Source organism: Streptomyces sp. NPDC054783 (assembly GCF_053611725.1).
Map to the genome: position 1 here is coordinate 284637 of NZ_JBSHAY010000004.1, position 54387 is coordinate 339023.

Annotated in this window: 55 protein-coding genes, 1 other RNA gene, 2 pseudogenes and 1 riboswitch (2 of these 59 running past the window's edge); of the genes and pseudogenes, 30 read left to right on the forward strand and 28 right to left on the reverse strand. The window is 72.2% G+C overall.

Features of this window, described 5'->3' with window-relative positions:
* The 4 genes in view from ACWGJ5_RS10875 to ACWGJ5_RS10890 are tightly spaced (each overlapping or abutting the next) and all read right to left on the reverse strand, a layout consistent with a single transcriptional unit that may run on beyond the window.
* On the reverse strand, positions 1-602 hold the 5' end (the start) of the coding sequence (locus ACWGJ5_RS10875; RefSeq protein WP_453309402.1) for an ABC transporter ATP-binding protein. The gene continues 1135 nt to the left of window position 1, outside the view; 602 of the gene's 1737 nt are visible here — the first part of the coding sequence; its start codon is at positions 600-602; the stop codon falls past the left edge of the window.
* Positions 599-1783, reverse strand: coding sequence for a CbiQ family ECF transporter T component (locus ACWGJ5_RS10880; RefSeq protein ID WP_453309403.1), 1185 nt, complete (start codon positions 1781-1783; stop codon positions 599-601). Before ACWGJ5_RS10880 ends, ACWGJ5_RS10875 begins: the two co-directional genes overlap by 4 nt.
* Positions 1770-2420 carry an SCO2322 family protein gene (locus ACWGJ5_RS10885; RefSeq protein ID WP_453309404.1) on the reverse strand — a complete coding sequence of 217 codons (651 nt, stop codon included), beginning with the start codon at positions 2418-2420 and terminating at the stop codon, positions 1770-1772. Before ACWGJ5_RS10885 ends, ACWGJ5_RS10880 begins: the two co-directional genes overlap by 14 nt.
* A complete protein-coding gene (locus ACWGJ5_RS10890; protein ID WP_453309405.1) occupies positions 2417-3640 on the reverse strand; it encodes a prenyltransferase/squalene oxidase repeat-containing protein in 1224 nt (407 codons plus the stop codon). The genes ACWGJ5_RS10885 and ACWGJ5_RS10890 overlap by 4 nt, the downstream gene beginning before the upstream one ends.
* A gap of 133 nt (positions 3641-3773) precedes the next feature.
* Positions 3774-3844: riboswitch (cobalamin riboswitch) on the reverse strand.
* Positions 3845-3943: 99 nt separating this feature from the next.
* Between ACWGJ5_RS10890 and ACWGJ5_RS10895 the strand changes: the two genes are divergently transcribed.
* Positions 3944-4624 (forward strand): phosphotransferase, encoded by a 681-nt coding sequence (locus ACWGJ5_RS10895; protein ID WP_453309406.1) that lies wholly within the window; start codon positions 3944-3946, stop codon positions 4622-4624.
* Here ACWGJ5_RS10895 and ACWGJ5_RS10900 read toward each other — a convergent pair.
* Both ACWGJ5_RS10900 and ACWGJ5_RS10905 read right to left on the reverse strand, forming a co-directional pair.
* Positions 4621-5073, reverse strand: a complete 453-nt coding sequence (locus ACWGJ5_RS10900; RefSeq protein WP_453309407.1) for a nuclear transport factor 2 family protein — start codon at positions 5071-5073, stop codon at positions 4621-4623. The genes ACWGJ5_RS10895 and ACWGJ5_RS10900 overlap by 4 nt on opposite strands.
* A gap of 99 nt (positions 5074-5172) precedes the next feature.
* The gene (locus ACWGJ5_RS10905; RefSeq protein ID WP_453309408.1) at positions 5173-6204 is read right to left on the reverse strand and encodes an MBL fold metallo-hydrolase; all 1032 of its coding nucleotides are present in this window, start codon (positions 6202-6204) and stop codon (positions 5173-5175) included.
* 137 nt (positions 6205-6341) lie between these two features.
* On the opposite strand from ACWGJ5_RS10905, the gene ACWGJ5_RS10910 reads away from it, so the two are divergent.
* The 4 genes from ACWGJ5_RS10910 to ACWGJ5_RS10925 all read left to right on the forward strand — a co-directional run bounded on the left by ACWGJ5_RS10910 (position 6342) and on the right by ACWGJ5_RS10925 (position 9846).
* Entirely contained in the window at positions 6342-7136 is a 795-nt protein-coding gene (locus ACWGJ5_RS10910; RefSeq protein WP_453309409.1) for a glycosyltransferase family 2 protein, read from the forward strand.
* 95 nt (positions 7137-7231) lie between these two features.
* Positions 7232-8683 (forward strand): aldehyde dehydrogenase, encoded by a 1452-nt coding sequence (locus ACWGJ5_RS10915; RefSeq protein ID WP_453309410.1) that lies wholly within the window; start codon positions 7232-7234, stop codon positions 8681-8683.
* 3 nt (positions 8684-8686) lie between these two features.
* The gene (locus ACWGJ5_RS10920; protein ID WP_228620044.1) at positions 8687-8920 is read left to right on the forward strand and encodes a ferredoxin; all 234 of its coding nucleotides are present in this window, start codon (positions 8687-8689) and stop codon (positions 8918-8920) included.
* Between the two features lie 62 nt (positions 8921-8982).
* A complete protein-coding gene (locus tag ACWGJ5_RS10925; RefSeq protein ID WP_453309411.1) occupies positions 8983-9846 on the forward strand; it encodes a tetratricopeptide repeat protein in 864 nt (287 codons plus the stop codon).
* 42 nt (positions 9847-9888) lie between these two features.
* Here ACWGJ5_RS10925 and ACWGJ5_RS10930 read toward each other — a convergent pair whose 3' ends face one another.
* A complete protein-coding gene (locus ACWGJ5_RS10930; RefSeq protein WP_453309412.1) occupies positions 9889-10545 on the reverse strand; it encodes a TetR family transcriptional regulator in 657 nt (218 codons plus the stop codon).
* Between the two features lie 219 nt (positions 10546-10764).
* On the opposite strand from ACWGJ5_RS10930, the gene ACWGJ5_RS10935 reads away from it, so the two are divergent.
* Genes ACWGJ5_RS10935 through ACWGJ5_RS10945 form a run of 3 tightly spaced genes read left to right on the forward strand, consistent with a single transcriptional unit; the run spans position 10765 to position 13993 of the window.
* Complete coding sequence (locus ACWGJ5_RS10935) at positions 10765-12186, forward strand: glycosyltransferase family 4 protein (RefSeq protein WP_453309413.1); 1422 nt, start codon at positions 10765-10767, stop codon at positions 12184-12186.
* Entirely contained in the window at positions 12180-12926 is a 747-nt protein-coding gene (locus ACWGJ5_RS10940; RefSeq protein WP_228620035.1) for a class I SAM-dependent methyltransferase, read from the forward strand. The genes ACWGJ5_RS10935 and ACWGJ5_RS10940 overlap by 7 nt, the downstream gene beginning before the upstream one ends.
* A complete protein-coding gene (locus ACWGJ5_RS10945; RefSeq protein WP_453309414.1) occupies positions 12923-13993 on the forward strand; it encodes a prenyltransferase/squalene oxidase repeat-containing protein in 1071 nt (356 codons plus the stop codon). Before ACWGJ5_RS10940 ends, ACWGJ5_RS10945 begins: the two co-directional genes overlap by 4 nt.
* 10 nt (positions 13994-14003) lie before the next feature.
* On the opposite strand, the gene ACWGJ5_RS10950 is transcribed toward ACWGJ5_RS10945, so the two are convergent.
* Positions 14004-14297 carry a hypothetical protein gene (locus ACWGJ5_RS10950; RefSeq protein ID WP_228620031.1) on the reverse strand — a complete coding sequence of 98 codons (294 nt, stop codon included), beginning with the start codon at positions 14295-14297 and terminating at the stop codon, positions 14004-14006.
* Between the two features lie 128 nt (positions 14298-14425).
* On the opposite strand from ACWGJ5_RS10950, the gene ACWGJ5_RS10955 reads away from it, so the two are divergent.
* A complete protein-coding gene (locus ACWGJ5_RS10955; RefSeq protein WP_453309415.1) occupies positions 14426-15010 on the forward strand; it encodes a hypothetical protein in 585 nt (194 codons plus the stop codon).
* Here ACWGJ5_RS10955 and ACWGJ5_RS10960 read toward each other — a convergent pair.
* The 5 genes from ACWGJ5_RS10960 to ACWGJ5_RS10980 form a co-directional block, all read right to left on the reverse strand.
* Positions 15007-16017, reverse strand: a complete 1011-nt coding sequence (locus ACWGJ5_RS10960) for an LLM class F420-dependent oxidoreductase (protein WP_453309416.1) — start codon at positions 16015-16017, stop codon at positions 15007-15009. The two genes, ACWGJ5_RS10955 and ACWGJ5_RS10960, sit on opposite strands and share 4 nt — an antisense overlap.
* A gap of 105 nt (positions 16018-16122) precedes the next feature.
* Positions 16123-16920 (reverse strand): hypothetical protein, encoded by a 798-nt coding sequence (locus ACWGJ5_RS10965; protein ID WP_453309417.1) that lies wholly within the window; start codon positions 16918-16920, stop codon positions 16123-16125.
* A gap of 83 nt (positions 16921-17003) precedes the next feature.
* A complete protein-coding gene (locus ACWGJ5_RS10970) occupies positions 17004-17963 on the reverse strand; it encodes an N-acetylmuramoyl-L-alanine amidase (protein ID WP_453309418.1) in 960 nt (319 codons plus the stop codon).
* Between the two features lie 22 nt (positions 17964-17985).
* Positions 17986-18636: a class I SAM-dependent methyltransferase gene (locus tag ACWGJ5_RS10975; RefSeq protein WP_453309419.1), complete on the reverse strand. Its 651-nt coding sequence runs from the start codon at positions 18634-18636 to the stop codon at positions 17986-17988.
* 176 nt (positions 18637-18812) lie between these two features.
* Complete coding sequence (locus tag ACWGJ5_RS10980) at positions 18813-20558, reverse strand: MFS transporter (RefSeq protein WP_453309420.1); 1746 nt, start codon at positions 20556-20558, stop codon at positions 18813-18815.
* A 163-nt stretch (positions 20559-20721) separates the two neighbouring features.
* Between ACWGJ5_RS10980 and ACWGJ5_RS10985 the strand changes: the two genes are divergently transcribed.
* The 4 genes from ACWGJ5_RS10985 (at position 20722) to ACWGJ5_RS11000 (ending at position 24946) form a co-directional block, all read left to right on the forward strand.
* Entirely contained in the window at positions 20722-21933 is a 1212-nt protein-coding gene (locus ACWGJ5_RS10985; protein WP_453309421.1) for a lipid-transfer protein, read from the forward strand.
* A 191-nt stretch (positions 21934-22124) separates the two neighbouring features.
* Complete coding sequence (locus tag ACWGJ5_RS10990) at positions 22125-23555, forward strand: MFS transporter (RefSeq protein WP_453309422.1); 1431 nt, start codon at positions 22125-22127, stop codon at positions 23553-23555.
* Between the two features lie 51 nt (positions 23556-23606).
* On the forward strand, positions 23607-24146 hold the full coding sequence (locus ACWGJ5_RS10995) for a SigE family RNA polymerase sigma factor (protein WP_453309423.1): 540 nt from the start codon (positions 23607-23609) through the stop codon (positions 24144-24146).
* On the forward strand, positions 24146-24946 hold the full coding sequence (locus tag ACWGJ5_RS11000; protein WP_453309424.1) for a hypothetical protein: 801 nt from the start codon (positions 24146-24148) through the stop codon (positions 24944-24946). The genes ACWGJ5_RS10995 and ACWGJ5_RS11000 overlap by 1 nt, the downstream gene beginning before the upstream one ends.
* A 72-nt stretch (positions 24947-25018) precedes the next feature.
* On the opposite strand, the gene ACWGJ5_RS11005 is transcribed toward ACWGJ5_RS11000, so the two are convergent.
* From ACWGJ5_RS11005 to ACWGJ5_RS11015, 3 genes are all read right to left on the reverse strand, one after another.
* Positions 25019-25720: a hypothetical protein gene (locus tag ACWGJ5_RS11005; RefSeq protein WP_453309425.1), complete on the reverse strand. Its 702-nt coding sequence runs from the start codon at positions 25718-25720 to the stop codon at positions 25019-25021.
* 9 nt (positions 25721-25729) lie between these two features.
* On the reverse strand, positions 25730-27142 hold the full coding sequence (locus ACWGJ5_RS11010) for a hypothetical protein (RefSeq protein ID WP_453309426.1): 1413 nt from the start codon (positions 27140-27142) through the stop codon (positions 25730-25732).
* Positions 27143-27288: 146 nt separating this feature from the next.
* Positions 27289-27930, reverse strand: a complete 642-nt coding sequence (locus tag ACWGJ5_RS11015; protein WP_453309427.1) for a response regulator — start codon at positions 27928-27930, stop codon at positions 27289-27291.
* Positions 27931-27991: 61 nt separating this feature from the next.
* Here ACWGJ5_RS11015 and ACWGJ5_RS11020 point away from each other — a divergent pair.
* Positions 27992-28767, forward strand: a pseudogene (locus ACWGJ5_RS11020) (class I SAM-dependent methyltransferase).
* 172 nt (positions 28768-28939) lie between these two features.
* Entirely contained in the window at positions 28940-30508 is a 1569-nt protein-coding gene (locus tag ACWGJ5_RS11025) for an alpha-L-arabinofuranosidase B (protein ID WP_453309428.1), read from the forward strand.
* On the opposite strand, the gene ACWGJ5_RS11030 is transcribed toward ACWGJ5_RS11025, so the two are convergent.
* From ACWGJ5_RS11030 to ACWGJ5_RS11040, 3 genes are read right to left on the reverse strand one after another with little or no spacing between them, the layout of a single operon-like run.
* Positions 30486-31760: a sensor histidine kinase gene (locus ACWGJ5_RS11030; RefSeq protein ID WP_453309429.1), complete on the reverse strand. Its 1275-nt coding sequence runs from the start codon at positions 31758-31760 to the stop codon at positions 30486-30488. The two genes, ACWGJ5_RS11025 and ACWGJ5_RS11030, sit on opposite strands and share 23 nt — an antisense overlap.
* A 17-nt stretch (positions 31761-31777) precedes the next feature.
* Positions 31778-32494, reverse strand: coding sequence for an ABC transporter permease (locus ACWGJ5_RS11035; RefSeq protein ID WP_453309430.1), 717 nt, complete (start codon positions 32492-32494; stop codon positions 31778-31780).
* Complete coding sequence (locus ACWGJ5_RS11040) at positions 32494-33483, reverse strand: ABC transporter ATP-binding protein (RefSeq protein WP_453309431.1); 990 nt, start codon at positions 33481-33483, stop codon at positions 32494-32496. Before ACWGJ5_RS11040 ends, ACWGJ5_RS11035 begins: the two co-directional genes overlap by 1 nt.
* 242 nt (positions 33484-33725) lie before the next feature.
* Between ACWGJ5_RS11040 and ACWGJ5_RS11045 the strand changes: the two genes are divergently transcribed.
* From ACWGJ5_RS11045 to ACWGJ5_RS11055, 3 genes are read left to right on the forward strand one after another with little or no spacing between them, the layout of a single operon-like run.
* Positions 33726-34601 (forward strand): MaoC/PaaZ C-terminal domain-containing protein, encoded by an 876-nt coding sequence (locus ACWGJ5_RS11045; RefSeq protein WP_453309432.1) that lies wholly within the window; start codon positions 33726-33728, stop codon positions 34599-34601.
* A 25-nt stretch (positions 34602-34626) separates the two neighbouring features.
* Entirely contained in the window at positions 34627-35703 is a 1077-nt protein-coding gene (locus ACWGJ5_RS11050; protein ID WP_453309433.1) for a Zn-dependent alcohol dehydrogenase, read from the forward strand.
* Positions 35704-35717: 14 nt separating this feature from the next.
* Entirely contained in the window at positions 35718-36671 is a 954-nt protein-coding gene (locus ACWGJ5_RS11055) for a 3-oxoacyl-ACP reductase (RefSeq protein WP_453309434.1), read from the forward strand.
* 84 nt (positions 36672-36755) lie between these two features.
* On the opposite strand, the gene ACWGJ5_RS11060 is transcribed toward ACWGJ5_RS11055, so the two are convergent.
* On the reverse strand, positions 36756-36914 hold the full coding sequence (locus ACWGJ5_RS11060) for a hypothetical protein (protein WP_453309435.1): 159 nt from the start codon (positions 36912-36914) through the stop codon (positions 36756-36758).
* 96 nt (positions 36915-37010) lie between these two features.
* A complete protein-coding gene (locus ACWGJ5_RS11065) occupies positions 37011-38441 on the reverse strand; it encodes a hypothetical protein (RefSeq protein WP_453309436.1) in 1431 nt (476 codons plus the stop codon).
* A gap of 189 nt (positions 38442-38630) precedes the next feature.
* Here ACWGJ5_RS11065 and ACWGJ5_RS11070 point away from each other — a divergent pair, with 189 nt between their 5' ends.
* Genes ACWGJ5_RS11070 through ACWGJ5_RS11080 form a run of 3 tightly spaced genes read left to right on the forward strand, consistent with a single transcriptional unit; the run spans position 38631 to position 41502 of the window.
* Complete coding sequence (locus ACWGJ5_RS11070) at positions 38631-39467, forward strand: Nif3-like dinuclear metal center hexameric protein (protein WP_453309437.1); 837 nt, start codon at positions 38631-38633, stop codon at positions 39465-39467.
* A gap of 15 nt (positions 39468-39482) precedes the next feature.
* Positions 39483-40226, forward strand: coding sequence for a zinc ribbon domain-containing protein (locus ACWGJ5_RS11075; RefSeq protein ID WP_453309554.1), 744 nt, complete (start codon positions 39483-39485; stop codon positions 40224-40226).
* Positions 40227-40248: 22 nt separating this feature from the next.
* Entirely contained in the window at positions 40249-41502 is a 1254-nt protein-coding gene (locus ACWGJ5_RS11080; RefSeq protein ID WP_453309438.1) for a bifunctional RNase H/acid phosphatase, read from the forward strand.
* On the opposite strand, the gene eda is transcribed toward ACWGJ5_RS11080, so the two are convergent.
* Positions 41474-42145: a bifunctional 4-hydroxy-2-oxoglutarate aldolase/2-dehydro-3-deoxy-phosphogluconate aldolase gene (eda, locus tag ACWGJ5_RS11085; RefSeq protein WP_453309439.1), complete on the reverse strand. Its 672-nt coding sequence runs from the start codon at positions 42143-42145 to the stop codon at positions 41474-41476. The genes ACWGJ5_RS11080 and eda overlap by 29 nt on opposite strands.
* Before the next feature lie 72 nt (positions 42146-42217).
* Positions 42218-43009 (reverse strand): peroxide stress protein YaaA, encoded by a 792-nt coding sequence (yaaA, locus tag ACWGJ5_RS11090; RefSeq protein WP_453309555.1) that lies wholly within the window; start codon positions 43007-43009, stop codon positions 42218-42220.
* 74 nt (positions 43010-43083) lie between these two features.
* Between yaaA and ACWGJ5_RS11095 the strand changes: the two genes are divergently transcribed.
* The gene (locus ACWGJ5_RS11095; protein ID WP_453309440.1) at positions 43084-44517 is read left to right on the forward strand and encodes an RNB domain-containing ribonuclease; all 1434 of its coding nucleotides are present in this window, start codon (positions 43084-43086) and stop codon (positions 44515-44517) included.
* A 48-nt stretch (positions 44518-44565) separates the two neighbouring features.
* Here the strand turns inward: ACWGJ5_RS11095 and ACWGJ5_RS11100 are convergent, their stop codons facing one another.
* Positions 44566-45051 (reverse strand): hypothetical protein, encoded by a 486-nt coding sequence (locus ACWGJ5_RS11100; protein ID WP_453309441.1) that lies wholly within the window; start codon positions 45049-45051, stop codon positions 44566-44568.
* Between the two features lie 43 nt (positions 45052-45094).
* The gene (locus tag ACWGJ5_RS11105) at positions 45095-46675 is read right to left on the reverse strand and encodes an FAD-dependent monooxygenase (protein WP_453309442.1); all 1581 of its coding nucleotides are present in this window, start codon (positions 46673-46675) and stop codon (positions 45095-45097) included.
* A 49-nt stretch (positions 46676-46724) separates the two neighbouring features.
* Between ACWGJ5_RS11105 and ACWGJ5_RS11110 the strand changes: the two genes are divergently transcribed.
* From ACWGJ5_RS11110 to ACWGJ5_RS11135, 6 genes and pseudogenes are all read left to right on the forward strand, one after another.
* On the forward strand, positions 46725-47345 hold the full coding sequence (locus ACWGJ5_RS11110) for a TetR/AcrR family transcriptional regulator (RefSeq protein WP_453309443.1): 621 nt from the start codon (positions 46725-46727) through the stop codon (positions 47343-47345).
* Positions 47346-47664: 319 nt separating this feature from the next.
* Positions 47665-48486, forward strand: coding sequence for an AraC family transcriptional regulator (locus ACWGJ5_RS11115; RefSeq protein WP_453309444.1), 822 nt, complete (start codon positions 47665-47667; stop codon positions 48484-48486).
* An 85-nt stretch (positions 48487-48571) separates the two neighbouring features.
* Positions 48572-49288 (forward strand): annotated as a pseudogene (locus ACWGJ5_RS11120) (DMT family transporter); the annotation flags it as partial.
* A 118-nt stretch (positions 49289-49406) separates the two neighbouring features.
* An RNA gene (gene rnpB, locus ACWGJ5_RS11125) (RNase P RNA component class A) lies at positions 49407-49809 on the forward strand.
* A gap of 333 nt (positions 49810-50142) precedes the next feature.
* The gene (locus ACWGJ5_RS11130; RefSeq protein WP_453309445.1) at positions 50143-50442 is read left to right on the forward strand and encodes a hypothetical protein; all 300 of its coding nucleotides are present in this window, start codon (positions 50143-50145) and stop codon (positions 50440-50442) included.
* A gap of 44 nt (positions 50443-50486) precedes the next feature.
* A complete protein-coding gene (locus ACWGJ5_RS11135; RefSeq protein ID WP_453309446.1) occupies positions 50487-50966 on the forward strand; it encodes a hypothetical protein in 480 nt (159 codons plus the stop codon).
* Between the two features lie 719 nt (positions 50967-51685).
* Here the strand turns inward: ACWGJ5_RS11135 and ACWGJ5_RS11140 are convergent.
* Positions 51686-52084 (reverse strand): MazG-like family protein, encoded by a 399-nt coding sequence (locus tag ACWGJ5_RS11140; protein WP_453309447.1) that lies wholly within the window; start codon positions 52082-52084, stop codon positions 51686-51688.
* Between the two features lie 62 nt (positions 52085-52146).
* Positions 52147-52692, reverse strand: a complete 546-nt coding sequence (locus ACWGJ5_RS11145; protein ID WP_453309448.1) for a DoxX family protein — start codon at positions 52690-52692, stop codon at positions 52147-52149.
* 131 nt (positions 52693-52823) lie between these two features.
* Between ACWGJ5_RS11145 and ACWGJ5_RS11150 the strand changes: the two genes are divergently transcribed.
* On the forward strand, positions 52824-53150 hold the full coding sequence (locus tag ACWGJ5_RS11150) for a nuclear transport factor 2 family protein (protein WP_453309449.1): 327 nt from the start codon (positions 52824-52826) through the stop codon (positions 53148-53150).
* Between the two features lie 53 nt (positions 53151-53203).
* Entirely contained in the window at positions 53204-54181 is a 978-nt protein-coding gene (locus ACWGJ5_RS11155; protein ID WP_453309450.1) for an aldo/keto reductase, read from the forward strand.
* 21 nt (positions 54182-54202) lie between these two features.
* Here ACWGJ5_RS11155 and ACWGJ5_RS11160 read toward each other — a convergent pair whose 3' ends face one another.
* A protein-coding gene (locus ACWGJ5_RS11160; RefSeq protein ID WP_453309451.1) for an ABC transporter ATP-binding protein crosses the window boundary here: on the reverse strand, positions 54203-54387 show its 3' end. 514 nt of this gene lie beyond the right edge of the window; the window shows 185 of its 699 coding nt (coding positions 515-699); its start codon lies beyond the right edge, outside the window; the stop codon is at positions 54203-54205.

The following is a 54387-nucleotide window of genomic DNA, read 5'->3' on the forward strand; positions in this document are numbered from 1 at the left end:
CGGTGCTCGGCCATCAGGATCGTCGTGCCGAGGTCGTGCACCAGGCGCTGGAGCACCGCCAGGACCTCCTCCGCCGCGGCCGGGTCCAGGGCCGAGGTCGGCTCGTCCAGGACCAGCACCCGCGGGTGCGGGGTGAGGACCGAGCCGATCGCGACCCGCTGCCGCTGGCCGCCGGAGAGGGCGGCGATCGGGCGGTCGCGCAGTCCGGCCAGCCCCAGCAGGTCGAGGGTCTCCTCGACCCGGCGCCGCATGACCTCCGGGGCGAGGCCCAACGACTCCATGCCGTAGGCGAGTTCCTCCTCCACGGTGTCGGTCACGAAGTGGGCGACCGGATCCTGGCCCACTGTGCCGACCACGTCGGCGAGTTCACGCGGCCTGTGGGTACGGGTGTCCCGGCCCGCCACCGTGACGCGGCCGCGCAGGGTGCCGCCGGTGAAGTGCGGCACGAGACCGCTCACCGCGCCGAGCACGGTCGACTTGCCGACCCCGGACGGGCCGACGAGCAGCACCAGTTCGCCCTCCGGCACCTCGAAGTCGACGCCCTGCACAGCGGGTTCGGCCGCACCGTCGTACATCACGCTGACATCCTCGAAGCGGATCACGACGGCTCCTTGGGGTCCTTGGGTATGACGAAGGCGGGCAGAAGGGCGAGGAGGACCGCCGCGGCGGGCCACAGGGGGAGGGCGGGGGCGACGAGGGGCACGACGCCCGGGTGCAGCGCCTCCGGGTCGCGGGCGGAGGCCAGGCTGAGCAGCGCGGCGACCGCGGCGCCCGAGCCGGTGACCAGCCAGGCCCGTACGTCCCACGGGTCCGGGCGGTACCGGGTGCGCGGCGAACGCCGGCCGCCGAGCCGCAGTCCCGCGAGGGCCGCGCCGACACCGGCGAGCAGCAGCGGGACGCCGTACGTGCCGCCCTCCGCGGTGAGCAGCCCGTACGTTCCCGCGCACACGCCGAGCAGTCCGCCGAGGGTGAGCGCGGCCGTCGTACGGCGGATCCGGGCGGGAACCTCGACGGTACGGCCGTAGCCGCGGGCCTCCATCGCGGCGGCGAGCGCGACCGAGCGCTCCAACGCGCCCTCCAGCACCGGCAGTCCGACCTGGAGCAGGCCGCGCAGCCCCCGGTCCGGGCGGCCCCGCAGACGGCGGGCGGCGCGCAGGCGCTGGACGTCGGCGATCAGGTGCGGGGCGAAGGTGACGGCGACGACCACGGCGACGCCGGTCTCGTACAGCGCGCCGGGGAGGGACTTGAGCAGGCGGGTGGGGCCGGCGAGCGCGTTCGCCGCGCCGACGCAGATCAGGAGGGCCGCCAGCTTCAGCCCGTCGTAGGCGGCGAAGACGAGCGCCTCCGCCGTGACCTTTCCGCCCAGACGGATGCCCTGCGCCCAGTGGGGGAGGGGGACCTCGGGGAGGGTGACGAGGGTGTGGGTGCCGGGGATGGGGGAGCCCAGCGCTACCGCGAAGACGACGCGGACGAGGAGCACGGCGAGGGCGAGTTTGGCGAAGGCCGTGTAGGCGTGCGCGGTGGGGGCGCCCGAGGTGCTGCGGTGCGTCGCGACGACGTAGGCGGAGGCGGATATGAGCAGGGCGAGGAGGAGGGGGTTGGTGGTGCGGGTGGCGGCGGTACCGAGGCAGAGCGCCCAGAGCCACCACGCACCGGGGTGAACGGTGGCGCGGGCCTTGCCGGTGTGCGGCTGCGCCGCGATGGGGGTCCCCCCGGGTTCGAGCGAAGCCGAGAACGTGGGGGAGCGATCGGCCCCCACCGGCCCGCAGTCAGACGGAGTCATCGCGTCGCCGTCGGGACTGCCACACCGCCGCGCCCGCCAGGAGGGCGACGACACCCGCGCCGATCGGCAGACCCAGCGCAGGCCCGTTGCCCGGACTGCCGCTCTTCTCCGGGGACTTCCCGCCCGTGGCCGCCGCCGAAACCTGTTCCCCGCACCCCTTCTTCGGATACCCCGCGATCGCGCACAGCAGGGCGTTGGTGTCGTAGCGCAGGGGCGGGGCGACGGCCGCCAGGGCGTCGGCGGTCGTCGCGTCGGGCGACACACGGGCGCACGCCGTACGGCGGGCAGGCGGTGTCTCGCCGGACGGCGCGTCCGCGGGGGTGCCGAAGTCGAGGACGAGAGCCACCCGCTTCGTACCGGACCCGGCGGGGGTACCCGAACAGATCGTGCCGAAGTCCGCCGCCCCGCGCGGCCGGCTCGCGTCCGCCGAGTCCGCGCTCACCGCGAAGCGGAAGCCCTCCACGGCACCGTCGTCGGGACGGGCGGTCGACGGGCCCTGCGTGGCATACGTCCAGTGCCCGCCCGACCGCTCCCAGAAGGACCAGTAGCGGTAACCGGTGGCGTGCGCCTGCCCCGCCCCGGCCAGCAGGACCAGCGCGGCGCACAGCAGGCTCGCGGCGCGGCGGACGGTCCTCACGGCTGCCGCTTCTTCCGGCCGCTGAGCAGGAAGCCGACGCCGATGCCCGCGACGAGGCAGACGCCGACGAACCACCAGACGCCGAGGCTCGACCCGCTGTCGGACTTCTCGGCCTTCTTCGTCTCGTGCGCGGCGGAGTCCATGACCGGTGCCGGGCCGAGCTCGTTGAGGGACCGCACCAGGCTGGTGCCGCCGAAGTCACCGGGCTGGGCGCCGACCGCGTGCGCGGCGAGGATCAGCTGGGCGTACGCCGCCGGACCGCTCTGCGCCGCCCAGTTCCCGGCGTTCTTCTCCAGCCAGTCGTATGCCGTCTTCGCCTGCTCGGTCCGGCCGTCCGCGGCGAGCGCGACCACCGTGTCCGCGGTGTTGCCGAAGTCCGGCTGGTCCTTGGCGCCGGGCAGCGCCGACTGCAGGTGCCCGCTTTTGCCGACGGCCGCGGCCAGATAGGCGCCGGCGTTGTCGGCGACCCGGGCCGGGGTGGGACGGCCGGCCTTGGCGCACGTGTTCTGCGCGGGCGCCTGGCCGGCCTGGGCCACGAACCCCTTGCCGAGGGCGCCGAGCACCCCGGCCGCCGTGGCGTCCGCGTTGGCGGCCAGTCCGCCCTTCTTGTCCGGCTGGTAGGCGAGGGCGCCGCCGCCGTCCTGGTCGCAGGGGAGGGACATGGCGGCGAGGAGATCGTAGGGGGACTTGCCCGCCTTGCCGACGCTCGCCGGATCCGTACCCACCGCCGCGAGGGCGCCGATGACGACGGAGGTGGAGTTGGTGTCGCTGGCCCCGCCGGGCGAGTAGCCCCAGCCGCCGTCCTTGTTCTGCACGGACTTCAGCCAGGTCACGGCCTTGCCGACGGCGTCGTCGTGCCCGCCGGCCGCCTTCAGGGCCTGGACGGCGGCGGCCGTGCTGTTGGTGTCCGCCATGACCTTGCCGTCGCAGGCCTTGGCGGGGGCGGCGCGGAACGCGGCGAAGGCGCCGCTCGCGCACTGCTGGCCGGCGAGCCAGTCCACGGCCTTCGCCGCCGGCCGGTAGCCGAGGGTCCGCTGGGCGATGAGCGTCAGCGACTGGCGCCACACGCCGTCGTAGGTCGGGTCGGACTTTCCGTACAGCCCGGACGGGATCGCGACCTTGGGAGAGGGGGACGGGGACTGCCCGGCGGCCGTGGCGGGCGCGGCGGCGGCCAGCACGCCTATGGCGGCGAGAGCCGCGGCACTGCGGCGGACGTTCATGGTCGGCGACTGCCTCTCCTGCGGGGAGCCGGGCAGCGCACGGGAGACACCCCGGGCGGCTCGGCTCCGTAAACCTCGACGGTGCCGTGCGCGGCGGACCGCCGGCGCACGCGAGCCGGTCAACATCCCGCCGGGGCGTTCCGGCTCACCGTCTGGCGACGGGTCACGGTTGCGGGTCAGCGCCGGAATTGCACCGGCTTCCCCCCGTACGGGTGTGATGACGACGCCGCCACTTTACCGGCCGTCCTGAGGGGGCTGAGGAGTGGCTGTGCACACGGTGGTGTGGTGACTAGGGTCACGGTCGTGACGGAAACGGGGAGACTGCTGGGCGCGGGCCGCTCGGCCGATGTGTACGAGATCGACGATGCCTGGGTGCTGCGCCGCGACCGGGACGGCTGGGGGGACGCGGCCGCCGAGGGGGCCGTGATGGCGTACGTCCGGCAGCACGGCTATCCGGCACCCCGGGTACGGCCCACCGGCTCACGCACCGACCTGGTGCTGGAACGACTGTCCGGCCCGACCCTGCTGACCGCCCTCACCGAGGGGCGGGCCGACGTGGCGGAGGCGGGCACCCTGCTCGCGTCCCTGCTGCGGCAACTGCACGCCGTACCGGGCCGGGACCCGGCCGACCCGCGAGCCCGCGTGCTCCACCTCGACCTGCACCCCGACAACGTGATGCTCACCCCGGACGGTCCCCGCGTGATCGACTGGTCCAGCACCGAGGACGGTCGCCCCGGCCTGGACTGGGGCATGTCGGCGGTGATCCTCGCCCAGGTCGCCGTGGACGGCACCCCGCTCGCCGGTCCGGCCCACGACATGCTCGCGGCCCTGCTGGCCGACCCGTCGGACCTCACGGAGGAGGGGCTGACGGAGGCGCGCAGGCGCAGGGCGGCCAATCCGACGATGACGGCCCGCGAGGTCGAACTCCTCGCGGACGCCGAGCCGTTGATACGCAGGGTGGCGCGATGGCGCCCCGTCCCCTAGCCGACCCTCGGGGTGTCGCCGCCGAAGGGCAGGTGCAGGGTGCGGGAGGCGATCAGCCACTTGCCGTCGACCCGGCGGAAGGTGTCCTCGTAGTGACCCACCTGGACGGGCGGCCCGGCGGGAATGGGGTCGCCTCCCCCGTATCCGTCGACGCGGTACGTCGTGAAGTACGAGGTGGCGCTCGCCGAGTCCGGGCCGGTGATCGTGACCAGCACATTGGACATCAGACGGCGGGAGAGCCGGTCGGCGGGGCGGGAGCCGAAGTACGCGCGCAGCGCCTCCCGGCCCTCGATCCGGCGCCCGTCCCCCGGCGGAGGCCACTCCCAGACGCCGTCCTCGGTGAACAGGTCGGCCACGTCGGCCGGTTCACCCAGGTCGAGGCGGCGGACGAAGTGCAGGATGACGTGTTCGCAGGCGTGCTGGGCGAGAAGTGCGTCGACGAGATTCATGAGCCTGTGTAACAGGGCCGCCGGGCACAAGGCGACTCATTTGGACCGCCAGACCGCCACACCGTCAGACCGCCACACCGTCAGACCGGCCAGACCGCTTCACACCGCCACGTACGCCACCGGCTCGCTCCCCGCCACCGGCTCCGCCCGGCCCTGTTTGACCAGGCGGCGCAGATGGGACTCGGCCTCCGAGACGGCGATGTTCCGGGAGCCGTAGCGGATCTCGGCCCAGGGGCGGTTCCACTCCATGCGCTCGGCCAGCTGCCAGGGCGTGAGCGGCTCGGCGAGCAGCGCGAGCAGGCCGGCCAGGCGCTCCTCGTGATGGGCGAGCAACTCCCGTACCCGGCCCGGCGCGTCGGTGAAGGCGTGCTGGTGTGCGGGGAGGACCTCGGCGGGGGCGAGGCGGCCGATCCGCTCCAGGGAGTCGAGGTAGTCGCCGAGGGGGTCGGTGACGGTCGCGTCGTCGGGGTCCTCGTACAGGCCGATGTGCGGGGTGATCCGCGGGAGGAGGTGATCGCCGCTGAACAGCCGTCCGTGACCCGGCAGCCGATGGTCCGGGTGATCCTCCTCCAGGTGCAGACAGACGTGGCCCGGTGTGTGGCCGGGGGTCCAGATCGCACGCAGTCTGCGGCCGGGCAGGTCGAGGAGCTCGCCGGGGACGATCTCCCGGTCCGGGAGAGCCGGGGAGAGGCCGGGCAGGGTGCGGGGGGTACGGGGTGCGCGGAGCGGCGCCAGGTGTTCCTCGGGCGCGCCTGCCGCCGCGAGCTTGGCGCTCATGTAGCTGAACCAGCGCTCCGGCCGGGCCTCCCGGGTGCGCCGTACGACCGCGGTGTCGGCGGCGTGCATCGCCACCCAGGCGCCGGAGGCCTCGCGCACCCTGGTCGACAGGCCGTGGTGGTCCGGGTGGTGGTGCGTGATGACGACGCCGTACACCTCCGGCACCGCCGTACCGCAGGCGGCCAGTCCCGCCACGAGCGTGTCCCAGGACGCCGGGTCGTCCCACCCGGTGTCGACCAGCACCGGGCCGCGGTCGGTCGCCACGACGTAGACCAGCGTGTGGCCGAGGGGGTTGTCCGGGATGGGCACGGCCACGGACCGCACGCCCCCGCCGTGCTCGAACGTCGTCGCCATCAGCCCTCCGCCCCAGTGCCCGCACCCACGGCCATTGCCCACTATAGCCAGAACTGATTGTGCGTCAGATAAGCGGGACGGTAACACGTGTGGCGGATGCGCCTGGGGCATAGTCCTGTGACACCGAGAGCAAAACCTTGGCCGCTGGTTCATGTCATGATCACAATTGGCTCATCCCTTTCTGGCAGGACCATTGCATGCGAACCATCAGCGTCATCACCGCAGTTCACGACGGCGGCCACCACTTCATCCGTGACACCTATGAATCCCTGCGCGAACAAAAGCTCCCGGACGACTGGCAATGGGAATGGTGCGTGCAGGAAGACGGTGCCTCAGGTGTCCCTGCGAAAAGCCTGCCGGGCGATCCCAGGATCACATTCGGCACGGGACTGCGCGCGCGCACAGCGGTGACACGCACACACGCCCTCGCGCGCGCGAACGGAGAGCTGATCCGGACGCTGGACGCGGATGACGTACTGCTGCCGGGCGCGCTGGAGCGGGACATCGAGACCCTGGAACGCGTCCCGTGGTGCGTGTCCGCCTGCGTCGACCTCCACGAGGACGGGAGCACCGCGCCGGGTCCTTACGACCCTCCGGGCGGCCCCCTGGAGCCCGCACGCTTCTATCGCGAGGTGCTCGAACAGCGTCTGTCCGTTCAGGCGACCACATTCGCCGCTCACCGCCGCCTGGTGCTCGCCCTCGGCGGCTGGCAGGCACTGTCCGGGGCCGAGACGGTTGCTCTGCTCCTGGCCGCGGAAGCCGTGGCACCCGGCGAGTTCATAGCGGAGCCGAGTGTCCTTTATCGCAAGCATCCCGATCAGACGACCGCATCGAAGCGCTACTGGGAGCCGGCTGAAGCAGCCACCCGGACCGACGCGCTCACGCAACGAGCCCGCGTCCTGCGGGAGTCGGGCTGGCAGTGGCCGCAGTAGGCGGACCGGGCTTTGCTCTGGCCTAGTTCAACCGGAACTGATATCAGTCCTGAAACAGCGTCAGAAACGTGCGGTGCGGTGGGAGGCAGTCGGCCATGACCGAGCTCGTGGAACACGGACAGCTGTTCATCGGCGGGGAGTTGACCGACCCCCTGGGCAAGGACGTCATCGAGGTGATCTCCCCGCACACCGAGGAGGTCATCGGCCGGGTGCCGCACGCCTCCCGGCAGGACGTGGACCGGGCGGTGGCGGTGGCGCGCCGCGCCTTCGACGAGGGGCCGTGGCCGCGGGCGACCCTGGAGGAGCGGATCGAGGTCGTCACCCGCATCAAGGACGGCATCGCGGCCCGGCACGAGGAGATCGCCCGGGTGATCTCCGCCCAGAACGGCTCCCCGTATTCCTGGAGCGTCCTCGCCCAGGCGCTCGGCGCGATGATGGTGTGGGACGCCGCGATCAGGGTCGCGCGGGAGTACACGTACGAGGAGCGCCGGGACGGTGTCCTCGGCCCGATCCTCGTCCGCCGCGAGCCGGTCGGTGTGGTCGCCGCCGTGGTCCCCTGGAACGTCCCGCAGTTCGTCGCCGCCGCCAAGCTCGCGCCCGCGCTGCTGGCCGGCTGCACGGTCGTACTGAAGCCGTCCCCGGAGTCCCCGCTCGACGCGTATCTCCTGGGGGAGATCGCACGGGACGCCGGGCTCCCCGAGGGCGTGCTCTCCATCCTGCCCGCCGACCGCGAGGTCGGCGAGTACCTGGTCGGCCACCCCGGCATCGACAAGATCTCCTTCACCGGCTCGGTCGCGGCGGGCAAGCGGGTGATGGAGGTCGCCGCGCGCAACCTCACCCGGGTCACGCTGGAGCTGGGCGGGAAGTCGGCGGCGGTCGTCCTGCCGGACGCGGACGTGCAGACGGCGGTGGCCGGGATCGTACCGGCGGCCTGGATGAACAACGGGCAGGCGTGCGTGGCCCAGACCCGCATCCTCGTCCCGCGCGCCCGCTACGACGAGTTCGCCGACGCCTTCGCGGCCGCCGCGAGCGCGCTGAAGGTCGGCGACCCGCTGGACCCGGCGACCCAGGTCGGCCCGCTGGTGGCCCGCCGTCAGCAGCAGCGCAGCCTCGACTACATCCGGATCGGCCAGGAGGAGGGCGCCAAGGTCCTCACCGGCGGCGGCCGCCCGGCCGGGCTGGCGAACGGCTGGTACGTCGAACCGACCCTCTTCGGAGACGTGGACAACTCCATGCGGATCGCCCGCGAGGAGATCTTCGGCCCGGTGATCTGCCTGCTCCCGTACGGCGACGAGACCGAGGCCGTGAAGATCGCCAACGACTCGGACTACGGCCTGTCCGGCAGCGTATGGACGGCCGACGTCGAGCACGGCATCGACGTGGCGAGGCAGGTCCGCACCGGCACCTACTCGGTCAACACCTTCAGCCTGGACATGCTGGGCCCGTTCGGCGGCTACAAGAACTCCGGACTGGGCCGGGAGTTCGGCCCGGAGGGCTACGGCGCCTACCTCGAGCACAAGATGATCCACCTGCCGGCGGGGGCGTAGGCCATGGGCGACCGCTGGCACGTCGAGGTCGACCGGTCGGTGTGCATCGGCTCGGCCCAGTGCCTCCACCACGCCCCGCACGCCTTCCGCCTCGACTCCGCCCGCCAGTCCCACCCGGTGGAACCGGACACCGACGCCGCCGAACCGGTCCTGGAGGCGGCCGAGAGCTGCCCGGTGGAGGCGATCGTGATCACACTGGTGGGGAGCGGGGAGGCGGTGTTCCCGCCCGAGGAGTAGGCGTGTCCCTGCCTCGGGTTACCCTCCTGCGGTCTCGACGGAACGAGCAGGGGCGGGGAAGCGTGGACAGGTCCGAGGCGGTCGAGCTGATCACGCGGGCGCGGGAGGAGTGGCAGGCCGAGGAGTGGCTGCGGGCGGCCGACCTCTACGAGCGTGTGCTCGCGCACTACCCGGACGAGAATCCGAGCGCGGTGTGGTGGTACGACGCCGCGCTCGCCCACAAGTTCCTGCGCAACTGGGCCAAGGCGTACGAGCTGGGCCGCGAGGCCGCCGCGCGCGCCCCGCGCGGTGAGGGCGACCCGGCGTACTGGAACCTCGGGATCGCGGCCACCATCCAGCGCGACTGGGCGACGGCCCGGGAGGCGTGGGACGGCTTCGGCATCCAACTCCCGGAGGGGGAGGGCGAGATCGTCGGCCGGTTCGGGCAGGCGTGCGTCCGTCTCGACACGGGCGGGGAGCGGGAGGTGGTCTGGATCGACCGGCTGTGCCCGACCCGGGGCCGGGTCGTGAACGTACCGGTGACCGCCGGCCGCCGCTTCGGCGAGATCGTCGTCCACGACGGCGAGCCGAAGGGCCGCCGGGTCGTGGACGGCCGCGAGTACCCCGTCTTCGACGAACTCCTCCTCTTCGAGGCCTCCGACCTGCCGACGTACACGGTCACGGTGAACGCGGGCGAGGCCGCCGACATCGAAGCGCTGGTCGAGCTGTTCGTGGCGCAGGGCTACGGCGCCGAGCCGGCGAGCAGCTTCGAGCTGCTGTGCGCCTGCTGCAGCGAGGGCACGCCGGAGCGACGGCGCAGCGTCCACGGGGGCGCCCAGCAGGTGTCCCTGGCGGCCTCGGAGGAGGAGGCACGGCGGTTGCTGGACCAGTGGGTCACGCAGACGCCTTCGGGACGCGCGTGGAGCGGTTTGGCACCGGCCGGCTGAGGACCGGCCGCGCCGGGCTCGCTCCACGGTGGGTCGCTCAGGTCAGGCGTGCCCGCCCGGCTCGGTCAGGTCGATCAGCCGGCACACCGTCTCGATGTCGATCTTCACCTGCGCGATGGAGGCGCGGCCGGAGAGCCAGGTGATGAGGGCCGAGTGCCAGGTGTGCTCGATGACGCGGACCGCCGAGAGCTGCTCGGGGGTGGGATTCTCCAGGCCCATCGCGTCCAGGATGATCAGGGTGGTCTGGCGGGAGACCTGGTCGACCTCCGGCGAGACGCTGCGGTCGGCGAAGGTCAGGGCGCGGACCATCGCGTCGGCCAGGTGCGGCTCGCGCTGCAGGGCGCGGAACGCCCGCATGAGCGTCTCGGCGACCCGCTCGGCGGCCGTGTCGCCGGCCGGGGGCTTCTTGCGCAGGGTGCCGTGCATGTGCTCCAGCTGGTCCTGCATCGTCGCCACCAGCAGGTGGATCTTGGAGGGGAAGTAGCGGTAGAGGGTGCCGAGCGCCACCTGCGAGGACTCGGCGACCTCGCGCATCTGCACGGCGTCGAAACCGCCCCGGCTGGCCAGCTGGGCGCTCGCGTGCAGGATCCGGCGGCGGCGGGCCTCCTGGCGCTCGGTCAGGGGCGGCGGTGGGGGTCCCCCCGCTCGAGCGAAGCCGAGAGTGGGGGAAGACCTCGAAACACTGGCTTCCGCAGGCATGGGTCCCGTTCCGTGACAGTCGGTGAAGGCGTCTGTGGGGCACGTGATCACACAGCATGGCAGGCGCCGCGCCGTGGCGTGAATCACCTGATCCACTGCTCACAGCGCCCCTACCTGCCGGTAGATTCAGAGCCTCTTGAACGATCAAGTCTGAAACTTGTTCTAGATTAGCGTCCCGACGTAGTCTCGCGGGACAGTGCAGGCAGAAGGGGGCACGGAGTGACCGCTGAGGCCCGTGTGGCGGGCGTCGACGAGGACCCCGCTGCCGACGGCGAGCGACCGCTCGACATCGCGCTCCTCACCTATAAAGGGAACCCGTTCTGCGGCGGCCAGGGTGTCTACGTACGGCATCTCTCGCGTGAGCTGGCCCGGCTCGGACACCGGGTCGAGGTCATCGGCTCGCAGCCGTACCCCGTGCTCGACGAGGGGTGTCCCGGACTCACGCTGACCGAGCTGCCCAGCCTCGACCTCTACCGCCAGCCCGACCCCTTCCGCACCCCCGGGCGGGGCGAGTACCGGGACTGGATCGACGCCCTGGAAGTCGCCACGATGTGGACCGGCGGCTTTCCCGAGCCGCTGACCTTCTCCCTCCGCGCCCGCCGCCATCTGCGTGCCCGGCGCGGCGAGTTCGACGTCGTCCACGACAACCAGACCCTCGGCTACGGGCTGTTGGGGGACATCGGCGCGCCCCTGGTCACCACCATCCACCACCCCATCACCGTCGACCGGCAGCTGGAGCTGGATGCGGCCGAGGGCCGGCGGCGCCGCTACTCGGTGCGCCGCTGGTACGCCTTCACCCGGATGCAGAAGCGCGTCTCGCGCCGGCTGCCCTCGGTCCTCACCGTCTCCGGCAGCTCCCGGCAGGAGATCGTCGACCACCTCGGTGTCCGCGACGACCGCGTGCACGTGGTCCACATCGGCGCCGACACCGATCTGTTCGCGCCGAATCCGGCCGTGCCCGAGGTGCCGGGCCGGATCGTCACCACCTCCAGCGCCGACGTGCCGCTCAAGGGGCTGGTGTTCCTTGTGGAGGCGCTGGCCAAGGTGCGCACCGAGCACCCGGCCGCCCATCTCGTCGTCGTCGGCAAGCGCCCCGAGGAAGGGCCGGTCGTGGCGGCGATCGAGCGGTACGGCCTCGAAGGCGCCGTCGAGTTCGTCAAGGGCATCTCCGACGCCGAGCTGGTCGACCTGATCCGCTCGGCCGAGGTGGCCTGTGTGCCCTCGCTGTACGAGGGCTTCTCGCTGCCCGCCGCCGAGGCCATGGCCACCGGCACCCCGCTGGTCGCCACGACCGGCGGCGCGATCCCCGAGGTCGCCGGCCGCGACGGCGAGACCTGCCTCGCCGTGCCGCCCGGCGACGCGGGTGCGCTGGCCGCCGGGCTCGGCCGGCTGCTGGGGGACGGAGAGCTGCGGGTACGGCTCGGCCGCGCCGGCCGTGAGCGGGTGCTACGGCACTTCACCTGGGCCCGCGCCGCCGAGGGCACGGTGGCCCACTACCGCGAGGCCATCGCCCGCGCCGGCCTCTCCCACGCTCGAACAGGCTCGCCGGGGGGCGCCCCCACCGTCGCCCCGATTCCCGGCCGCTCCGCGGCCCCAGCAAGCGTTGCAGGCGTCTCTTCCGAAAGCAGGGCCACGTGCTGACCGTCGACTTCTCCCGGTTCCCGCTCGCCCCGGGCGACCGAGTCCTGGACCTCGGCTGCGGGGCCGGCCGGCACGCCTTCGAGTGCTACCGGCGCGGCGCCCAGGTCGTGGCCCTGGACCAGAACGGCGAGGAGATCCGCGAGGTCGCGAAGTGGTTCGCGGCGATGAAGGAGGCCGGGGAGGCACCCGAGGGCGCCACCGCCACGGCCATGGAGGGCGACGCGCTCGCCCTTCCCTTCCCGGACGAGTCCTTCGACGTCGTCATCATCTCCGAGGTGATGGAGCACATCCCCGACGACAAGGGCGTGCTCGCCGAGATGGTCCGCGTGCTCAAGCCGGGCGGCCGTATCGCCGTCACCGTGCCGCGCTACGGCCCGGAGAAGGTCTGCTGGGCGCTGTCCGACGCCTACCACGAGGTCGAGGGCGGCCACATCCGCATCTACAAGGCCGACGAACTCGTGGCGAGGATCCGCGAGGCGGGCCTGAAGCCGTACGGCAGCCACCACGCCCACGCGCTGCACTCGCCGTACTGGTGGCTGAAGTGCGCGTTCGGCGTCGACAACGACAAGGCGCTGCCGGTGCGGGCGTACCACAAGCTGCTGGTCTGGGACATCATGAAGAAGCCGCTCGCCACCCGGGTCGCCGAGCAGGCGCTGAACCCGCTGATCGGCAAGAGCTTCGTGGTCTACGCGACCAAGCCGCACCTGCCGCGTCTCACCGAAGAGGCGGCCGCCGAGTGACCACTCCCCGGACAGAACACCTCGTCCTGCCCGGGGTCCTCACCGCCGGGCAGGCCGCCGCGACCGTCCGCGGCATCCTCGCCGTACAGCGGGAGGACGGCGCGATCCCGTGGTTCCGCGGCCATCACCTGGACCCGTGGGACCACACCGAGGCCGCGATGGCCCTGGACGCGGCCGGCGAGCACGAGGCCGCCGAGCGGGCCTACGAGTGGCTGGCCCGGCACCAGAACGAGGACGGCTCCTGGTACGCCGCCTACGCCGACGGCGCCCACGACGAGGTCACCGACCGCGCCCGCGAGTCGAACTTCGTCGCCTACATAGCCGTAGGCGTCTGGCACCACTATCTCTCCACCGGCGACGACACGTTCCTGGACCGCATGTGGCCGTGCGTCTACGCGGCCGTGGAGTGGGTGCTCGCCCTGCAGCAGCCCGGCGGCCAGATCGGCTGGCGCCGCGAGGACGACGGCACGCCCACCGGGGACGCCCTGCTGACCGGCAGCTCCTCGATCCACCACGCGCTGCGCTGCGCGCTCGCCATCGCCGAGCAGCGTGAAGAGCCGCAGCCCGACTGGGAGTTGGCGCTCGGGGGACTCAGGCACGCGATCCGCCGGCACCCGGAGCGCTTCCTCGACAAGAACCGCTACTCGATGGACTGGTACTACCCGGTCCTCGGCGGCGCGCTCACCGGCGAGGAGGCCAGGGCCCGGATAGCGGAGTCCTGGGACCGGTTCGTCGTACCCGACGCCGGCGTGCGCTGCGTGGTCCCCAACCCGTGGGTCACCGGCGGCGAGTCCAGCGAGCTTGCCCTGGCCCTGTGGGCGGTGGGGGAGTCGGACCGCGCCCTGGAGATCCTCCAGTCCATCCAGCACCTGCGCGACCCGGACAGCGGCCTGTACTGGACGGGCTACGTCTTCGAGGACGACGCGATCTGGCCCTGCGAACTGACCACGTGGACGGCCGGCTCCCTGCTCCTCGCCGTCGCGGCGCTGGGCGGCCACGAGGCGACGTGCGCGGTCTTCGGCGGAGAGCATCTGCCGACCGGCCTGGACACCGACTGCTGCGGCTAGCCCGCACGGCTCAGTGCCGGTGTATCCGGTTGGCGATGGCGTGGCCCACGAACAGGTACACCACCGCGGCCAGGCCGTAGCCCGCGACCACCCTCGCCCAGGCCTCGTTGAACGTGAACAGGTCGTGGGACCAGCCCGCCAGCCAGGCGGCGGCGTGGTGGACGAACTGGACCAGGCTGTTGGCACGGTTGGCGTCCAGCAGGTACATCAGGATCCACAGGCCGAGGATCACCGCCATGACGTCGGCGACGACCGCGATGACCGTCCCGGCCTGATTGGCACCGTTACGATATCGAGGGGACATACCTTCCGGATTGCCGGGCGGCGAGCGGTGAAACCCGAACGGCTGCGCCCGAGTGGCGTACCCGGCCGTCCCGGGTGAGGCTGCCGGAGGAAGCAGTCCGCTCGGGGAGGACACGTCCGGAGGACCCCGTGCCCGTACCGATACGGCGCCTCGTGGTGGCGCTCACGCTGACCTGCGCCCTGCTGGCCGGTTCCACCGCCTGCGGCAGCAGCGAGAAGACCAGTACGAAGGACACCGCGGCGGTCCAGGCCGCACCCGCCGCCGACACCCCCAGCCCGACCCCCAGCCCGACCACCTCCGCCGAACGGCAGAAGTTCGCCAAGGCCCGGTTCGTGGCGAACGCGGGCCTCGCGGCGGGCGCGACCTACCAGTGGATCGTGAAGCCCTGGAAGGCGGGCAAGTTCAAGAAGGGCGCCCACGGCCGCAAGATGACCCTGGTCAAGGCCGGTCTGGCCGGCGCGTTCACCTACAACCGGCTCAAGGCGGCCGTCCGCAACGCCCAGGGCGACCCCTTGCTGTCCAAGGCGCTCGCCCCGCTCAGCGCCGCCGTCGAAGGCCTGAAGAACCTGCCGTCCAAGCTCCGCAGCGGCGACGGTAACGCAGCCAACGCCTTCAACGACGTCATCAACAAGGTCAAGGACGCGGGCAGCAGCGCCGACGCCCCGGTGAAGAACCAGGTGCCCTCGCCGTCCCAGCTGTCCCAGGGCGGCTAGGAGTTCAGCTCCGCCAGCACCCTGAGGCTGTGCGGGTCCGGTGACAGGGCCAGCAGGTCCGTCACCGGGCCGGTGCGCCACAACTCCAGCCGCTCGGCGATGCGTTCACGCGGTCCGACCAGCGAGATCTCGTCGGCGAAGGCGTCCGGCACGGCCAGCACGGCCTCCTCCCGCCGCCCGGCCAGGAACAGCTCCTGGATCCGCCGGGCCTCCTTCTCGTACCCCATGCGCGCCATGAGGTCGGCGTGGAAGTTGCGGGAGGAGTGGCCCATGCCGCCGATGTAGAAGCCGAGCATGGCCTTCACGGGCAGCAGCCCCTCGGCCACGTCGTCGCACACCTTCACCCGGGCCATCGGCGCCACCAGGAACCCCTCCGGCAGCTCGTGCACCACGTCCCCGTACACCTCCGGCCGGCTCGGCGCCCAGTACAGCGGCAGCCAGCCGTCGGCGACCCGGACGGTCTGGGCCACGTTCTTCGGGCCCTCGGCGCCGAGCAGCACGGGCAGGTCCGGACGCAGCGGATGGGTGATGGACTTCAGCGGCCTGCCGAGCCCGGTGCCGTCCGGTCCCCGGTACGGCAGCGGATGGAACCGCCCGCCGGACGCCACCGGCGCCTCCCGCCGCAGCACCTGCCGTACGACGTCCACGTACTCCCGGGTCGCGGTCAGCGGCGACTTCGGGAACGGGCGGCCGTACCAGCCCTCCACCACCTGCGGCCCGGACAGCCCGAGCCCGAGCATCACCCGCCCGCCGGAGAGGTGGTCCAGGGTGAGCGCGTGCATCGCGGTGGTGGCCGGCGAGCGGGCGGCCATCTGGGCAACGGCCGTCCCCAGCCGGATCCTTGAGGTCTGTGCGGCGATCCAGGTCAGCGGGGTGAAGGCGTCCGAGCCCCAGGACTCCGCCGTCCACACCGAGTGGTACCCGAGCCGCTCCGCCTCCCGGGCGAGCGGCACATGACCGGCGTCCGGGCCGCGTCCCCAGTAGCCGAGTGCGAGACCGAGCCGCATGCGCCTGCCTCCTGACGGACCGTCAGTTCACTGCCGGGAGGCGACTGTACGACAACGGCCCCCCGCCCGGAAGGGCGAGGGGCCGTGCGCGACGCCGTGCGGCGCTCAGCCGCGCTGGATGCCGGAGGTGTCCTGGAGCACACCGCGGCGACCGTCCTGGGTCTGCGCGACCAGCGCGGCACCGCGCTGCTCGACGGCCAGGTACCAGGTGCCCGGCGCCAGTTCGGCGATCGGGGTCGGCGAACCGTCCTCGGCGAACAGCGGACGGGTCACCGGCACGGCGAACCAGAACGGCGAGAAGTCCCCGGCGGGCGGCTGCGCGGCCGCCGGAGCACCCTGCGGGGCAGGCTGCTGCCCGAACGGCTGACCCGGCTGCGGCTGGGCCCCGTACGGCTGGCCCGGCTGCGGCTGGGCACCCGGGTAGCCGTAACCACCGGGCGGCTGGGCGCCGTAGGGCTGCGGGGCGACCGGCTTGGGGGCCGGGAGGAGGGCGGCCTGCAGCGGCGGGGAGAGCGGGGTGGCGATGGCGGCACCCGCGAGAACCAGAGCGGCGATGAGACCGAGGATGAGACCGGCGCCGGCGTCCACGCCGTCGGGCACGTCGATCAGTGTCCACAGCAGCGCCCAGGCCGCCAGGACCGGGAACGCGGCGCCGACCTGTCCGAGGTCGAGCCCGAGCACCTTGCGGGGCTGCGGCTGGCAGCGGTTGACGACGATGAGGACGGCACCGATCACCGCGCCCATGTAGATGCCCAGGCCCGTACCCAGGCTGTCCCACGCGTTCCGGCTCTCGCTGGTGCCGAAGCCGGAGAAGCTCTCGAAAGTGAGGAACGACGCGATGAACAGCACCACCGCTGCTCCGATCACCACGCCGTCGCCTCTAGTGAGGGAGCGGATATTCACTTCAGGTCCTTCGTAGGTCGTCTCGTCGTCGCTAGACACTACCGTCCGCAAGATCCGGCTGTCCGGTCGGTTCCGCCCGTCGGTCACGAACCGCGCAGGAAACTCACGATTCCCTCAGAGATCCCTTGCGCGGCCTTCTGCCGCCAGGCGCCGCTGGTCAGCAGTGCCGCGTCCTTGCTATCGCGCATGTTGCCGCACTCGATGAACACCTTCGGAACCGTTGACAGATTGAGACCGCCCAGGTCCGTACGTGCGACGAGACCGGTACCGTTCCCGAGGTAGTTGGACGGCGGCTCCCCGGTGTCGCGCACGAAGTTCCCGGCGATGCGCACCCCGAGGTCGTGCGAGGGCCCGACGATCGGCCGGGTGTCGGCGGCACCGGCGTGCACGGAGCCCGGCAGGATGACATGGAAGCCGCGGTTGCCCTCCGCCGAACCGTCGGCGTGGATGGAGATCGCCGCGTCGGCGTGGGCGTCGTTGCCGATCCGGGCCCGCTCGTCCACGCACGGCCCCCAGGCCGGGCTGTCGCCGTCGCGGGTCAGCTTCACCGTGGCGCCCTGCTTCTCCAGCAGCGTGCGCAGCCGGTGGGCGACGTCCAGGGTGAAACGGGCCTCGGTGTACCCGTCGTTGGTGGACGTCCCGGTGGTGTCGCACTCCTTGACGTTCGTGCCGATGTCCACCTTGCGGTTGATCTCGGCCGTGTGCTGGAAGTTGCCCTGGTTGTGCCCGGCGTCGATGACGACGACCTTGCCCTTGAGCGGGCCGGACGCGGAACCCGCCGATGGCTGCTTGCCGTCGTCCGTCGCGGAGGCGGAAGGGGAAGCAGGGCGACCGGACGGGGAGGGCGCGGCGGAGGTACCGGACGCCGGAGCGGTGGAGGCCGTACGGTCCGTGCCGCCGCTGCCGGCACCGCCGCCCACCTCCTCGTACACCACCCAGCCGAGCAGCGCACCGGGCACCAGCGCGGCGAGCGCCACGGTCAGCGGGCCGCGCCGGGGCCGGCGCGGCTGCGGGGGATCGAACTCCGGGCCTAGGTACGACACGTCTGCGACTTTAACCGGGGCCTCAGATCCCCGCGTCCGTTCGTCGCAGGACGCGCAGGGAGCCGGTCACCGAGACCTCCGTGAACGCCCCGGACCCAAGTGCCCGCAGGTACACGTGGTACGGCGCCTGCCCGGTGAACTCGTCCTCGAGCTCCGGGAAGACGTCGTGGATGACCAGCAGTCCGCCATCGGCCACATGGGGCGCCCAGCCCTCGTAGTCGGCGCCCGCGTGCTCGTCGGTGTGCCCGCCGTCGACGAAGACGAGACCGAGCGGGGAGTTCCAGATGGCCGCGATCTGAGGCGAGCGACCCACGAGGGCGACCACGTGCTCCTCCAGACCCGCCTTGAACAGCGTCCGCCGGAAGGTCGGCAGGGTGTCCATCAGCCCGACCTCGGGGTCGACGGTCTCGGGGTCGTGGTAGTCCCACCCGGGCTGCTGCTCCTCACTGCCCCGGTGATGATCGACGGTCAGCGCGGTGACCCCCGCCCCCCGGGCGGCGTCGGCGAGCAGCACGGTGGACCGCCCGCAGTACGTCCCGACCTCCAGCAACGGCAGCCCCAGCCGCCCCGCCTCCACCGCGGCCTCGTACAACGCCAGCCCCTCGTCCACGGGCATGAACCCCTTGGCCGCCTCGAACGCGGCCAGGATCTCGGGCTTGGGGGCGGCGGTCATAGGGGGCCTCTCGGTCGTACGACTGTTCCAGGGGCCCATGCTGCCGCACCCCCGGCCACTCATGTGACAGGGGGTGCGTTTCACAGGGGCGCGGGGCTGTATCGACATGCGGCTCCGCCGCGTGGGCGCGACCAGCCACAACTGCGCCACAGCCGCAATCCGGCAGCCCCCGAGCTCTAGGCGCTCACAGTCTCCCCAGGCAACGAGAGATCCAGCTCGACAGCCCGCGACTCACCCGAATGCGTGGCGGAAGACGCGAGCGGCCCATGGCCGGAGGCCTTCGCGGCGAGCACGTACGCCCCCTGCGCCGGCACCGCGAGCACATAGCTCCCGTCCTCGTCGGAGACGGCCGCCCCGGCCTGCCGCCCCCGCCGGTCGATCAGCGTGACCTTGGCCCGGGCGACCGGGACACCGTCGGCACCGAGCACCCGTCCCCGGAATCCCCGCAGCACCTCTTCGGCCCGCTCCAGCGAAGCGTCCTCCTCGCTGCTGGCCCGCAGCTGCGTGTGCTGCTGACCCGGCCGGGAGGCCTTCGGCAGGAACAGGGCGAGCAGCAGGCCCACCGCCACCGCGGCCGTGGCGATCAGGAAGGACACCCGGAACCCGTGCATGGTCGGGATCGCGATGCCGCCGACGTTGTTCGCCGTGTTGGCGAGCACCATGCCGATGACGGCACTGGACACCGACGTGCCGATGGACCGCATCAGCGTGTTGAGGCCGTTGGCCGCGCCGGTCTCCGAGGCCGGGACCGCGCCGACGATCAGGGCGGGCAGCGAGGAGTAGGCGAGGCCGATGCCCGCGCCGAGGACCACGGAGGTGACGATCGTCTGCCAGGCCGCGTCCATCAGGCCGAGCCCGCCGCCGTAGCCGATCGCGATGATCAGCAGGCCGACGATGAGGGTGACCTTCGGGCCGTACTTGGCGGACAGCCGGGCGTACACCGGAGCCGTGAACATCATCGTCAGGCCCAGCGGGGCCACGCACAGACCGGCGACGACCATGGACTGGCCGAGGCCGTAGCCGGTGGCCTTCGGCAGCTGGAGCAGCTGGGGCAGGACCAGGGAGACGACGTAGAAGGCCACGCCGACCATGATCGACGCGAGGTTGGTGAAGAGGACGGCCGGGCGCGCGGTGGTGCGCAGGTCGACCAGCGGCGCACGGTGGCGCAGCTCGAACAGGCCCCACAGGACGAGGACCACGACCGACGCGGCGAACAGACCGAGCGTCGTAACCGAGGACCAGCCCCAGTCGCTGCCCTTGGTGATGGGCAGCAGGAGCAGCACCAGGCCGGTCGACAGGCCTATCGCACCCAGCAGGTCGAAGGAGCCCTCCGCCCGCATCGGGGACTCGGGTACGACCAGGAGGGTCAGGACGATGGACAGTGCGCCGAGGCCGGCGGCGCCGTAGAAGAGGGCGTGCCAGTTCGTGTGCTGTGCGACCAGGGCCGCGGCGGGCAGCGCGAGGCCACCGCCGACGCCGATCGAGGAGCTCATCAGGGCCATCGCCGAGCCGAGCCTCTCGCGCGGCAGCATGTCGCGCATCAGGCCGATGCCGAGCGGGATCGCGCCCATGGCGAAGCCCTGGAGGGCACGGCCGACGATCATGGTGAGCAGTTGGCTGGTGAGCGCGCTGACCAGGGCGCCGACCACCATCACGGCGAGGCTGAGGATCAGCATCCGGCGCTTGCCGTAGAGGTCGCCGAGCCGGCCCATGATCGGGGTGGCGACGGCGCCGGACAGGAGGGTCGAGGTGAGGACCCAGGTGGCGTTGGAGGGCGCGGTGTCCAGCAGCTGCGGCAGGTCCTTGATGACCGGCACGAGCAGCGTCTGCATCACCGCGACGACGATGCCCGCGAAGGCGAGCACCGGGACCACGGCGCCGCCCGCTCTCCGGGCCGGCTGGTCGGTCGTCGTGTGGGTCATGGAGTCGAGGCCTCCCCGTAGGAATAAGTGCCCGGTAAACCTCGTATGCGCAGGCAACTATTCCGTTGCTTCGGGCCTCTAATGAATCCTTGACCGGCCCATGGGTTTCTGATCTGGCGTCAGGGTCTGGTGGGTTGGTGGAACACGTTCTAGTCTGCGTGCCATGAAGGCCTATGTCGCCGGGGTCGGGATGACCAGGTTTGAGAAGCCCGAGACCCGTTCATGGCAGTACTGGGACATGGTGCGGGAAGCCGGGACGGCGGCGCTGGAGGATGCGGGCGTTGCCTATACGGATGTGGAACAGGTTCCCGTCGGCTACTGCTTCCAGCCCTCCACCGCCGGGCAGCGCGCCGCCTACGAACTCGGCCTGACCGGCATCCCCGTCTACAACGTCAACAACAACTGCGCGACCGGCTCGACCGCGCTGATGCTGGCCCGGCAGCTCGTCGAGGGCGGCGCCGCGGACTGCGTACTGGCGCTGGGCTTCGAGAAGATGAAGAAGGGCGCGCTGGGCGGGGGAGCCGACGGCGGAGCCCGCGGCGGAGCCGCTGATGACTGGAGCGCCGTGTCGCCCGTCGCCCGGCACTACGGCATCATGGCCGCCCGGCACGGCTTCGAGCCCGCCCCGCCGACCGCGCAGATCTTCGGTGACGCGGCCCGCGAGCACATGGAGAGGTACGGCACGACCGAGGCCCAGCTCGCCGCGGTCGCGGCCAAGAACCACCGGCACTCCGCGCACAACCCCTACGCCCAGTTCCGGGACGTGTACGACGTCGCCGGCGTCCTCGCCTCCCGTACGGTCCACCGGCCGCTCACCAAGCTCCAGTGCTCGCCGACCTCGGACGGCGCGGCGGCCGTGGTCGTGGTGTCGGAACGGTTCGCTTCGCGGCGCGGGCTCACCGGTCTCGTGGAGATCGCCGGGCAGGCCATGACCACGGACACCGAGGAGTCCTTCGCGTCCGGCTCCTGCATCGACGTCGTCGGGCAGCCCATGTCCAGGGCGGCCGCCCGCCAGGCCTACGAGCGCGCCGGGCTCGGCATCGAGGACGTGGACGTCGTCGAGCTGCACGACTGCTTCTCGGTCAACGAACTGCTGACGTACGAGGCGCTCGGCATGTGCGCCCCCGGGGAGTCCGGGAAGCTCGTCGAGTCCGGCGCGACGACGTACGGCGGCCGCTGGGTGGTGAACCCGTCGGGCGGGCTGATCTCCAAGGGACATCCGCTGGGCGCGACCGGCCTGGCCCAGGCCGCCGAGCTGGTGTGGCAGCTGCGCGGCACGGCGGGGGAGCGGCAGGTGCCGGGCGCGCGCGTGGGGCTCGCGCACAACATCGGGCTGGGCGGCGCGGCGGTGGTGACGGTGCTGCGCGCGCTCTGATCCCCAGGCGGTCCGCTGATCCGCAGGCGGTCCGGCTGATCCGCGGGCGGTCCGGCTGATCCGCGGGCGGTCCGGCTGATCCGCGGGCGGTCCGGCTGATCCGCAGGCGGTCAGGCCTGCGGTCCAGGCCGTACGACCTAGGCACCCGTGGTCCGAAATGCTGATGCAAGGACCGTAACCGGGTTGAGAGCATGACACCCATGCTGGAAGCCGCCGACACCACACCCCTCATATCCCGCCGTACGGCCGTGCCGACCTGGCTGGTGGTGGCGCTCGCCTGCGCCGGACAGTTCCTGGTCGTCCTCGACGTGTCGGTGGTGAACGTCGCCCTGCCGTCCATGCGGACCGGCCTCGGGCTGACCGCGTCCGGCCTGCAGTGGGTGGTGAACGCGTACGCCATCGCCTTCGCCGGTTTCATGCTGCTCGGCGGCCGGGCCGGCGACCTGTACGGGCGCAAGCGGATGTTCCTCGTCGGCCTCGGCCTGTTCACGCTGGCCTCGCTGGGCGGCGGCCTCGCCCAGGACGGCTGGCAGCTGCTGCTGGCGCGGGCCGTGCAGGGACTGGGCGCGGCGGTGCTGGCCCCCTCGACGCTGACCCTGCTGACCTCCGCGGTGCCGGAGGGCGCGGCGCGGGCGCGCGCGATCGCCACCTGGACCGCGGTGGGCGCCGGTGGCGGGGCCGCGGGCGGACTGGTCGGCGGGGTGCTCGTGGACGTGCTCTCCTGGCGCTGGGTGCTGCTGATCAACGTGCCGGTGGGCGCGCTGGTGCTGGCCGGCTCGGCGCTCTGGCTCACCGAGAGCCGGGCCGGCGACCGGCGGCGCCTGGACCTGCCGGGCGCCCTGCTGGTCACGGCGGGCCTCGCGACCCTCGCCTACGGCATCTCGCAGACGGAGGCCGAGGGCTGGACGGCCGCCACCACGCTCCTCCCGCTGTTCGCCGGGCTGGCGCTCATCGCCCTGTTCCTGCTGGTCGAGGCGCGTACGGCGGCCCCGCTGATGCCGCTCGGACTGCTCCGGCTGCGCTCGGTCGCCTCGGCCAACGCGGCGATGTTCCTCTCCGGCTCGGCCATGTTCTGCATGTGGTACTTCATGACCCTGTACGCCCAGAACGTCCTCCGCTACACGCCGCTGGAGGCCGGGGTCGCCCTCGTACCCAGCTCGCTGTCCGTGGTCGTCGGCTCCAAGCTGGCGCCGCGCCTGATGCGGCTCGCGGGCCCGCGGACCGTGGCGGTGCTGGGCACGCTGGTCGCCGCGGCCGGCTTCGGCTGGCAGTCGACGATGAGCGCGCACGCGGCGTACGTCACCTCGATCATGATCCCCGGGATGCTGATGATGCTCGGTGCGGGCCTCGCGGCCACCCCGCTCGCCTCCCTGGCCACGTCCGGGGCGGCACCGGGCGAGGCCGGTGTGGTGTCGGGGCTGGTCAACACCTCGCGCACGATGGGCGGTTCGCTCGGGCTCGCCGTGATGTCGACCGTGGCCGCGGCCGGCACGGGCAGCGGCCACGGCCCCGAGGCGCTGACCGACGGCTACGCGCTGGCCTTCCGGAGCAGTACGGCGGTGCTGCTGGGCGGGGCGGTGCTGATGCTGCTGTGGCTGCCGCGGAAAATTTCTTCGACGTGAGGCAACGGTCCGGGCCGCCCATGGACTCCTTCTGACATCTAGGAGGTGCCCATGGGGGACGGGAAGCAGGCTCGGAACGAGGAGTTCCAGAGCTTCATGGTCGGCCGCTGGCCGCGGCTGATGCGTACGGCATTTCTCCTCACGGGGGAGCAGCACGCCGCCGAGGACCTGGTCCAGTCGACGCTCGAGCGGGTCTATGTGTCCTGGCGCAGGGTCGGCGCCGCCGACGATCCCGAGGCGTACGTACGGCGCGTGATGATCAACCTGCACGCGCGCAAACACAGAAGAAGGCTCAAGGAGTTCCTGGCTCCGAAGGACGACTCGGGCCTGGTGCACGAGATCGCCGACGCGGGGGACCGGATCGCGCAGGCCGACGACCGCGGCGCGCTGCTCAAGGCGCTCGCCCAACTGCCCGTGCGGCAGCGGGAGGCGGTCGTCCTGCGCTACTGGGAGGACCTGACGGAGACCCAGGCGGCGGAGGCGATGGGCTGCTCGGTCGGCACGGTGAAGAGCAACGCGGCCAAGGGCATCGCGAAACTGCGCGCCATACCGGGTCTGGCCGAGACGGTGACGCATGGAGGGCGGAAGTGATGAGCGCGGACAGGGAGAGCCACGACATGAACGGGATGACCGACATGACGCACACGGACATCGCCCTCCTCCTCGCGGACGCCGCGGACGAGGCCGAGATCGGCATAGCCCCCGTCCAGGCGGTCATCCGCGGCGGCCGCCGGCGCAGAGCCCGCCGCTGGGCGGTGGCAGCAGCCACGACACTGGTGCTGGCGGGGTCGACGGGGGTGACGCTGGCGGTGACGGGGCTGCCAGGCCACACCGACCGCAATGCGGCCGTGGCGGCCGAGCCGTCCACCCTCGAGGACCGGCACGTGGACATTCCGCAGGAAACGGAGCTGGCGCGCGGGACGGACCACGGCAAGAGCTGGCGTGTGGTCGTCTCCGTGTGGGGAGCGCCGCGGGACGAGTCGGAGGTGGCCGTGCAGCTGGCCGCGATGCGCAAGTACGGCATCGAGTCGGCCGCGCTTCCCGACCACGGGCACCGGCACCTGGTCGGCATGACCTCGTACTACTCGAGTCTGTACTACGGCGACAACCCGCTCAGAACGATCATTTTCGGCACGGTCAAGAGGTGGGAGCCCCTGACGGGCACGAGCCTGATGTCGGGGGCCCTCCCCCTGGGCAAGGCGAACTCCGACGGCCCCGAGCGGCTCGTGGTGGGCGCGGTCGCCATCACCGCCCGGCACGTCAAGTGCGGCTGGAAGGACGGCACCAGCACCGTGGTCGAGCCCCAGGCGGTGGCCGGCTCGCCGGTGGAGTGGTTCGCCTGCACGGCCCCGGAAGGGACGGCCTACCAGAGCGCGGAGGTGATCCAGTAGCCCACGGCCACACACCGCGAGCCGCATTCTCGCCGGATGCGGCCCCGCGGCCCACCGACCGGGCTTGGCATCTCAGCGGGGCCGGCGCCGGTCGGGCGCCCCTGCGGGCGGTGGCGGTGGCGGTGGCGGGCGCGGAGATGGTGGCGGGTGAGCCGGAGGCGGGGGCGGCGGTGGGGCCGGCCGGCTCCGCAGCAGCGGGATCGGCGCGTGCAGGTGCCAGACGCCGGGCAGGTCCAGCTTGCCCTGCCGCTCCGCCAGGGTGATCTGCTGAACGCCGAGTCGTCCCTCCAGCACGCACTCCCCGCTGCGTACGGCGACGAGGTGGGCGTCGCGGACGACCGCGACCAGCCCGGATATCCGGAAGATCAGCGTGAGTTCCACGTCCAGCGTGCCGACCTTCACGCCGTCCAGGAACACGTCGATGTAGGGACGGTGACTGGAGGTGACCTGATGGCTCGCGAGCGCGAGGACCTCCTCGCTGCCCGGGGTCTCGCGGGTGCGACGCGCGGCGGCGGTGAGGGCGGCGTGTTTGCGCCAGCCGCCCGCGGCCACGTCGAAGAGGTCCTGGCCGAGGAAGGAGTCGACGGCGGAGGCCAGTTCGCGCTCGACGGCCTGATCGGCCGCAGCCGTCAGGGGGCGCACCCCGCCCAGGAGCGCTCGGGCCGCCCCGCCGCTGTGAAGCGGGTCGACCAGGACGTCGCCCGAGTCGGGGCCCTCCCGGCCGAGCAGGAAGGCCCTGACCGTGAGAGGTTCTGCCACGGGAGTCGTCGTCATCGCGTCACCTCATTCGAGGCTCTGGTCGCCCGGATCCGCGTGGGGTTCGAGCCGTACCGTTCGGTTCACCGAACCGGTGTCCTGCTGCTCGTACAGGTCGGCCGTCCCGGCCCCGGGGCGCGCTGTCGTGCGGATGTGCTTGCGCACCCAGCGTGGACCGGGGTGCCGATGGTTCAGCAGGAACGACGTGGCGGCCAGCGCGAGCAGCACGGCGGCGAACGCGGACGGTCCGACGATCCATCCGACGGGCGTCGGTGTGCCGTCGGTTCCGTCGGTGCTCGTGCCGTCGGTCGGGCTGGTGCTGCCGTCGGTGGTCGGTCCCGGACCCGTCACCGTGAACCCGGCTGCGACGCTCGTGCCGGAGCCCGCTGTGCAGGCGGCCCGTACGGTGTGCGTCGCTCGGGGAGCGTCCGCCGGGACCTGGAAGTCGGTTGCGAAGGTGCCGTCGCCCGAGACCGTGGTGACGGCGAGTGTGGTGTCGTCGTCCCAGGCCACGTCCACGCTCGGGCAGTTGAATCCGGAACCTGTTGCCGTGACCGCCGTTCTCGGCTCGCCTGCGGTGGGATCGAGGACGAGCACGGGGCGTCCCTTGTCGCCGGGCAGCACCGTGAACGTCGCCTCGGCGTGCACGTCTCTGTGGCGGGCGCAGGTTGCCGTCATGAGGTAGTCGCCCGGAGCGGCGTCGTCGGTGATCCGGAGTTCCGTCTCGAACGTGCCCGTGCCGCGGGCGACGCGCACCCTGGCGTGGATCTGGCCGTTGGTCGAGAGTTCAACCGTGTCGGGCTTCCCGCTCGGGACGCAGTCCTCGAAGCCGGCGCCGTGAACACGCAGGGACGTGCCGGGCCGGCCCTGGGAAGGGTCCAGTGCGATCAACGGACGGTGGTGCGCGGGCGTCGTCACACTCCCGCTGTCGGTCGTCGTCACCGTGAACGTTCCGCCGCCGACGACCACGAGTCTGCCGTTGGCGCAGCCCGCGGTCACGGAGTGGGGGCCGACGCCGGCTGTGTCCGGCACCTGGAATTCGGCACTGCCGGTCCCGTCCGTCACGGATGGCGTGAAGGGCAGGTCGTGGCCGTCCCATGTCAGGTAGGTGATGGTGCCGGGTGCGTAGGTGTCACGGTGACGCACCCCGCGGACATCCGTGGGTCCGGGCGGGGGCGTGGTCGGGCCGGTGGGGTTGGGTGTCGTGGCGCCGGGACCGGTGGTGTCGGGGGGACTGGTCGATTCGGGGGTGACCACGACACAGCTCTCGAACCCGACGTGAACGCCGGTCCCCGGCGGCCCCTCGGATGGGCTGAGGGTGATCGATACGCCTCCCCCGGTCGCGGCCGGTGCCGAGAACGCCGTCGGCGTCCGCGCGATCGCGATGCTCGCAAGGACCGCGATCAGCCAGCGCAGGAGGAATCGCACGGAGGACGACATGAGCCGGGGCGAAGCAGGGGAGGTGACGAGGATTGCGATACGGCACGAGGCCTGGCCCGTCAGCTGCCGCCTCTGCCATTCTCCTCCGCCACAGCGCTCTTCGCTCGTCGTCGGGCGACGAGCACCGGCGCCGGATCAAGACCCGCTCACAGCCACCCCTGCTGCCGGGCCTCCCGTACCGCCTCCGCGCGGTTGCGGGTGCCCGTCTTGCCGATCGCGGAGGACAGGTAGTTGCGGACGGTGGACTCGGACAGATGCAGCCTGCCGGCGATGTCGGCGACGGTCGCCCCGTCCACGGAGGCCTTCAGCACATCGCACTCACGGGCCGTCAGCGGACTGGGCCCGGCGCTGAGCGCGGCGGCGGCCAGCGCGGGGTCGACGACGGTCTCTCCGGTGAGCACACGCCGGATCGCCGCGGCCAGTTCCTCCACGGGCCCGTCCTTGACGAGGAATCCGGCCGCCCCGGCCTCCATGGCCCGGCGCAGATAGCCGGGCCGGCCGAAGGTGGTGAGGATCAGCACCCGGCAGTCGGGCGCCTGCTCCCGCAGCTCGGCCGCCGCGTCCAGCCCGCTGATGCCCGGCAGCTCGATGTCCAGCAGCGCCACGTCCGGCCGGTGGGTGAGCACGGCGTCCACGATGCCGTCGCCCGAGCCCAGTTGGGACACCACCTCGATGTCCTGCTCCATACCGAGCAGCAGAGCGAGCGCACCCCGCATCATGCCCTGGTCCTCGGCGAGCAGAACCCGAATCGACTTGCCGGTCCGGTGCTCCCGGGGCATCTCGTTCATGCGCTCAGATTACGGCCGGAAACCCCGGCCCACGCAGCGCCCGTCACGCTAACCTCGCTGTATGCCCGAGTCCTCGACCGCGCGCTTCTACGACGAGCTGGCCGACGACCATCACCTGATCCACGCAGACTGGGAGACGAGCGTCCGCCGGCAGGGTGTCGCTCTGGAGGCCCTGACCGGCCGGGAGGGCGCGGCCGTGCTGGACTGCTCCTGCGGCATCGGGACGCAGGCCATCGGGCCGGCCCTGCGGGGGCACCGAGTCGTCGGGACCGACCTCAGCGCGCGGGCGGCCGCCCGCGCACGCCGGGAGGCCGCCCGGCGCGGAGTGGCCCTGCCCACCGCCGCCGCCGCCGACATGCGGCGACTGCCCTTCCCCGGTGGCCGGTTCGACGCCGTCGTCCGTGCCGACAACTCGCTGCCCCACCTCCTCACGGAACCGGACGTGCGCGCCGCTCTGGGCGAGATGCGCAGGGTGCTGCGGCCCGGCGGGCGGCTGCTCGTCAGTACCCGGCCCGATGACGAGCTGCTGCGCGAGCGTCCGGTCTCGCGCCCCCGCAGGTGCACGAGCCCGCCGACGGCACCGGGCGGACCGTCAGCTTCCAGCTCTGGCAGTGGCACGCGGACGGCGAGCACTACGACCTGGAGCACTTCCAGCTGCGTCCGGGCAAGGGGTAGTGGGAGGTCCGGGTGCGCCGGGCCCGCTACTGGGCGCTCGGGCGGGAGCGGCTCGGTGGGTTCGTCGCCGGTGCGGGATTCGCGTCCATCGCCTGGCTGATGCCCGAAGAGACGGGTTTCTTCCAGCCGTTGCTCGTGGCACGGGCAGCCGCTGTCGATTAAAGACTTGGCATTGTCCGATGCGGCGGGGGTTGACGGTCTCCGGCGGTACTCAAACAATCGCCCCTGCATTTCCAGGAATCCATGCAATTTCCAACGGCGAATAGGTTCGGTATTTCGATCGAACAGCGTCCGAAATATCGAACCGAGAGTCCCAGAGAATCCGAGGTGCCCCGTGCCCGTGAGCTCCCCCCACACCCGCCCCCGGCGGCTGAGAAGCGCCGCCCTGTCCGTGCTCGCCGTCTGCGCGACCCTCGCCGCGCTGCTGCTCGGCGTCGGCGCGCCCCGGGCCGCCGCCGCGAGTTCGCTGCCCTGTGACGTCTACGGCGCCGCGGGCACCCCCTGCGTCGCCGCGCACAGCCTGGTCCGGGCGCTGTACTCCGCGTACAACGGCCCGCTCTACCAGGTGCAGCGGGCCTCGGACGGCGCCACGAAGGACATCGGGCTGCCGGCCGCCGGCGGATACGCCAACGCCGCCGCCCAGGACTCCTTCTGCTCCGGCACGACCTGCATCATCACCAGGATCTACGACCAGTCCTCCCGCCACAACGACCTCACCGTCGAGGGCGCGGGCGGGGCCGGCAAGGCCGATGTCGGGGCGCCCGCCGACGCGCTGCCGGTGACCGTCGGCGGCCACCAGGTGTACGGCCTGGAGATCTCCGCCGGCATGGGCTACCGGGACAACTCCACCTCCGGTGTCGCCACCAACGGCGCCGCCGAGGGGATGTACATGGTGACCTCCGGCACCCATGTCAACGGCGCCTGCTGCTTCGACTACGGCAACGCCGAGACCAACAACAAGGACACCGGCAACGGCCACATGGACGCCATCAACTTCGGCACCGAGTGCTGGTTCTCCCCCTGCTACGGGCAGGGCCCCTGGGTGCAGGCCGACCTGGAGAACGGGCTGTTCCAGTCCGACGCCGGATACAGCAAGAACTCCTCCGACACCGGCACCGGCCCCCTGCCGTTCGTGACCGCGCTGCTCAAGAACAACGGCCAGAACCATTTCGCGCTCAAATGGGGGAATGCGCAATCCGGTGGGCTGACGACCACCTATTCCGGAGGTGAGCCGACCGCGAGCGGATACTCGCCCATGCACCAGGAGGGCGCGATCGTCCTCGGCACCGGCGGCGACAACAGCAACGGCTCCATCGGCTCCTTCTTCGAGGGCGTCATGACCTCCGGCATCCCGACCGACGCCGCCGACAACGCGGTCCAGGCCGACATCGTCTCCGTCGGCTACGGCGGCGCGACCGGCAGCACCGGCACGCTCGGCGCCGGCTCCGAGATCTCGCTGCGCGCCACCACCTCCTGCTGCACCGGTGACTACGTCCGCCACCAGAACAACGCCGGCGTCGTCTCCGCCATCACCTCCAGCAGCTCCAGCCTGGACAAGAACGACGCCACCTGGATCGTGCGCAAGGGGCTCGCCGACAGCTCCTGCGTCTCCTTCGAGTCGCGCAACTACCCCGGCGACTACCTGCGCCACTCCGACTTCAAGCTCTACCGCCAGCCCATGGACGGCACCGCCCTGTTCCGGGCCGACGCCACCTTCTGCCCGCAGACCGGAAAGAGCGGCACCGGCACCTCGTTCGCCTCGTACAACTACCCGACGAGATACCTGCGCCACTACGACTACAACCTGTACATAGCGAGCGACGGCGGCTCCAACGGCTTCGACAGCAGCACGTCCTGGACCGACGACGTCACCTGGGCGGTCAGCTCGCCCTGGGCGCCGTAGCCGCCGCCTTCGCGAACTCCGCCGACTGCACCGGGAGTTCGGCGGTCACCGTGAAACCGCCGCGCGGCGACGGGCCGGCCGTGAGCGAGCCGCCCGCCGCCGCGAGGCGCTCGGTGAGCCCCTTCAGCCCGGTGCCGCCGATGCCCTGCTGGGGCCGGCTGACCGCCCTGCCGCTGCCGTTGTCGGTGACGGTGAGCCGGACCTGCTCGGCCCCGCTCTCGACGGTGATGTCACAGCGGCGCGCGTCGCTGTGCCGCACCACGTTCGTCACCGCCTCACGCACCACCCAGCTCAGCAGCGCCTCCGTCTGCGGTTCGAGCGGCGCCCCCGACTGCCGTACCACCGGCTCCACACTCGCCGCCGACAGTGCCGAACGGGCCCGGGTCAGCTCGGTGGCCAGGCTGCCCTCCCGGTAGCCGGTCACCGCCTCGCGGATCTCGGTGAGCGCCTGCCGGCCCACCGACTCGATGTCCGTGATCTGGCCCAGCGCCGCGTCCATGTCGCGCGGGGCCAGCCGCCGGGCCGCCTCCGACTTCACCACGATCACCGACAGCGTGTGCCCGAGCAGGTCGTGCAGATCCCGGGAGAAGCGCAGCCGCTCCTTCTCCACCGCGCGCCGGGCCAGTTCCTCGCGGGCGGCGCGCAGTTCCCGTACGGCCTCGGACAGGCCGAGGATCGCGGCGGTCACCATGCTGGACAGGAAGGTGGCGTAGCCGATGTTCGTCGCGTCCTGCCAGTCGCCCCGCACGGCGGAGACACTGGCCGCGTACACCGTCAGCAGCAGACCCGTGCGGCCCAGCCACGGTCCGCGCAGGGCGGCGCCCACGGCGAGGCCGAGCAGCGGGAAGAACATCAGCCAGTTGCCGCCGTAGCCGAGGGCGAGGCCCGTGGTCACCAGGACCATGAGGAGCAGCGCCACCCGGGTGGAGGCAGCCGCCCGCCTCTCGCGGTCGAAGGAGCGGAAGGTGACGTAGATGTACAGGGAGTTGAAGGCGATCAGGCCGAGGCCGCCGACCCACGGGTTGGGGGTCTTGCCCTGGAGCAGGTTGGAGAAGGACCCCATCCCCATCAGCAGCCAGGGCAGCAGGGCGAAGCCGGTGGGCGGCGGGCCCGGATGGTCGACGTCCGGCGCCCCGCCCTCCTTCCGGGCCGCCCGTTGCGCGGCCTTGAAGCGCTCGTGCTCGGCCCGCCACTGGCGCCGCTCGGCCCGAAAGGCCTGTAGCTGGCACCGAACTCCCCATACCCACGTCATGTCTGTGTTTCCCCCGGTCAGATGGTCCCCGCGCGACGGCGGTACGACAGCACAGCGTACGAACCGAACAGAACGAGCCAGGCCGTCAGGACGATGATGGCACCGGCCCCCGGTGCGTGCCCCTCGGATACGGCGGTGCCCAGCTCGGCGAAACGATGGGTGGGTGTGTACGCCGACAGGGCCTGCAGCCAGCCGGGAAAGAGGCTGATCGGGAACCACAGGCCGCCGAGCACCGCGAGCCCCAGGTTGCACACCATGTTGACCACGCCGGTGCTCGGCCCGGTCAGCCGGTAGCCGTTGCCGAGGCCGAGCAGCGTGAAGGGGACCGAGCCCAGCCACAGCAGCAGCGCGATCGCCGCCCACTGGCCGGCCGCCAGCCGTACGCCGTTGACCAGTCCGCCCGCCGTCAGCACCGCGACGATCGAGGGCAGTACGGTCACCACGCCGGTCAGGGCCCGACCGGTCACCACCTCGCGCGGGGTCATGGGGGTCACACGGAGCTGCCGCAGCCAGCCGACGGCACGGTCCTCGGCGACGGCTCCTCCGGTGTTCAGCGCGGAGCCCACGGCGCCGTAGGCTGCCATGCCGACCATGGCCGCGGTCTTCCAACTCCCGTTGTTGCCGCCGAGGTTGGTGAACAGGAGGTACATCATCACGGGCATGGCGATGCCGCCGATGACGAAGCCCGTGTCGCGCAGGGTGCGGCGGATTTCGAGTCGTATGTAGGCCGGCATCAGACTGTTTCCGTTCGGGTGCGGACCGTCATCGGTTGCTCGCGCCCACGCGACGGTAGCCGCATGTCGGACACAGCTCCGCGCCCCTTCGGGGGGCGTCCACCGGCCGTCAGTGCCAAGAATGCGTCGTCCAGGGAAGCCGGAGACACCTCCAGCCCCCTGACGGCCCCCAGCTCGGCCAGCGCCACCACCGTCGCGTCCGAGTCGTCGGTGCGCAGGCGGACCCTGTCGTCCCGCACCTCCACCGAGTGCACCCCGGGCAGCAGGCCGAAGGACGCCGGGTCCCGCCCCGCCAGGTCCACGGCGACCAGGTTGCCGTCCGCCGCGCGCCGCAACTCCTCTCCCGTGCCGTCGGCGACGATCCGGCCCCGGTCGATGACCACGATCCGGTCGGCGTACGCGTCCGCCTCCTGAAGGTAGTGCGTGGAGAAGAGCACGGTGTGGCCCCGACGGGCGTACGCGCGCATCGACTCCCAGAACGCGTGCCGTGCCTCCACGTCCAGCGCCGCCGTCGGCTCGTCCAGCACCAGCAGCGCCGGGTTCCCGGCCAGCGCGAGAGCGAACCGCACCCGCTGGACCTGCCCGCCGGACAGCCGGTCCATCCGCCGCCCGGCCAGGTCCGCGATCCCGGCCAGCTCCAGGGCCCGCGAGACCGGCATCGGGGCGGGATAGCGGGAGGCGAGGAAGGTGACCAGCTCGCCCACGGTGACCCGGGGCACCGGCCGGGCGTCCTGGAGCATCGCGCCCACCCGGCCCGCGCGCACCGACCGCTCGGGCGCCGCGCCGAACAGTTCCACGGCGCCGGCGTCGGGCTCGTACAGCCCTAGCAGCAGGCCGATCGTGGTCGACTTGCCGGCGCCGTTGCGGCCCAGCAGCGCCACGGTCTCCCCGCGCCCGATCCGCAGGTCCACCCCGTCCACGGCGCGCACCGCGCCGTACGTCTTGACCGCCCCCGTGAAGGACACGGCGGTGTTCTCCGTCTGTGTCATGCCTACGACGCTAAGGAGCGCGGCCCCGCCCCGGCAGATGCGCATGTACGGACTCGGGCGGTACAAATGTCACTGTTCACCTGAGCTGACACAGTGTCAGGAGCCTTCACAACTGTGGAGCCCTGGGCTATACAGAGGGCGCCGGACTGGAACGCGTTCTAGATCGGCCCGTAGCGACCTCGGTGCGGCCGACGGTGCGGACGTCCGCGCCGGGGTCTTGAACCGCCAGTGTCAGGAGCCGTATGCCCATCGACGCAGCGAAAGCCCTCGCGGCCGAACCCCGGACCGGCGAGATCTCCTGGACCACCAAGGACGTCCAGCTCTACCACCTCGGCATCGGCGCGGGAGCCAACCCCGACAAGGACGACCCCGCCACCGACCCCGACGAGCTGCGCTACACCCTGGAGTCCCGGCTGCACGTCCTGCCGAGCTTCGCCACCGTCGCGGGCTCCGGCGCACCCGGCGTGATCAGCGGGCTGTCCATGCCCGGTGTCGAGGTCGAGCTCGCCAAGGTCCTGCACGGCGGACAGGCGCTGGAGATCCACCGCCCCATCCCGGCCGAGGGCGCGGCGACCGCGACCAACCGGCTCGCCGCCGTCTACGACAAGGGCAAGGCCGCCATCCTGGTCCTGCGCACCGAGGTCGCCGACGCCGACGGCCCGCTGTGGACCAACGACGCCCAGATCTTCGTACGGGGGGAGGGCGGGTGGGGCGGCGACCGGGGCCCCTCCGCCCGGCTCGATCCGCTCACCGGTGAGCCCGACAGGACCGTCGAACGCGCCGTCCGCGAGGACCAGGCCCTCCTCTACCGCCTCTCCGGCGACTGGAACCCGCTGCACGCCGACCCCGAGTTCGCCAAGCTCGCCGGCTTCGACAGGCCCATCCTGCACGGGCTGTGCACCTACGGCATCACGCTCAAGGCCGTCGTGGACACGCTGCTCGGCGGCGATGTGAGCCGGGTGCGGTCGTACGCCACCCGGTTCGCGGGCGTCGTCTACCCGGGGGAGACCCTGCGCATCCGCATGTGGCGGCGGGAGGGGAGCGTCCGGGTGGAGGTGAGCTCCGTCGAGCGGGGCGATGCGCCGGTCCTCGCGGACACCGTCGTAGAGCACTCCTGAAACCAGTATCGAGGGGAGCCGCACCATGCGCGCAGCCGTACTGCACGAGATCGGCCAGGAAAAGCTGGAGGTTCTCGACGACGTCGAGGCGGTGGGCTTCGGCCCCGGCAGGGTCAGGGTCCGGGTGCGGGCGACCGGGCTGTGCCACTCGGACCTGTCCGCGATGAACGGGGTGCTGCCGCAGCCCGCGCCGTTCGTGCCGGGCCACGAGGGCGCGGGCGAGATCCTCGAAGTGGGGGAAGGCGTACGGCACTTGAAGGCGGGCGACCGGGTCGTCATCTGCTGGCTGCCCGCCTGCGGCGCCTGTCCGGCCTGCAGGCGCGGCCAGACCGAGCTGTGCCTGGCCGGGTTCATGAACGCCGGCACCCCCAACTTCAAGCGCTCCGGCGGTGACGTCTTCGGCTTCGCCGGCACCGGAACCTTCGCCGAGGAGGTCGTGGTCGACGCCGGCTGCGCCGTGCCGATACCGGACGACGTGCCCTTCGACATCGCCGCGCTGATCGGCTGCGGGGTCACCACCGGTCTCGGCGCCGCCCTCAACACCGCCGATGTGGAGGCCGGTTCGTCGGTCGCCGTCATCGGATGCGGAGGCGTCGGCATCTCGGCGGTGCAGGGGGCGCGGCTGAAGGGCGCCGCCGAGATCGTCGCCGTCGACCCGGTCGCCTCCCGGCGTGAGTCCGCCCTCAGGTTCGGCGCCACGAAGGCGGTTGCGCCGGAGGAGCTGGCCGACGCCAAACAGCAGGTCACCGGCGGCGAGGGCTTCGACTACGTCTTCGAGGTCGTCGGAAGGTCGGCCACCGCCCGCACCGCCTACGAGAACACCCGGCGCGGCGGCACCCTCGTCGTCGTCGGCGCCGGCGCCATGGACGACTTCCTGCAGCTGAACATGTTCGAGCTGTTCTTCGACGAGAAGCGCATCCTGCCGTCCATGTACGGCGGCGGCGACGTGCTGCACTCCTACGAGCGCACGATCGCCCTGTGGCGGGCCGGCCGCGTCGACCTGGCGGGCCTGATCACCCACCGGGTCCAACTGGCCGGGATCAACGAGGCGTTGGACCAGATGCGTACCGGGACCGCCCTGCGTACGTGCATCGAGATCTGAGGACGGGGACCGGCATGGCACTGCCATCCGAGGGGCCATTGAAGGGGCTGTCCGCCGTCGTCACCGGCGCCGGACGCGGGCTCGGCCGCGCCGAGGCCCTGGAACTCGCGCGGCTCGGCGCGGCCGTCGTCGTCAACGACTACGGGCAGCCCGGCCGGGACGGCTCGGGCGAGGCCTCGGCGGGACCGGCCGAACAGGTCGCCGCCGAGATCCGCGCACAGGGCGGCCGGGCGGTCGCCCACACCGGAGACGTCGCCGACTTCCAACAGGCCGAGGAACTGGTGGAGCTGGCGATCGCCGAGTTCGGCAGGCTCGACGTCCTCGTCAACAACGCGGGCATCCTGCGCGACCGCATGGTCTTCTCCATGACCGAGGACGAGTGGGACTCGGTGATCCGCGTCCACCTCAAGGGCCACTTCAACACCACCCACTTCGCCGCCCGGCACTGGCGGGAGCGGTCCAAGGCGGCCGGGGGAGAGAAGGTCTACGGGCGGATCGTCAACACCTCCTCGGAAGCGTTCCTCGCCGGCTCCGCCGGCCAGCCCAACTACGCGGCCGCGAAAGGCGGAATCGTCGGCCTGACCACCTCCACCGCCCTCGCCCTCGCCAGGTACGGCGTCACGGCCAACGCCATCTGCCCGCGCGCCCGGACCCGGATGACCGAGGACGTCTTCGCCGGGTTCGAGCAGCCCGCCGAGGGCCTGGACCCGCTGGCGCCCGAGCATGTCGCCCCGCTCGTCGGCTACCTGGCCGCACCCGCCGCCGCTCAGGTCAACGGCCAGCTGCTCGTCGTGCACGGCGGCATGGTCGCGATCGTCGAACGGCCGCGGGTGCGGGCGAGGTTCGACAGCAGGCAGGAGACGTTCAGCTACGACGAGCTCGACGCGCTGCTCACCCCGCACTACGCGGACCGGCCGCCGGGGGAGACCTTCGCGGCGGCGGAGGTGCTCGGGCTCAAACGCGGGTGACAACGGGTGGGCACCGGGTGGCACCGGGCCAGGAAAGGCGAAGAGGGGGCGCCCTTCGGACGCCCCCTCTGTTCGTTCCCACCGTCAGGCAGCCGCCTCCGCGGTCTCCTCGGCCGGCTTGCGGTGCCGGCCGTGCGGAGCCGACTCGCTCTCCTGGGCCGCGATCCGGCCCCGGTGCCGGCCGTGGCCGGCAGCCTCCAGAGAGTCGGCAGACAGCTGGTTCGTCGTGCTGGTGTCGCTCATCGGAAGTATTCACCCCGTCAACATGATCTTTCGTACAGCCGGGCGAGTGTAACCGGCGCACCACGGGCCGAATCCAGGCGCACACGCCAACCGGCACTAGTTCGTTACAAGACGTCCCAGAGGCGCCTGCTGCAAGGGCACAGGACGCGCCATCACCGGCCCCGGAACGCCCGGTTCCGCAGGCTCCGGAGTACCTGGTTCCGTGGGTTCCGGAGTGCCGCATGCCGTGGGTTCCGGAGTGCCGCATGCCGCGGGTTCCTGAGTGCCGGGGGCCGTGGGTTCCGGAGTGCCCCATGCCGTGGGCCCAGGAGTGCCCGGTTCCGCAGGCTCCTGAGCGCCCGGTTCCGCAGGTGCCGGAGGATCCGGTTCCGTCGGCTCCGGGGACGCCCCGAGCGCCCCGGAAGCCGTGCCGTCCCGGACCGGACCCTCCGGACCCGTGCCCCCGGATCCCCCCGAACCCCCCATGGCCGCGGCAGTACCGCTCCCCGCGGCCGTCTCCCCCCTGGGTACCGTCAGCTCCGCCACGCCGCACGGAGTCTCCTCCGTGGCGTACGGCAGCCGCAGCACCCCGTCCCGTGTCCACAGCCCGGCCCCGGCCAGCCAGCCCCCGGGCGCCGGGAGATGGGTCACCTCCCGCCCCGCCGGCCGCCAGATGCCGACCCAGCTGTTGCCGAACGGCCCGTCGACGCGCAGCGCCACCGCGCAGTTCTCCGGCATCAGCACCTGCCCCGGCTGGATCGCGAACGGCCGCACCGCGCAGTCCGGCACCCTGAGGCACTCCGGGAAGCGCACCGGCAGCGTGCTGCCGAGCACGCCCCAGCCCAGCCGTTCCCGCCCCGGCGAGGGTGCGTCGGAGGAGATGAGCAGCAGCCCGCTGTCGGGGTCGGCGAGCAGCAGCCGGTCGTCGCTCCCGGCCGCGATCTGCAGCAGCGGCGTGACCTCCGCGCGCTCCAGGTCCACCACGACCGTCTTGACCGGCCCGTCGGCGGGCTCCCGGTCCAGCGCCAGCATCCGCCCGGCACGGTCCAGCCAGACCCCGCCCGAACAGCGCCCCGGCACCTCGGCGAGCCGCTCGGGCCCGAACGCCCCGCCCGCCACCAGCCACACCGCACTCGACCGCGGCCCGACGGCGAGGGCGTACGCCCGTACGCCTCCCGGAGCGGGCGGCAGCAGCGTGAGCCGGGTTCCGGGCTCGGGACACTCCACCGCGCCCAGTGGCAGCTCACCGGTGCCGGGGCCGGTCGGGTACAGCAGCGAGAATGCGTGCCGGTGCTCGACCAGCCGGTGGATCAGCACCCGGCCGTCGGACAGGGGCTGCACCTCGGTGCCGGGCTCCTCCGGCTGGTTGCCGGGCAACGGCACCGCGTACGGCTCCGGGCCGTCCAGGGTCCAGCGCTCCGGGAACCAGCAGTCCCCGGCCGGGGCGAGCCGGGCCGCGTACGCGCCGTCCGCCGTCACGGCGAACGCCGTTCCCGGCGCACCGTCGTGCCCGCCCGTGGAGGGGGGTTCGATCGCACAGGCCGTCATCGTTCGGTCACCTCCGGCGACGAACGCTAGTTTTCGTACGCACAGGCGGGGGACGGGGCGGCTCCGGCTTCACACGTACGTGTGGTGCAGAAGCGATTCACCTGAGGAAAGCGGGGCCTTTGTGCTGAGCGGGGCCAGACCGGACGGATGCGGTACGGCCGCCCGGACCAGCCAGGTAGCCTTGCCTTCGTGCCCCGTCTGTCTGAAGTCATCGCCGCGCTGGAGAACCTGTGGCCCGCCGAGTGGGCCGAGTCCTGGGACGCGGTCGGCACGGTCGTGGGCGACCCCGACCAGGAGGTCACCCGGGTCCTGTTCGCCGTCGACCCCGTGCAGGAGATCGTCGACGAGGCGGTGAAGCTCGGCGCCGACCTGCTGGTCACCCACCACCCGCTCTATCTGCGCGGGACGACCACCGTCGCGGCCACCCACTTCAAGGGCCGTGCCGTGCACACGCTGATCAAGAACGACATCGCGCTGCACGTGGCCCACACCAACGCCGACACGGCGGACCCGGGTGTCTCGGACGCGCTCGCGGGCGCGCTGGACCTGAGGGTCGTACGCCCCCTGGTCCCGGACCCCACCGATCCGGAGGGCCGCCGCGGCCTCGGCCGCGTCTGCGAACTCGACCATCCGCTCACCGTCCGTGAGCTGGCCGCGCGCGCCGCCGAGCGGCTGCCCGCCACCGCGCAGGGCATCAGGGTGGCCGGCGACCCCGAGCGGCTCGTCCGTACGATCGCCGTCAGCGGCGGCTCCGGCGACAGCCTCTTCGACCAGGTCCGCGCGGCCGGTGCCGACGCCTTCCTCACCGCCGACCTGCGCCACCACCCGGCGTCCGAAGCCGTCGCCCACACTTCGCTCGCGCTGCTCGACGCGGCGCACTGGGCCACCGAGTGGCCCTGGTGCGAGCTGGCCGCGAGCCAGCTCGACGAGATCTCCGACCGCCACGGCTGGGACCTGCGCGTCCACGTCTCCAAGACGGTCACCGACCCCTGGACCGCCCACGCGGCGTCCAGCACCTCTAGCTGATTCGGGAGCCCCCAACTGAACGCCGCGCCCGCCGACCAGATCCGACTCCTCGACGTCCAGGACCTCGACGTCCGCCTGCAGCAGCTCGCGCACAAGCGGAAGTCGCTGCCCGAGCACGCCGAGATCGACTCGCTGAACAAGGACCTCACCCAGCTGCGGGACCTGCTCGTCGCCGCGCAGACCGAGGAGAGCGACACCGCACGCGAGCAGACCAAGGCCGAGCAGGACGTGGACCAGGTGCGCCAGCGCGCCGTCCGGGACCAGCAGCGCCTGGACTCCGGCGCGGTCACCTCGCCCAAGGACCTGTCCAACCTCCAGCACGAGATCGTCTCCCTCGCCAAGCGCCAGGGCGACCTGGAGGACGTGGTGCTGGAGGTCATGGAGCGCCGCGAGGCCGCGCAGGAGCGGGTGAGCGAACTGACCGAGCGCGTCGCGTCGGTGCAGTCGAAGATCGACGACGCGAGCGGTCGCCGGGACGCCGCGTTCGAGGGGATCGACGGCGAGGTGGCGACGGTGACGAAGGAGCGCGAGGTCATCGCGGCCGGCATCCCCGCCGACCTGCTCAAGCTCTACGACAAGCTGCGCGGGCAGCAGGGCGGCATCGGCGCGGCCAAGCTGTACGCCCGCACCTGCCAGGGCTGCCGCCAGGAGCTGGCGATCACCGAGCTGAACGAGATCCGCGCGGCGGCTCCGGACACGGTGGCGCGCTGCGAGAACTGCCGCCGCATCCTGGTGCGTACGGCCGAGTCGGGTCTGTAAGAGTCGGTAAGGGGCTTCAGAGGTGCGGGAGTTCATCGTCGAGGCGGACGGCGGGTCGCGGGGCAATCCGGGGCCCGCGGGCTACGGCACGGTGGTGCGTGACGCGGCCACGGGCGAGGACCTGACCGAGGTGGCGGAATACCTCGGCGTCGCCACGAACAACGTGGCCGAATACCGTGGCCTGGTGGCCGGCCTCCGCGCCTCCCGCACCCTCGACCCGTCGGCCCGGGTCCACGTCCGCATGGACTCCAAGCTGGTCATCGAGCAGATGTCGGGCCGCTGGAAGATCAAGCACCCCGACATGAAGCCCTTGGCGGCGGAGGCGAGGTCGATCTTCCCTCCGGAGCAGGTCACGTACGAGTGGATCCCCCGCGAGCAGAACAAACACGCGGACCGCTTGGCGAACGAGGCGATGGACGCGGGGGTGAGGGGAGAACAGTGGTCACCGTCCCAGTCCACGGCAGCGCTGGACGCCTCGGCCGCCGCAGCTTCGGGCAGTCGTGCCGCTGGGGCGGCACGGGCGGGCGATGGGGGTGCCCCCGCGCGAGCGAAGCCGAGCGTGGGGGAGGCACCTCTCAGCGAGCAGCGCCCCACTGCCCCCGACGAGCAGCACGTCTCCACACCGGGTTGGAGCAGCGCACCTGACCTCGGCGCCCCCGCCACCTTCGTGCTCCTCCGGCACGGCGAAACCCCCCTCACCCCCCAGAAACGCTTCTCCGGCAGCGGCGGCACCAACCCCTCCCTCTCCGCCGCCGGCCGTGAACAGGCCCACCGCACGGCCGAGGCACTCGCCAGGCGCGGCACCATCCAGGCCGTCATCGCCTCCCCCCTCACCCGCACCCGCGAGACCGCGGCCATCGTCGCCACCCGCCTCGGCCTGGACGTGACGATCGAAGAGGGCCTGCGCGAAACGGACTTCGGCGCCTGGGAGGGCCTCACCTTCGGCGAGGTCCGCGAGCACCACCCCGACGACCTGAACGCCTGGCTCGCCGACCCGGAGGCCCACCCCACCGGCGGCGGCGAGAGCTTCGCCGAGACGGCCACCCGGATCGCCGCCACGCGTGACAAGCTGGTCGCCGCCCACGCGGGCCGCACGGTCCTGCTGGTCAGCCATGTGACCCCGATCAAGACCTTCGTCCGCCTCGCCCTCGGCGCCCCGCCCGAGTCCCTGTTCCGCATGGAACTGTCGGCGGCCTCCCTGTCGGCGGTGGCCTACTACGCGGACGGCAACGCGAGCGTACGGCTGTTCAACGACACGTCCCACCTGCGTCCCTGAGCCCGGCGAGCCCCGCCGCGCCCCGCGCCAGCTCCTCGATCCGCGCCCAGTCCCCGGCGGCCACCGCCTCCGCCGGGATCATCCAACTGCCGCCCACGCAGCCGACGTTGGGCAGGGCCAGATACTCCGGCGCGGTCACCGGCCCGATCCCGCCGGTCGGGCAGAAGCGGGCCTGCGGCAAGGGGCCGGCCAGCGACTTCAGATAGGCCGTACCGCCCGCCGCCTGCGCGGGGAAGAACTTCATCTCCCGCACCCCGCGCTCCAGCAGCGCCACCACCTCCGAGGCGGTCGACACCCCGGGCAGGAACGGCACCCCGGACCCGCGCATCGCCGCCAGCAGCGCGTCCGTCCACCCCGGGCTGACCAGGAACCGCGCCCCTGCCGCCACGCACGCGCCGACCTGCTCCGGCGTGATCACCGTGCCCGCGCCGACGACGGCCTCGGGCACCTCCGCGGCGATCGCCCGGATCGCGTCCAGCGCCCCCGGCGTCCTGAGCGTCACCTCGATCGCCGGCAGCCCGCCCGCCACCAGCGCCCGCGCCAGCGGTACGGCGTCGGCGGCGTCGGAGACGACCACGACGGGCACGACGGGCGCGAGATCCAGCACGGAGGCAGCCGAAGAGGAGGGCAGCGGTGAGGTCATGCCCTCATCGTGCCCAGCGGCTGCAGCACACGCAACGACCGTTGCGCATACTGCAATGCCCCGAAAGTCCGGTCAGTGAATCTCCTCCACCAGAACGTCCAGCGACCACGCCCTGCCCGCCCTGCCCGGCGCCTCCGCCTCGACGACGTACCCGAGCTCCCGCAGCAACTCCACCAGCTCGGCGGGGTTCCCGGGCGCGGCACCGGCCGTCAGCAGGCTCCGTACCATCCGGCCCTTGGTCGCCTTGTTGAAGTGGCTGACCACCTTCCGGGTGGGCGCGTGCAGCACCCGTACGGTCGCCGTGCGCCCCGCGAGCTCGCCCTTCGGTTTCCAGGCCGCCGCGTACGCCGAGGAGCGCAGATCCAGCACCAGGCCGTCCCCGGCCGTCTCCGGCAGTACCTCGGCCATCGGTGCCCGCCAGTGCCCTGCCAGCGCGCCGAGCCCCGGCAGCTTCACGCCCATCGAGCAGCGGTAGGAGGGGATCGGGTCCGTCACCCGCACCGCGCCCCACAGCCCGGAGAAGACCAGCAGCGAGTCGGCCGCGCGCTTTTGTGCCGCCGCGCCCAGGGTGGCCAGGCCGAGGGCGTCGTAGAGGACACCGGTGTAGATCTCCCCGGCGGGGCGGGCGCCGGCCGTTCGCAGCCCGGTGTTCTTCGCGACCTCGCCGCGCAGCCCCTCGCTCAGCCCGAGCACCTCGCGCGCCTTCTCGTTCTGGTCGGGGTCCCCCGTGCACAGCTCGACCAGCTCGGTGAGCACGGCCTCCCGCGCGGCGGTCAGCCCCCGCAGGGACAGCGACTCCAGGTTCAGCGGGGCGCCCTCGCCCGAGCTCGCCTTGCCTTCCGAGGGCGGCAGCAGGACCAGCAACACGTACTCCTTACGTAGACCTCCGCGACAGCGTACGGCGTGCCGCCCCCGCGGCCCCGACCTACGCTCGCTGTATGCCCCGCCGCAAGATCCGCGTGACCGGCGCCCCCGAGGCGCCGCTGCGGGCCGCCCTCGCCGCGCTGCGTGCCGAGCTCGGGCTGCCGCAGGACTTCCCGCCCGAGGTCCGGGCCGAGGCCGAGCGCGCGGCGAAAGCGCCCGCCCTGCCGTCGTACGACGCCACGGACATCCCCTTCTTCACCCTCGGCCTTCCCGGCTCCCCCGACCTCGACCAGGCGACGCACCTCTCGCGGCAGGGCACCGGCTACCGGGTCCGGTACGCCATCGCCGACGTCGCCGCCTTCGTCGTACCCGGCGGGGCGCTGGACGCGGAGGCGCACCGGCGGGTGAACACCCTGTACTTCCCCGACGGGAGGATCCCGCTGCACCCCACCGTGCTCAGCGACGGCGCGGCGAGCCTGCTGCCGGACCAGGTCCGCCCGGCCGTGCTGTGGACGATCGACCTGGACGCGGAGGGCCGGACCATCGCCGTCGACGTGCGCCGGGCCCTGGTCCGCAGCCGCGCCAAACTCGGCTACGCGCGCGTGCAGAAGGAGATCGACGCCCAGGCCGCCGAGGAGCCGGTCGCGCTCCTCAAGGAGATCGGCGAGGCCCGGGAACGGCAGGAGACCGAGCGCGGCGGCATCTCCCTGAACGTGCCCGAGCAGGAGATCACCGAGCAGGACCACACCTACGTCCTCGGTTACCGGGCCCCGCTGCCCGCCGAGGCCTGGAACGCCCAGCTGTCCCTGCTCACCGGCATGGCCGCCGCCGACCTGATGCTCGCGTACGGCACGGGCATCCTGCGCATCCTGCCGGCCGCCCCGGACGGAGCCGTGGCCCGGCTGCGGCGCACCGCGACCGCGCTGCACATCGACTGGCCGCACCATGTGTCGTACGCCGCGCTGATCCGGACCCTGGACCCGCACGACGCCCACCACGCGGCCTTCCTCCAGGAGTGCACGACTCTCCTGCGCGGCGCCGGCTACACGGTCTTCCGGAACGGCGCGCTCCCCGCGATCACGACCCACGCCGCCGTCGCCGCCCCCTACACCCACTGCACCGCCCCGCTGCGCCGCCTCGCCGACCGCTACGCCACGGAGCTCTGCCTCGCCGCCGTCGCCGGCCAGGCCCCGCCCGACTGGGTGCTCGCCACGCTCGACGCGCTGCCCCGGCGGATGGCCGACGGCTCCCGGATCGCCGGCACCGTCGAGCGCGAGTGCGTGGACATCGTCGAGGCGGCCCTGCTCAGGGACCGGGTCGGTGACGTCTTCGCCGGCTGTGTGGTGGACGTCGACGAGCACCGGCCGACCGTCGGCACCGTCCAGTTGGACTCCCCGGCGGTCATCGGCCGCGTCGAGGGCGACCGGCTGCCGCTGGGCGAACACCTGCGGGTCCGGCTGGTCCGGGCCGACCCGGGCAGCGCGAAGATCCTCTTCACTGCGGCATGAGCGCCTTGACGAGGATGCCGGGGTCGTCGGTGTGCAGCCGCACCACGCTCACCTCGCGCGTCCGGCCGAGGAGGGACATGTGGGTGACGGACTCGGCGAGTTGGAGCGTTTCGTCCGCCGGAGTGTGCATGCTCCGCGTGTCCCGGCGCACGGCGCACGGCGCACGGCGCTGATCACGTCCAGCGGTATGCGCAGGTCCACATGGACGCCGTACCGCACCCGCAGCGCCTCCGGTGTCAGCACATGGGGGCGGACCACGCAGGCCGCGTGCAGGCCGACGACGAACAGCACGGTGTGGAGGTCCAGCACCAGCAGCACGTCGTGGGAGGTGGGCATGCCGCGCGGCATCGCGGACACGCCGACCGTCTCGACCACGCACACGAAGGCGAGTCCGGCCATCGTCGCACCCTGTCCGCGCGTGTACCCGAACGCCCGCCCGCCGGCGGTGCCCCGAGCGCGCCGGGACAGCCACGACGCAAGGCTCGCGTAGAGCCGCGCCTCGTGCCCCGCCAACCGCCCCGGTATTGCCGGCATCCTCATCTCCCTTGTCCCACAAGGACAGTGAGCGCGCGGCGGATCACCTCGGCCGGACGTCGCGGCAGGGTCGAGCGGCGGCTTGGGGCAGGCCGAGCCAGCGTTCCAGGGGTTCCGGCAGGCCCTTGCCGCCCTCGTCCTCGGTGGCCCAGGCGACGAAACCGTCCGGCCGCACGAAGAGCCCCTTCAGGCCCGGGCGGTCCGGGCACGCGGCCGTGACGACGTCCAGCCGGTCGCCGTACCCCTCGGCGTGGGCGCGCAGCGCGGGGTCGTCGGCGAGGTCGAGCAGCAGGGCGCGGCCGGCGTGCAGACGGTCGCCGAGCCGGGAGCCGTCCGCCAGCACCAGGTCGGGGGCGCTGGCGCCGGTCAGCGGATGGTCGCCGGGCAGGTCGTAGCGCTGCCAGATGCCGGAGATCTTCGTGACGAGGTAGGTCGTTCCCGTGCTGGTCAGCGCCAGGTCGGTGACCACCCGGCGCAGGGCGCGGGCGTGCCGGTCCGGGCGCATCACCGCGATCTGGGCCCGCGTCCAGTCGAGCACCCAGGCGCCGATCGGATGCCGCTCGGCGGTGTAGGTGTCCAGCAGGGACTCGGGTGCCGTGCCCCGTACGACGGCGGCCAGCTTCCACCCCAGGTTCATCGCGTCCCCGATGCCGAGGTTGAGCCCCTGCCCGCCGAACGGCGAGTGCACGTGCGCCGCGTCCCCCGCGAGCAGCACCCGGCCCTGGCGGTACTCGGTGACCTGGCGGGCGTTGTCGGTGAACCGGGTCGAGGTGATCACCTTGTGGACGGTGACCTCGGGTACGCCCGACACCCGGCGCAGGCTGGCCTGCAGCTCATCGGCGGTGACGGGGACGGTCCGGTCGGCCGGGGGACCGTCGAACTCCACGGTGAGGATCCGCCCGGGGAACGGCCCGTTGACGTACGTCCCCACGTCGGTGGTGTTCCAGCCCACGCCCAGTCGCTCGTCGCCGGACATCTCCACGACCGCCTGATAGCCGGTGATCTCCGGGTCCGTGCCCGGGAAGTCGAACCCGGCGAGCTTGCGGACGGTGCTGCGCCCGCCGTCGCAGCCGACCAGCCAGCCGGCCCGGACCGTCCCGTCACCGGTGTGTACGGCGACCCCGTCCGGGTCGGCGTCGAAGCCGGTCAGCTCCACGCCCCGGCGCACCTCCACCCCGAGCTGCGCGGCCCGCCGGGCCAGGATCTTCTCCAGCTCGGCCTGGGGCACGCCGAGCCCGCTGCCGGCGGCGGGGCCGACGTCCTCCCAGGCGGGGTCGGAGTCGTCGAAGAGGTCGGGGTCCAGCGTGATCCCGGCGAAGTGCCCCGCGAACTTGGGCGGGGTCTTCATGGCGCCCTTGGCCCCGCCGCCCTCCCGGAAGGCGCGCAGCCGTTCCCGCGCCGCCTCCCACACCGCCGCCAGCTCGGGCAGCAGCCCCCGCCGGTGGAAGGCGACCGCGCTCGGGATGTTGACCGAGCCCGCCTTGATCGTCTCGTCGACCTCGGCCAGCCGCTCCACGACCAGCACCCGCGCCCCGCCGAGCCCCAGCTCGCAGCCGAGGAAGAGGCCCACGGGGCCGGCGCCGGCCACCACCACGTCGTAGTCCCTGTGATCCGTCGTCGTCATGAGACTTCACTGTAGTGACTAAAAGTTTTTTGTGGCTATAGTTTTATGCATGGACGAGGAACGGGACGAGGAGCTTCCGCTGAGGGAGCGCAAGAAACGCGCCACACGGCAGCGGATCTCCGACATCGCGACGGGGCTCTTCGTGGAGCGGGGCTTCGACGCGGTGACGGTCGCCGAAGTGGCCCGGGCCGCCGACGTCTCGGCGATGACCGTCTTCAACTACTTCCCGCGCAAGGAAGATCTCTTCCTCGACCGCATCCCGGAGGCCGTCGAGCTGTTCGCCACTGCCGTACGGGAGCGCACGCCGGACGAGACCCCGTTGGCCGCCCTGCGCCGGCTCGCGCTCCGACTCCTCGACCGGCAGCACCCGTTGAGCGGGGTGGGGGAGACCTTCCTGCCTTTCTGGCGGACCGTGATCGCCTCCCCCGCCCTGCGCGCCCGCGCCCGCGAGGGCGTCGAGGAGGTGGAGCGGGCACTGTCCGAGGCCCTCGCCGGGACTGGCGTGCCGGACCCGCACCTCCTGGCGGCCCTGACCGTGGCGGCGTACCGCACGGTCTACGTCACCTCCGCCTGCCGACTGCTGGCCGGGGACCGGGTGGAGGAGGTGGCGCGGGATCACCGGATGCGGCTGGAGTCGGCGTTCGGGGCCCTGGAGCGCATGGTCCCCTGAGGCGTGGCGTTACCCGGCCCCGGCCGTCCCGGAGGTCGCCGGGGCGATGCGCACCCGGCCCTCCACCTCGCCTTGACCGTCTCGCCACCGAACAGCCCCTGCCCCGTGCCGAACTCCCCGACGGCCTGGAGTACCGCGCGGCGATGCCGTCACCGCGGCGTTGGTGGGGACATCGACACGGCCCGCGCCACCTGGGCCTTCGCCCACGGCATGGTCATCCTGGAGATCCACGGCCGGTGTCCCGCGGACACCGGCCCGGACGCGGCATGGAAGCGGGGCCCGAAGGCGTTGCACTCTTGGCCGGAAGGGGTGATGGGGGATGGCGGAACAAGCACTGTGGACGCGCGCCCGGCTGGGCCACGGCGGGCCTCCGCTGGACCTGCTGACGGCGAACTTCCGCCGGCACACCTACGCCCCGCACGCCCATGACGAGTACACGATCGGCGTCTGCGTCGGCGGCAGCGAGGTGATCGACTACCGGGGCGGCCACATCCGCACCGGCCCCGGCACGATCGTCGTCCTCGACCCGGGCGAGATGCACACCGGCGGCCCCGGCAACGCCACCGACGGCTACGCCTACCGCGCCCTGTACGCCGAGCCGTCCCTCCTGGCCGACGGCACCCTCGGCGGCCTCCCGCACTTCCGCGAACCCCTCGTGGACGACCCCGAGCTGGCCAGGGCCCTGCGCCGCGCCCACGCGGAACTCGCCGCCTGCCCGGACCCGCTGCAGGCCGAGTCCGTCCTGCCCTGGCTGCTGACCGCCCTGGCCCGCCGCCACTCCACGGCCAGAGCCACCTGCGACGAGATCCCCGGCGCGGGCGCGATCGCCCTGACGGTCCGTGACCGCCTCGCCGACGACCTCACGGCGCCCCCACCGCTGGCCGACCTCGCGGCCGAGCTGGGCCTGTCCCGCTACCAGCTCCTCCGCGCCTTCCGCACGACCATGGGCATACCCCCGTACGCCTGGCTCGCCCAGTACCGGGTGAGCAGGGCGCGAGGACTGCTGGAGGCGGGCCTGCGCCCGGCCGAGGTGGCAGGCCTGGTGGGCTTCGCCGACCAGGCCCACCTGACCCGCTGGTTCCGCAGGGTGCTCGGGGTGACGCCGGCGGCGTACCGCAACAGCGTTCAAGACGCCCGGTGAGGCGCCGGCCGAAACTCACGGTATGACTGCACGTGGCTGGTTCCTGTTCTCCCTCATGGGAGTGATCTGGGGCATCCCCTATCTCATGATCAAGGTGGCGGTGGCCGAGGTGTCCCCGCCGGTGCTGGTGTTCACGCGCTGCGCACTCGGCGCGGCCCTCCTGCTCCCCTTCGCCGTACGGCAAGGCGGCCTGCTCACGACCGTACGCACCCACTGGCGCCCCATGCTGGCCTTCGCGTGCCTGGAGATCATGATCCCCTGGTTCACCCTCACGGACGCCGAACGGCACCTGTCCAGCTCGACGTCGGGCCTGCTGATCGCGGGGGTACCGATCGTGGGCCTGATCGCGGCCCGTCTCCTGGGCGACACGGAACACCTGGGAGCCCGCCGGCTGCCCGGCCTCGCCCTGGGCCTGGCCGGCGTGACCGTCCTGACCCTGCCCCACCTGACCGGCGGCGACGGCCGCTCCCTCGCGGAGGTCCTGGTGACGGTCGTGGGCTACGCGACCGCTCCCTTGATAGCAGCGCGCCGCATGAAGGACGTCCCGTCACTCCACCTGACCTCGGCCTGCCTGACCCTGGCCGCGCTGGTCTACGCCCCGCTGGCGACAGCGACGCTCCCGTCCTCCATCCCGTCCTCCTCCGCCCTGATGGCCCTGGCCGGCCTGGGCGTGCTCTGCACGGCGGTGGCCTTCGTGGCGTTCCTGGAGCTGATCAAGGAGGCGGGGCCGACGCGGGCGACGGTGATCACGTACGTCAACCCGGCGGTGGCGGTGGCGGCGGGCGCGATCTTCCTGAACGAGCCGCTGACTCCCACGATCCTGGTGGCCTTCGCGCTGATCCTGACCGGCTCGGTCCTGGCGACGGCGGCTGCGGGTCCGCGCCGCTCCCGGCGCCCGGTACCATGGTCGACACGGCAGACGAGCCGGGCGGACGGCCGCGTGGAGTCCCCCTAGGGGGCTTCCCGAGGAACGTCCGGGCTCCACAGGGCAGGGTGGTGGCTAACGGCCACCCGGGGTGACCCGCGGGACAGTGCCACAGAAAGCAAACCGCCCGGGGCTCAGGCCCCTGGTAAGGGTGAAACGGTGGTGTAAGAGACCACCAGTGCCCAGGGTGACCTGGGCAGCTAGGTAAACCCCACCCGGAGCAAGGTCAAAAGGAAACACTCCGGTGTTTCTGCGCGGACGCTCGAGGGCTGCCCGCCCGAGTCCGCGGGTAGACCGCACGAGACCGGTGGCAACACCGGCCCTAGATGGATGGCCGTCGCCCCGACGCCCGCGAGGGCACCGGGGAACAGAACCCGGCGTACAGCCCGACTCGTCTGCCATCGGGGCTTTGACCAGGGGATACTTCCTGGTCAGAGCCCCAGTGCGTGCAGTCGGGGTTCCCGCCTGTACCTGCGGTTTCCTGGGAGTTCCCGCGTGGTTGTGCACGCTGGCTGGCGGTGGCCACGGGGTTTTCGCCTCAGGGCTCTGCACGCCGCGCCGGTCGTCGCATCACTCTGAAACCGGCGCCCTCCCTCAAGCGCTGCGAGCGCTCGCAATACGGCCGTAGCCGTGCGCTTCGACGACAATGAGCCCGCAGGTACCTCGCGCTCAAGGGTAACCAGCACGACTACACGTGGGACAAGGCATGGAGCTACCACCTCTCCGGTGGGATGCTGAACTTCGTCCCCGTCTACGGCGATGCCTTGCAGCGTGGAGCCGATGTGATCACCACTGCCTGGATCATGGACGAACAGCAGCATCAGGCGGACAAGCTGACCAGCGACAGCCAGGCGACCTTCCACCATCGCCAGAACCAGCTCAACGCCATTGCCAACCAGTGGTACGAGACCAACTCCCGCTGGGCCGACACCCACACCGACTACTCGCACGGACAGGGCATGTACGACCAGATCAACACATCGGCCAATAACGGCAATGCACAGGCCCGCGGCCTGGCGGGAGCTCAGTGACGACACCGAGGCGTATGGCGGCGGCCTTGTTGTGCGGTGCCGTCATGGCAGCGGCGGCGGGCTGCAGCACCCACGCCACCGTCCCCGCAGACTTCTGCAAGGTCTCTGTGTCGAAGGCGGCCTTGTCACCACTCATCCCGCACGACGGGTCGGTGAAGCAGACGTACACCGCCTTGGAGGCTCAGCCGGGTGCCGGCTGCACCCTGAGTGCCGACGGTCACCGGGTGCTGTACGTCGACATCATGCGGCAGGACCGGGCCCCGGACCCGGTGGACTGGAAGGCCGTGGGAGCACCGTACAAGTACGCCGTCGAGCGGGCCGTGTCCTTCCCGGGACATGCGGTGATCGGAAGCGACCACGCCGTGGTTCAGGCCACTTGCACCTCTCGGACGGCATACATGTCCTTCGCGGTCTATTTCTTCGGCGACCGCGTCGAGAACACCCCCACCGGCTACAAGAAACTCCAACGTTTCGTCAACGACTTCGTCCCTCGCGAAACCAAGAAGTTCCACTGCACCGATTAGGTGGCATGGGGCGAAGGCCGGCAGGACTATGCTGACGAGCAAGGAGAGAGATGGTCGTGAACGAGCGAAGCCAGGCGTCACCGTCATGCGGCAAACCGTGCGACGAGCAATGCCTGCGAGATGCCGACCGAATAGAAAAGTGGTCGAGTTGACCACTCACGGATCGCGGATCGAGTGGGGCTCGATCTGGAACGACCGTTACGGTGCTTACCGATTGCCGCCGTTTGGATGTCGCGTGGCTGTCCTCGGTGTCCGGCATCCTGGAGACTGAACTCCGCTCGATGGCATCGGGCGCGCCGCCGTTGGCTTCGCAGCTCGACAACCTAGCCCCCGCGCCGAGCGTGACGACGAGCCCCACGAGGAACGCGGCGCCCCCGGCTCGCCGCCGCCGCGCTTCCCGGGCTGGTTCCGCATCGGGCCGATCTCGCACTTGGTGTGCGTCCTCCCCCGGGACGTGCGCTAGGTCCGGTTGTCGGTGTCGGCGTAGCCCGCTGCCACGGATGATGTGCGTGAACATGTATCCCGTCGGCATCTTCATGGCCATGCCGCCAACGCCGTACTCGAAGGATGCGTACGGGAGTTGCGCCGATCGCTGTGGCATGCGCGCCGGCGGGTGCGGCGAGGGCAAGGGCTCCCGTCGCGGTCAGAGTCGTGGCGAGTGATCAAGACAGAAGCCGACTGACGTGCCGCACCTTCCGGAAGGGGCTCGGGGTGTGCGGCTAGGGTCTGCGTGGTGCCCGGGGTTCGGGCGTCTGCCGGCCTTCCGGGCTTGCCGGCGGTTTCAGCGGTCGCTCCCGTACCCCCTCCAGATGCCCCTCGAACACCTCCCGCGCCCGAGGCGTCAGCGTCCGAAGCGCCACCAGCGCGGTGATCGCCACGTCGCACAGTTCCGCCTGGACGTCCTCCCACGTGTGGGTGACGCCCTTGCGGGGGTTCTGGCCGGTGGCCCCGATCACCGCCTCCGCGACTTCGCCGACCTCTTCCGACAGCTTGAGAATGCGCAGGAGCAGACCCTCCTGACCTGCGTGCCTGCGGGTGGCCTCCAGGCGGGACCAGAGTTCGTCGACGGTCGGCCAGAGGGCCGGGGCGGCGGTGCCGGCGGTGTCCTGATCGGTCATGCCGGGCAGCTTCCCATGGCTCCGGCACCACGCCGTACCGGCTATCGGCTGCCGGCGACCTGCTACTCCTCGAACAACACCTCCTGCTCCCCCTCCGCCTTCGTCCGCAGCCGCTGGTTCCGCGCCCCGATCACCAGTGCCGTCGCCGCCGCCGTGACGCCCAGGGCCACCGGCACCATCCAGCCCCGGTCGAAAACATGGCCGAGGGCGTGGTCGAGGGAGAGGCGGCCGGGGCCCGTCACCGCGAGGCCCGTTGCCGCGAGGCCGAGGCTCGCCGCGTACTCGTAGCCGCCCTCCTGGGCGAAGAAGCCGTTGGGCATGTGGACCGTCGCCGCCCCGGCCATCGCGCCGGCTGCCGCCGCGCCCGCCGCCGGGGTCGCGAGGCCCAGGGCGAGGAGGGTGCCGCCGCCGGCCTCCGCCAAACCTGCCGCGGTGGCGCTCGCCTTCCCGGGCGCGTAGCCGACGGACTCCATGAACTGGCCCGTGCCCTCCAGGCCGTGCCCGCCGAACCAGCCGAACAGCTTCTGCGCGCCGTGCGCGGCCAGCACCCCGCCGGTCCCCAACCGGAGCAGCAGCAGGCCCAGGTCACGTCGGTCGAAACAGCTCACGGTGACTCCCAAGCGGAGAGGCGGAGAGGCGGAGAAGCTCGTGTGTCCACCGTCGCAGGTTTCACACCAGCGGGCCCGCTGTGGGTGGCGTTCGGGTGGCGGGTCCGGGGCAGTGGTGTGAGCCTTGCGCCATGACGATTCAGCCAGCCAAACTCAGCGATCCCGCCGTCCGGGCCTTCGTCAACGCCGTCAACTCCCACGACAGGGAGGGCTTCATGTCGCTGCTCGCCCCCGGCGCCACCATGGCCGACGACGGCTCCGACCGTGACCTCGCCGAGTGGATCGACCGGGAGATCTTCTCCTCCAACGGCCACATGGAGGTCGACAACGAGTCCTCCGGCGGCCGGGCCCTGATCGCCCGCTACCGCAACGACGCCTGGGGCGAGATGCGCACCAAGTGGACCTTCATCGTCGAGGACGACGGGCGGATCTCACGGTTCGAGACCGGGCAGGCGTAACAAGCTCCTGGGGCTTGCCTTCGTGTGTGCTTCAACTCCTAGCGTCCCTGGGCATGACGACGAAGCGAACTCTGGGACGCAGTGGGATCGAAGTCAGCCCGCTCGGCTTCGGCTGCTGGGCCGTCGGCGGGGAGTGGCAGTCCGCCGACGGGCAGCCGCTCGGGTGGGGGAAGGTGGACGACGAGGAGTCCGTGCGGGCGGTCCGCCGTGCGCTCGACCTCGGTGTCACCTTCTTCGACACCGCCGACGTCTACGGCACCGGACACAGCGAGACCGTCCTCGGCCGCGCCCTCGGCAAGCGGCGCGCCGATGTCGTGCTCGCCACCAAGTGGGGCAACGTCTTCGATCCGGACACCCGCACCCTCACCGGCGGCGACGACACCCCGGAGTACGCCCGGCGCGCCCTCACCGCCTCCCTGCGCCGCCTCGGTACCGACCACATCGATCTGTACCAGTTCCACCTGTCCGACGCCGACCCGGCGCGCGGCGCCGAACTGCGGGACCTGTGCGAGGAGTTGGTCGGGGAAAGGCTGATCCGCGCCTACGCGTGGAGCACCGACGACCCCGACCGCGCCGCCGTCTTCGCCGAGGGACCGCACTGCACGGCCGTACAGCATGCCCTCAACGTCCTGCAGGACGCGCCGCAACTCCTCGAGCTGTGCGAGCGGATGGGGCTTGCGAGCATCAACCGCAGTCCGCTGGCCATGGGGCTGCTGGCCGGGCGGCGGAGCGGGCCGCTGGAGGCGGGGGACATCCGGAGTCGGCCGCCGGCCTGGATGCAGGGGTACGACGGCGACGGGGCCGACGACGGCTGGGTGGCTCGTGTCGACGCCCTGCGGGACGTCCTCACCAGCGGCGGCCGTACCGTCGCCCAAGGTGCCCTGGCCTGGATCTGGGCCCGCAGTCCGCGCACCGTGCCCATCCCCGGCTTCCGGTCGGTCGCGCAGGCCGAGCAGAACGCGGGGGCCATCGAGAAGGGGCCGCTCACCGCCGGGCAACTGGCCGAGATCGACCGGGTCCTTGGCAGGTGAGCGACTCCGCCGCGGCCGGCTTCAGTAGCCGTAGCCGCTGTACTGCCGCTGCTCGGTCAGGGTGAGCTGCCCGGCCTCGATGGTGGCCAGGCGCGGGGCGCGGCGGGCGATGGAGGAGTCGTGGGTGACCAGGACGAAGGTCAGGCCGTGCTCCCGCCACAGGCCCTCCAGCAGGGCCATGATGTCGTCGCGGGTGCCCTCGTCGA

Coding starts and splice junctions, on each gene's coding strand:
- ACWGJ5_RS10880 (WP_453309403.1), bottom strand. CDS start 1,783: ATGACTCCGTCTGACTGCGGGCCGGTGGGGGCCGATCGCTCCCCCACG.
- ACWGJ5_RS10890 (WP_453309405.1), bottom strand. CDS start 3,640: ATGAACGTCCGCCGCAGTGCCGCGGCTCTCGCCGCCATAGGCGTGCTG.
- ACWGJ5_RS10900 (WP_453309407.1), bottom strand. CDS start 5,073: ATGAATCTCGTCGACGCACTTCTCGCCCAGCACGCCTGCGAACACGTC.
- ACWGJ5_RS10905 (WP_453309408.1), bottom strand. CDS start 6,204: ATGGCGACGACGTTCGAGCACGGCGGGGGCGTGCGGTCCGTGGCCGTG.
- ACWGJ5_RS10915 (WP_453309410.1), top strand. CDS start 7,232: ATGACCGAGCTCGTGGAACACGGACAGCTGTTCATCGGCGGGGAGTTG.
- ACWGJ5_RS10920 (WP_228620044.1), top strand. CDS start 8,687: ATGGGCGACCGCTGGCACGTCGAGGTCGACCGGTCGGTGTGCATCGGC.
- ACWGJ5_RS10930 (WP_453309412.1), bottom strand. CDS start 10,545: ATGCCTGCGGAAGCCAGTGTTTCGAGGTCTTCCCCCACTCTCGGCTTC.
- ACWGJ5_RS10950 (WP_228620031.1), bottom strand. CDS start 14,297: ATGTCCCCTCGATATCGTAACGGTGCCAATCAGGCCGGGACGGTCATC.
- ACWGJ5_RS10960 (WP_453309416.1), bottom strand. CDS start 16,017: ATGCGGCTCGGTCTCGCACTCGGCTACTGGGGACGCGGCCCGGACGCC.
- ACWGJ5_RS10975 (WP_453309419.1), bottom strand. CDS start 18,636: ATGACCGCCGCCCCCAAGCCCGAGATCCTGGCCGCGTTCGAGGCGGCC.
- ACWGJ5_RS10980 (WP_453309420.1), bottom strand. CDS start 20,558: ATGACCCACACGACGACCGACCAGCCGGCCCGGAGAGCGGGCGGCGCC.
- ACWGJ5_RS10985 (WP_453309421.1), top strand. CDS start 20,722: ATGAAGGCCTATGTCGCCGGGGTCGGGATGACCAGGTTTGAGAAGCCC.
- ACWGJ5_RS10990 (WP_453309422.1), top strand. CDS start 22,125: ATGACACCCATGCTGGAAGCCGCCGACACCACACCCCTCATATCCCGC.
- ACWGJ5_RS10995 (WP_453309423.1), top strand. CDS start 23,607: ATGGGGGACGGGAAGCAGGCTCGGAACGAGGAGTTCCAGAGCTTCATG.
- ACWGJ5_RS11000 (WP_453309424.1), top strand. CDS start 24,146: ATGAGCGCGGACAGGGAGAGCCACGACATGAACGGGATGACCGACATG.
- ACWGJ5_RS11005 (WP_453309425.1), bottom strand. CDS start 25,720: ATGACGACGACTCCCGTGGCAGAACCTCTCACGGTCAGGGCCTTCCTG.
- ACWGJ5_RS11010 (WP_453309426.1), bottom strand. CDS start 27,142: ATGTCGTCCTCCGTGCGATTCCTCCTGCGCTGGCTGATCGCGGTCCTT.
- ACWGJ5_RS11015 (WP_453309427.1), bottom strand. CDS start 27,930: ATGAACGAGATGCCCCGGGAGCACCGGACCGGCAAGTCGATTCGGGTT.
- ACWGJ5_RS11030 (WP_453309429.1), bottom strand. CDS start 31,760: ATGACGTGGGTATGGGGAGTTCGGTGCCAGCTACAGGCCTTTCGGGCC.
- ACWGJ5_RS11035 (WP_453309430.1), bottom strand. CDS start 32,494: ATGCCGGCCTACATACGACTCGAAATCCGCCGCACCCTGCGCGACACG.
- ACWGJ5_RS11040 (WP_453309431.1), bottom strand. CDS start 33,483: ATGACACAGACGGAGAACACCGCCGTGTCCTTCACGGGGGCGGTCAAG.
- ACWGJ5_RS11045 (WP_453309432.1), top strand. CDS start 33,726: ATGCCCATCGACGCAGCGAAAGCCCTCGCGGCCGAACCCCGGACCGGC.
- ACWGJ5_RS11050 (WP_453309433.1), top strand. CDS start 34,627: ATGCGCGCAGCCGTACTGCACGAGATCGGCCAGGAAAAGCTGGAGGTT.
- ACWGJ5_RS11055 (WP_453309434.1), top strand. CDS start 35,718: ATGGCACTGCCATCCGAGGGGCCATTGAAGGGGCTGTCCGCCGTCGTC.
- ACWGJ5_RS11060 (WP_453309435.1), bottom strand. CDS start 36,914: ATGAGCGACACCAGCACGACGAACCAGCTGTCTGCCGACTCTCTGGAG.
- ACWGJ5_RS11065 (WP_453309436.1), bottom strand. CDS start 38,441: ATGACGGCCTGTGCGATCGAACCCCCCTCCACGGGCGGGCACGACGGT.
- eda (WP_453309439.1), bottom strand. CDS start 42,145: ATGACCTCACCGCTGCCCTCCTCTTCGGCTGCCTCCGTGCTGGATCTC.
- ACWGJ5_RS11095 (WP_453309440.1), top strand. CDS start 43,084: ATGCCCCGCCGCAAGATCCGCGTGACCGGCGCCCCCGAGGCGCCGCTG.
- ACWGJ5_RS11100 (WP_453309441.1), bottom strand. CDS start 45,051: ATGCCGGCAATACCGGGGCGGTTGGCGGGGCACGAGGCGCGGCTCTAC.
- ACWGJ5_RS11105 (WP_453309442.1), bottom strand. CDS start 46,675: ATGACGACGACGGATCACAGGGACTACGACGTGGTGGTGGCCGGCGCC.
- ACWGJ5_RS11110 (WP_453309443.1), top strand. CDS start 46,725: ATGGACGAGGAACGGGACGAGGAGCTTCCGCTGAGGGAGCGCAAGAAA.
- ACWGJ5_RS11115 (WP_453309444.1), top strand. CDS start 47,665: ATGGCGGAACAAGCACTGTGGACGCGCGCCCGGCTGGGCCACGGCGGG.
- ACWGJ5_RS11130 (WP_453309445.1), top strand. CDS start 50,143: ATGCTGAACTTCGTCCCCGTCTACGGCGATGCCTTGCAGCGTGGAGCC.
- ACWGJ5_RS11135 (WP_453309446.1), top strand. CDS start 50,487: ATGGCAGCGGCGGCGGGCTGCAGCACCCACGCCACCGTCCCCGCAGAC.
- ACWGJ5_RS11140 (WP_453309447.1), bottom strand. CDS start 52,084: ATGACCGATCAGGACACCGCCGGCACCGCCGCCCCGGCCCTCTGGCCG.
- ACWGJ5_RS11150 (WP_453309449.1), top strand. CDS start 52,824: ATGACGATTCAGCCAGCCAAACTCAGCGATCCCGCCGTCCGGGCCTTC.
- ACWGJ5_RS11155 (WP_453309450.1), top strand. CDS start 53,204: ATGACGACGAAGCGAACTCTGGGACGCAGTGGGATCGAAGTCAGCCCG.